The 55,910-nt window shown below is 74.6% G+C and carries 52 protein-coding genes and 1 tRNA gene (1 of these 53 running past the window's edge); 29 read left to right on the forward strand and 24 right to left on the reverse strand.

Going from position 1 to position 55,910, the window contains the following annotated elements:
• Positions 1–152: 152 nt before the first annotated feature.
• Positions 153–941 carry a phosphatase gene (locus tag RCG67_RS07570; protein ID WP_368825567.1) on the reverse strand — a complete coding sequence of 263 codons (789 nt, stop codon included), beginning with the start codon at positions 939–941 and terminating at the stop codon, positions 153–155.
• On the reverse strand, positions 938–2,230 hold the full coding sequence (locus RCG67_RS07575) for a glycosyltransferase (protein ID WP_368825568.1): 1,293 nt from the start codon (positions 2,228–2,230) through the stop codon (positions 938–940). Before RCG67_RS07575 ends, RCG67_RS07570 begins: the two co-directional genes overlap by 4 nt.
• Positions 2,231–2,323: 93 nt before the next feature.
• On the opposite strand from RCG67_RS07575, the gene alr reads away from it, so the two are divergent.
• From alr to tsaD, 5 genes are all read left to right on the forward strand, one after another.
• Positions 2,324–3,580: an alanine racemase gene (gene alr, locus RCG67_RS07580; RefSeq protein WP_438612649.1), complete on the forward strand. Its 1,257-nt coding sequence runs from the start codon at positions 2,324–2,326 to the stop codon at positions 3,578–3,580.
• On the forward strand, positions 3,577–4,158 hold the full coding sequence (gene tsaE, locus RCG67_RS07585; protein ID WP_368825570.1) for a tRNA (adenosine(37)-N6)-threonylcarbamoyltransferase complex ATPase subunit type 1 TsaE: 582 nt from the start codon (positions 3,577–3,579) through the stop codon (positions 4,156–4,158). Before alr ends, tsaE begins: the two co-directional genes overlap by 4 nt.
• Positions 4,159–4,240: 82 nt before the next feature.
• The gene (tsaB, locus tag RCG67_RS07590; protein WP_368825571.1) at positions 4,241–4,918 is read left to right on the forward strand and encodes a tRNA (adenosine(37)-N6)-threonylcarbamoyltransferase complex dimerization subunit type 1 TsaB; all 678 of its coding nucleotides are present in this window, start codon (positions 4,241–4,243) and stop codon (positions 4,916–4,918) included.
• 38 nt (positions 4,919–4,956) lie between these two features.
• Positions 4,957–5,445 (forward strand): ribosomal protein S18-alanine N-acetyltransferase, encoded by a 489-nt coding sequence (rimI, locus tag RCG67_RS07595; protein ID WP_368825833.1) that lies wholly within the window; start codon positions 4,957–4,959, stop codon positions 5,443–5,445.
• Positions 5,442–6,539 (forward strand): tRNA (adenosine(37)-N6)-threonylcarbamoyltransferase complex transferase subunit TsaD, encoded by a 1,098-nt coding sequence (gene tsaD, locus RCG67_RS07600; RefSeq protein WP_368825572.1) that lies wholly within the window; start codon positions 5,442–5,444, stop codon positions 6,537–6,539. The genes rimI and tsaD overlap by 4 nt, the downstream gene beginning before the upstream one ends.
• A 31-nt stretch (positions 6,540–6,570) precedes the next feature.
• Here tsaD and RCG67_RS07605 read toward each other — a convergent pair whose 3' ends face one another.
• The 6 genes from RCG67_RS07605 to RCG67_RS07630 all read right to left on the reverse strand — a co-directional run bounded on the left by RCG67_RS07605 (position 6,571) and on the right by RCG67_RS07630 (position 13,088).
• On the reverse strand, positions 6,571–7,716 hold the full coding sequence (locus RCG67_RS07605; protein ID WP_368825573.1) for a glutamate--cysteine ligase: 1,146 nt from the start codon (positions 7,714–7,716) through the stop codon (positions 6,571–6,573).
• A gap of 69 nt (positions 7,717–7,785) precedes the next feature.
• On the reverse strand, positions 7,786–9,069 hold the full coding sequence (locus RCG67_RS07610) for a THUMP-like domain-containing protein (protein WP_368825574.1): 1,284 nt from the start codon (positions 9,067–9,069) through the stop codon (positions 7,786–7,788).
• Between the two features lie 31 nt (positions 9,070–9,100).
• Positions 9,101–9,859: an iron ABC transporter ATP-binding protein gene (locus tag RCG67_RS07615; protein ID WP_368825575.1), complete on the reverse strand. Its 759-nt coding sequence runs from the start codon at positions 9,857–9,859 to the stop codon at positions 9,101–9,103.
• Positions 9,860–9,872: 13 nt separating this feature from the next.
• Positions 9,873–10,889, reverse strand: a complete 1,017-nt coding sequence (locus tag RCG67_RS07620) for an iron chelate uptake ABC transporter family permease subunit (RefSeq protein ID WP_368825576.1) — start codon at positions 10,887–10,889, stop codon at positions 9,873–9,875.
• Positions 10,886–11,974 (reverse strand): ABC transporter permease, encoded by a 1,089-nt coding sequence (locus tag RCG67_RS07625; RefSeq protein WP_368825577.1) that lies wholly within the window; start codon positions 11,972–11,974, stop codon positions 10,886–10,888. Before RCG67_RS07625 ends, RCG67_RS07620 begins: the two co-directional genes overlap by 4 nt.
• A 142-nt stretch (positions 11,975–12,116) precedes the next feature.
• A complete protein-coding gene (locus RCG67_RS07630) occupies positions 12,117–13,088 on the reverse strand; it encodes a siderophore ABC transporter substrate-binding protein (protein WP_368825578.1) in 972 nt (323 codons plus the stop codon).
• A 429-nt stretch (positions 13,089–13,517) separates the two neighbouring features.
• On the opposite strand from RCG67_RS07630, the gene groES reads away from it, so the two are divergent.
• The 10 genes from groES to RCG67_RS07680 all read left to right on the forward strand — a co-directional run bounded on the left by groES (position 13,518) and on the right by RCG67_RS07680 (position 30,095).
• Positions 13,518–13,814, forward strand: coding sequence for a co-chaperone GroES (gene groES, locus RCG67_RS07635; RefSeq protein ID WP_047801805.1), 297 nt, complete (start codon positions 13,518–13,520; stop codon positions 13,812–13,814).
• A 151-nt stretch (positions 13,815–13,965) separates the two neighbouring features.
• Complete coding sequence (groL, locus tag RCG67_RS07640; protein WP_368825579.1) at positions 13,966–15,570, forward strand: chaperonin GroEL; 1,605 nt, start codon at positions 13,966–13,968, stop codon at positions 15,568–15,570.
• A gap of 144 nt (positions 15,571–15,714) precedes the next feature.
• Positions 15,715–17,778, forward strand: coding sequence for an acyltransferase family protein (locus RCG67_RS07645; RefSeq protein WP_368825580.1), 2,064 nt, complete (start codon positions 15,715–15,717; stop codon positions 17,776–17,778).
• A 205-nt stretch (positions 17,779–17,983) separates the two neighbouring features.
• The gene (locus RCG67_RS07650) at positions 17,984–20,083 is read left to right on the forward strand and encodes an acyltransferase family protein (protein ID WP_368825581.1); all 2,100 of its coding nucleotides are present in this window, start codon (positions 17,984–17,986) and stop codon (positions 20,081–20,083) included.
• Positions 20,084–20,125: 42 nt separating this feature from the next.
• On the forward strand, positions 20,126–21,688 hold the full coding sequence (gene guaB, locus RCG67_RS07655) for an IMP dehydrogenase (protein WP_082696881.1): 1,563 nt from the start codon (positions 20,126–20,128) through the stop codon (positions 21,686–21,688).
• Between the two features lie 34 nt (positions 21,689–21,722).
• A complete protein-coding gene (locus RCG67_RS07660) occupies positions 21,723–22,844 on the forward strand; it encodes a GuaB3 family IMP dehydrogenase-related protein (RefSeq protein WP_368825582.1) in 1,122 nt (373 codons plus the stop codon).
• A gap of 99 nt (positions 22,845–22,943) precedes the next feature.
• Complete coding sequence (locus RCG67_RS07665; RefSeq protein WP_368825583.1) at positions 22,944–23,948, forward strand: SURF1 family cytochrome oxidase biogenesis protein; 1,005 nt, start codon at positions 22,944–22,946, stop codon at positions 23,946–23,948.
• A complete protein-coding gene (locus RCG67_RS07670) occupies positions 23,941–24,537 on the forward strand; it encodes a DUF3817 domain-containing protein (protein WP_368825584.1) in 597 nt (198 codons plus the stop codon). The genes RCG67_RS07665 and RCG67_RS07670 overlap by 8 nt, the downstream gene beginning before the upstream one ends.
• Before the next feature lie 23 nt (positions 24,538–24,560).
• Positions 24,561–26,168, forward strand: a complete 1,608-nt coding sequence (guaA, locus tag RCG67_RS07675; RefSeq protein ID WP_368825585.1) for a glutamine-hydrolyzing GMP synthase — start codon at positions 24,561–24,563, stop codon at positions 26,166–26,168.
• 132 nt (positions 26,169–26,300) lie between these two features.
• Entirely contained in the window at positions 26,301–30,095 is a 3,795-nt protein-coding gene (locus RCG67_RS07680) for a hypothetical protein (protein ID WP_368825586.1), read from the forward strand.
• 272 nt (positions 30,096–30,367) lie between these two features.
• Here RCG67_RS07680 and RCG67_RS07685 read toward each other — a convergent pair whose 3' ends face one another.
• The 3 genes from RCG67_RS07685 to RCG67_RS07695 all read right to left on the reverse strand — a co-directional run bounded on the left by RCG67_RS07685 (position 30,368) and on the right by RCG67_RS07695 (position 32,281).
• On the reverse strand, positions 30,368–31,096 hold the full coding sequence (locus RCG67_RS07685) for an SAF domain-containing protein (protein ID WP_368825587.1): 729 nt from the start codon (positions 31,094–31,096) through the stop codon (positions 30,368–30,370).
• A gap of 129 nt (positions 31,097–31,225) precedes the next feature.
• The gene (locus tag RCG67_RS07690; RefSeq protein WP_368825588.1) at positions 31,226–31,576 is read right to left on the reverse strand and encodes an FmdB family zinc ribbon protein; all 351 of its coding nucleotides are present in this window, start codon (positions 31,574–31,576) and stop codon (positions 31,226–31,228) included.
• 63 nt (positions 31,577–31,639) lie between these two features.
• The gene (locus RCG67_RS07695; protein ID WP_368825589.1) at positions 31,640–32,281 is read right to left on the reverse strand and encodes a 5-formyltetrahydrofolate cyclo-ligase; all 642 of its coding nucleotides are present in this window, start codon (positions 32,279–32,281) and stop codon (positions 31,640–31,642) included.
• Between the two features lie 161 nt (positions 32,282–32,442).
• Here RCG67_RS07695 and galU point away from each other — a divergent pair, with 161 nt between their 5' ends.
• The 4 genes from galU (at position 32,443) to RCG67_RS07715 (ending at position 36,914) form a co-directional block, all read left to right on the forward strand.
• Positions 32,443–33,357, forward strand: a complete 915-nt coding sequence (galU, locus tag RCG67_RS07700) for a UTP--glucose-1-phosphate uridylyltransferase GalU (RefSeq protein ID WP_368825590.1) — start codon at positions 32,443–32,445, stop codon at positions 33,355–33,357.
• Between the two features lie 14 nt (positions 33,358–33,371).
• A complete protein-coding gene (locus tag RCG67_RS07705) occupies positions 33,372–34,004 on the forward strand; it encodes a GNAT family N-acetyltransferase (RefSeq protein WP_368825591.1) in 633 nt (210 codons plus the stop codon).
• A gap of 155 nt (positions 34,005–34,159) precedes the next feature.
• Positions 34,160–35,065, forward strand: a complete 906-nt coding sequence (locus RCG67_RS07710; RefSeq protein ID WP_368825592.1) for a hypothetical protein — start codon at positions 34,160–34,162, stop codon at positions 35,063–35,065.
• A gap of 169 nt (positions 35,066–35,234) precedes the next feature.
• Positions 35,235–36,914: a CYTH and CHAD domain-containing protein gene (locus RCG67_RS07715; protein ID WP_368825593.1), complete on the forward strand. Its 1,680-nt coding sequence runs from the start codon at positions 35,235–35,237 to the stop codon at positions 36,912–36,914.
• Between the two features lie 83 nt (positions 36,915–36,997).
• Here the strand turns inward: RCG67_RS07715 and RCG67_RS07720 are convergent.
• A tRNA-Ala gene (locus RCG67_RS07720) sits at positions 36,998–37,070 on the reverse strand.
• Between the two features lie 119 nt (positions 37,071–37,189).
• On the opposite strand from RCG67_RS07720, the gene RCG67_RS07725 reads away from it, so the two are divergent.
• Positions 37,190–38,092, forward strand: a complete 903-nt coding sequence (locus RCG67_RS07725) for a LysR family transcriptional regulator substrate-binding protein (RefSeq protein WP_368825594.1) — start codon at positions 37,190–37,192, stop codon at positions 38,090–38,092.
• Positions 38,093–38,103: 11 nt separating this feature from the next.
• Here RCG67_RS07725 and RCG67_RS07730 read toward each other — a convergent pair whose 3' ends face one another.
• Together RCG67_RS07730 and RCG67_RS07735 are read right to left on the reverse strand one after the other, a co-directional pair.
• Positions 38,104–38,415, reverse strand: a complete 312-nt coding sequence (locus tag RCG67_RS07730) for an antibiotic biosynthesis monooxygenase family protein (protein WP_368825595.1) — start codon at positions 38,413–38,415, stop codon at positions 38,104–38,106.
• Positions 38,412–39,419 (reverse strand): mechanosensitive ion channel family protein, encoded by a 1,008-nt coding sequence (locus tag RCG67_RS07735; RefSeq protein WP_058872586.1) that lies wholly within the window; start codon positions 39,417–39,419, stop codon positions 38,412–38,414. The genes RCG67_RS07730 and RCG67_RS07735 overlap by 4 nt, the downstream gene beginning before the upstream one ends.
• Before the next feature lie 123 nt (positions 39,420–39,542).
• Between RCG67_RS07735 and RCG67_RS07740 the strand changes: the two genes are divergently transcribed.
• A complete protein-coding gene (locus RCG67_RS07740) occupies positions 39,543–40,274 on the forward strand; it encodes a DedA family protein (RefSeq protein ID WP_368825596.1) in 732 nt (243 codons plus the stop codon).
• A 9-nt stretch (positions 40,275–40,283) separates the two neighbouring features.
• Here RCG67_RS07740 and corA read toward each other — a convergent pair whose 3' ends face one another.
• A complete protein-coding gene (corA, locus tag RCG67_RS07745; RefSeq protein WP_368825597.1) occupies positions 40,284–41,324 on the reverse strand; it encodes a magnesium/cobalt transporter CorA in 1,041 nt (346 codons plus the stop codon).
• A gap of 126 nt (positions 41,325–41,450) precedes the next feature.
• Here corA and RCG67_RS07750 point away from each other — a divergent pair, with 126 nt between their 5' ends.
• The 4 genes from RCG67_RS07750 to RCG67_RS07765 are packed head-to-tail and all read left to right on the forward strand — an operon-like array spanning position 41,451 to position 45,134.
• The gene (locus RCG67_RS07750) at positions 41,451–41,924 is read left to right on the forward strand and encodes an NUDIX hydrolase (protein WP_368825598.1); all 474 of its coding nucleotides are present in this window, start codon (positions 41,451–41,453) and stop codon (positions 41,922–41,924) included.
• Positions 41,921–42,952 carry a glycine betaine ABC transporter substrate-binding protein gene (locus tag RCG67_RS07755; protein WP_368825599.1) on the forward strand — a complete coding sequence of 344 codons (1,032 nt, stop codon included), beginning with the start codon at positions 41,921–41,923 and terminating at the stop codon, positions 42,950–42,952. The genes RCG67_RS07750 and RCG67_RS07755 overlap by 4 nt, the downstream gene beginning before the upstream one ends.
• 44 nt (positions 42,953–42,996) lie before the next feature.
• Positions 42,997–44,214 carry a pyridoxal phosphate-dependent aminotransferase gene (locus RCG67_RS07760; RefSeq protein WP_058872591.1) on the forward strand — a complete coding sequence of 406 codons (1,218 nt, stop codon included), beginning with the start codon at positions 42,997–42,999 and terminating at the stop codon, positions 44,212–44,214.
• 50 nt (positions 44,215–44,264) lie between these two features.
• Complete coding sequence (locus RCG67_RS07765) at positions 44,265–45,134, forward strand: PPK2 family polyphosphate kinase (RefSeq protein WP_368825600.1); 870 nt, start codon at positions 44,265–44,267, stop codon at positions 45,132–45,134.
• Between the two features lie 184 nt (positions 45,135–45,318).
• Here the strand turns inward: RCG67_RS07765 and RCG67_RS07770 are convergent, their stop codons facing one another.
• Complete coding sequence (locus RCG67_RS07770; protein WP_058872593.1) at positions 45,319–45,594, reverse strand: exodeoxyribonuclease VII small subunit; 276 nt, start codon at positions 45,592–45,594, stop codon at positions 45,319–45,321.
• Between the two features lie 76 nt (positions 45,595–45,670).
• On the reverse strand, positions 45,671–46,972 hold the full coding sequence (gene xseA, locus RCG67_RS07775) for an exodeoxyribonuclease VII large subunit (protein WP_368825601.1): 1,302 nt from the start codon (positions 46,970–46,972) through the stop codon (positions 45,671–45,673).
• A 64-nt stretch (positions 46,973–47,036) separates the two neighbouring features.
• On the opposite strand from xseA, the gene RCG67_RS07780 reads away from it, so the two are divergent.
• Both RCG67_RS07780 and RCG67_RS07785 read left to right on the forward strand, forming a co-directional pair.
• Positions 47,037–47,981 carry a hypothetical protein gene (locus RCG67_RS07780; RefSeq protein ID WP_368825602.1) on the forward strand — a complete coding sequence of 315 codons (945 nt, stop codon included), beginning with the start codon at positions 47,037–47,039 and terminating at the stop codon, positions 47,979–47,981.
• A gap of 10 nt (positions 47,982–47,991) precedes the next feature.
• Positions 47,992–49,074 carry a 4-hydroxy-3-methylbut-2-enyl diphosphate reductase gene (locus tag RCG67_RS07785; protein ID WP_368825603.1) on the forward strand — a complete coding sequence of 361 codons (1,083 nt, stop codon included), beginning with the start codon at positions 47,992–47,994 and terminating at the stop codon, positions 49,072–49,074.
• A gap of 21 nt (positions 49,075–49,095) precedes the next feature.
• Here the strand turns inward: RCG67_RS07785 and RCG67_RS07790 are convergent, their stop codons facing one another.
• The 3 genes from RCG67_RS07790 to RCG67_RS07800 all read right to left on the reverse strand — a co-directional run bounded on the left by RCG67_RS07790 (position 49,096) and on the right by RCG67_RS07800 (position 52,227).
• Entirely contained in the window at positions 49,096–50,403 is a 1,308-nt protein-coding gene (locus tag RCG67_RS07790; RefSeq protein WP_368825604.1) for a DNA recombination protein RmuC, read from the reverse strand.
• An 84-nt stretch (positions 50,404–50,487) separates the two neighbouring features.
• Positions 50,488–51,249 carry an ABC transporter permease gene (locus RCG67_RS07795; RefSeq protein WP_368825605.1) on the reverse strand — a complete coding sequence of 254 codons (762 nt, stop codon included), beginning with the start codon at positions 51,247–51,249 and terminating at the stop codon, positions 50,488–50,490.
• A gap of 48 nt (positions 51,250–51,297) precedes the next feature.
• Complete coding sequence (locus RCG67_RS07800) at positions 51,298–52,227, reverse strand: ABC transporter ATP-binding protein (RefSeq protein WP_368825606.1); 930 nt, start codon at positions 52,225–52,227, stop codon at positions 51,298–51,300.
• Between the two features lie 127 nt (positions 52,228–52,354).
• On the opposite strand from RCG67_RS07800, the gene ychF reads away from it, so the two are divergent.
• Complete coding sequence (ychF, locus tag RCG67_RS07805) at positions 52,355–53,440, forward strand: redox-regulated ATPase YchF (protein ID WP_368825607.1); 1,086 nt, start codon at positions 52,355–52,357, stop codon at positions 53,438–53,440.
• Positions 53,441–53,470: 30 nt separating this feature from the next.
• On the opposite strand, the gene arfB is transcribed toward ychF, so the two are convergent.
• The 4 genes from arfB to RCG67_RS07825 form a co-directional block, all read right to left on the reverse strand.
• Positions 53,471–53,911 carry an alternative ribosome rescue aminoacyl-tRNA hydrolase ArfB gene (gene arfB / locus RCG67_RS07810; protein ID WP_368825608.1) on the reverse strand — a complete coding sequence of 147 codons (441 nt, stop codon included), beginning with the start codon at positions 53,909–53,911 and terminating at the stop codon, positions 53,471–53,473.
• 80 nt (positions 53,912–53,991) lie between these two features.
• The gene (locus RCG67_RS07815) at positions 53,992–54,285 is read right to left on the reverse strand and encodes a hypothetical protein (protein ID WP_058872600.1); all 294 of its coding nucleotides are present in this window, start codon (positions 54,283–54,285) and stop codon (positions 53,992–53,994) included.
• 77 nt (positions 54,286–54,362) lie between these two features.
• On the reverse strand, positions 54,363–54,806 hold the full coding sequence (locus RCG67_RS07820; RefSeq protein WP_368825609.1) for a LapA family protein: 444 nt from the start codon (positions 54,804–54,806) through the stop codon (positions 54,363–54,365).
• 91 nt (positions 54,807–54,897) lie between these two features.
• Positions 54,898–55,566, reverse strand: a complete 669-nt coding sequence (locus RCG67_RS07825) for an alpha/beta hydrolase family protein (protein WP_368825610.1) — start codon at positions 55,564–55,566, stop codon at positions 54,898–54,900.
• A 137-nt stretch (positions 55,567–55,703) separates the two neighbouring features.
• Here RCG67_RS07825 and RCG67_RS07830 point away from each other — a divergent pair, with 137 nt between their 5' ends.
• Positions 55,704–55,910 carry the 5' end (the start) of a mismatch-specific DNA-glycosylase gene (locus RCG67_RS07830; RefSeq protein WP_058872603.1) on the forward strand. The gene runs 402 nt beyond the window's last position, so 207 of the gene's 609 nt are visible here — the first part of the coding sequence; the start codon lies at positions 55,704–55,706; its stop codon lies off the right edge, out of view.

A 55,910-nucleotide genomic window follows, 5' to 3' on the forward strand; every position in this document is an offset into this window, starting at 1 on the left:
CATGAAGTCCCCGCACGTGCAGCTGCCCGACGACGTGGCGCGGGCGGATCTGGAGGCCTTCATCCGCGGGGAGCGCGAACGCTGAGCCCGCTGCCCGGCGCCGGCCCCCGCACCGTCCCCCGGTGCGGGGGCCGGCGCCGTCCGGGGGGCGCTCAGACGTAGCCCGCCAGGCCGGCGCGGTGGAGCACGAACGCGGTGACCGGCTCGTAGACGCGCGGCGGGAGGTTGTCGTCGAGCGGCACGGCGACCTCGACCTGGCCCTGCGCCTCCGCCACGAACACCCCGGGGTCGTTGCAGTCCGCGACCGCGACGGTCCGCAGCCCCCGGGAGCCGGCCGCCCCGGCGAGGCCGTGGTCGGCGACCACGAGGTCGGGCGGGTTCTGCCCGTCGCGGCGCAGCTTCTCGAGGGTCAGGGACATGGGACCGGGGAAGTGGGTGTGCCGCAGCCCGCCGTACTGCTCCACCATCACCACGCTCTCGATCTGCCGGACGTCGCCGTCCTCGAAGGGGAAGCCGTCCGGGACCTGCACCACGTGCGCGCCCGCGCGGCGGACGACCCGGGCCAGCTGCGCGTAGACCGGGAACAGGCCGGCCGGGTGCCCGGTGGCGAAGAGCACGCGGCCCCCGCCGGCGACCACCTCGCCCAGGACCGCCGCGTAGCGCTCCAGCGCGGCGACGCAGAGCTCCGCGGAGATCGTGTCCTGGCCCTCGCGGTGCGCCCGGTCGGGGGAGATGCCGACCCGGTCCCGCATGAGCGCGAACACGTCGTCGAAGGTCCACTCCCGGGTGCGCAGCACCCCCATGTGCTGGTGCTGGTCGCCGTCGAGGAAGCCCTGGATGTTGCGCAGGTTCGCCTCGCGGGGCGTGGCCACCGCTCCGGTGATGCGGTGGTGGTCGAGGTGGCGGGCGAGGTCTGCGGGGGAGAGGGGGGAAGTCGTCACCGTTCGAGTGTATTCAGGCGCCGGCCCCTACCGTGGCGTACCCCCGCCCGGGCCCGCGTGCGGGCGTAGACCTCCGCCGTGGACAGGGCGGTGCGCTCCCAGGAGTGGCCCTGGGCGCGCCGGGCGGCCGCCGCGCCCATGCGCTCCAGCGCGGCCGGGTCGGCGGCGAGCGCCAGCACGGCCCGGGCCCACGAGCCGGGGTCGCGGTCGGGCACCAGCCGGCCGGTGAGCCCGTCGAGCACCGCGGTGCGCAGCCCGTCGACGTCCGTGGCGAGCACCGGCGTGCCGCACGCCTGGGCCTCCAGCGCCACGAGCCCGAACGTCTCGGACGAGGACGGGACGGCCACGAGGTCGGCCCGGCGCATCCGGGCCGCGAGCTGCGGGGCGGGCAGGGCGGGTCCGAAGCGGACGGCGTCCGCCAGGCCCAGCTCCCGCACGCGCTCCCGCAGCGCGGCCGAGAAGTCCCGGGTGCCGACCCCCACGACCTCCAGCTCCACGGCCACGCCCGGGGCGGTCTGCCGGATCCGCGCGAGCGCGTCGACGAGCACGTGCGGGCCCTTGAGCGCCTGCAGGCGGCCGGCGAACAGGATCCGCAGCGGGCGGCCGGGCGCACCGGGGGCGGCCCCGCCGACGCGGCGGGGCTCCCCAGGAGCGGCGTCCGGGGTGAAGGCCGAGAGGTCGACGCCCGGGGTGATCACGGTCAGGCGTGCCGGGTCGGCGTCGTAGAGCTCGATCATCTGCAGCGCCTCGGTCCGGGTGTTCACCACCGTGGCCTCGGCCCGGGCGATCAGCCCGGCCTCGGCCTCGGCCCGGGAGGCGGGCTCGAGCCCCTCGCCGGTCCGGGTGCGCAGGTTCTTCCCGAGCGCCGTGGTGTGCAGGGTCAGCACGAGCGGGACCCCCCAGCCGTCGGCGAGCTCCCGGCCCGCGGCGCCGGAGAGCCAGTAGTGGGCGTGCACCACGTCGGGCCGGTCGGCCTCCGCGCGGAGCACGTCCGCGAAGGCGGAGGTGAACCCCGGCAGGTCCTCCTTGCTCGCCCCGGCGGCCCCGGGCAGGGCGACGGTGAGCAGCCGCAGCCCGCGGCGGATGGGGGTGGTGCGCACGCCCGCGGCGGCGGGGGCGCCGGCGCCGCGGTCGAGGGTGGCCATGTCCACGGTGTGGCCGGCGTCCACGAGGGCCTCGGCGAGGTGGCGGACGTAGACGTTCATCCCCCCCGCATCCCCCGACCCCGGTTGCTCGAGGGGACAGGTGTGCAGGCTGATCAGCAGGACGTGGCGGGGCGCGGCGGACACGGCTCAACTCTAGCGTCCGGCCGCCGGGACCCCGGCGGCCCGGCCCCGGACCATGTCCGCCCCTGCGCCGGGCGCGGCGGCGCCGGTGCGAGAATGGGATCCGTGAACCGTGCTGAACCCGTCCCGGCCGACCCGTCCGGCGGCGTCCTCCGCCCCCCGCCCCGCCCCGAGCGCAGCGCCGTGGTCGACCTCGCCGCGGTCCGCGCCAACGTTCGCCGGCTGCGGGCCCTCGCCGCCCCCGCCCGGCTGATGGCCGTGGTCAAGGCGGACGCCTACGGCCACGGCGCGGTCCCCGTGGCCCGTGCGGCGCTCGAGGCCGGGGCGGACGCCCTGGGCGTCGCCCACGTCGGCGAGGCCCTCGCGCTGCGGGCCGCGGGGATCGGCGCTCCCGTGCTCGCGTGGCTGCACACCGTGGACACGGACTTCGCGGCGGCGCTCGCCGCCGACGTCGAGCTGGGCGTCAGCGGCTGGGAGCTCGCCCCGATCGCGGAGGCCGCCCGCGCGCGCGGCGGCACCGCCCGCATCCACCTCAAGATCGACACGGGCCTGGGCCGCAACGGCGCGCCGGAGGCTCTCTGGCCCGCGCTCGTGCGGGCCGCCGCGCAGGCCGAGGCGGAGGGCCTCGTGCAGGTGGTGGGCGTCTTCACCCACCTGGCCGTCGCGGACGAGCCCGCCCGGCCCGAGACCCGGGAGCAGCTCGAGCGCTTCCGCGCAGCCGTGGCCACGGCCCGCGCCGCCGGGCTCCGGCCCGCCCTGCGGCACGCGGCGAACTCGCCCGGCCTGTTCGGCGCCGCCGGGCTCGAGCGCCCCGGGGACATGCTCCTGGACATGGTCCGGGTGGGGGTCTGCCTCTACGGGCTCTCCCCGTTCGCCGACCGCACCCCGGAGCAGCTCGGCCTCGTGCCCGCCATGACCCTGCGCAGCACGGTCAGCGCGGTCAAGGAGGTCCCGGCGGGACAGGGCGTGTCCTACGGGCTGAGCTACGTCACCGACCGGCCCACCACCCTGGCGCTCGTCCCGCTCGGCTACGCCGACGGCGTCCCGCGCTCCGGCACCGGCGGGCCCGTGCGGATCCACGGCCGCACCTACCCGGAGGTCGGCCGGGTCGCGATGGACCAGATCGTCGTGGACCTCGGCGCGCCCGGCCTGTCCGCCCCCGAGCACGGGCTGCTCGGGGCGGAGGCCGTGCTGTTCGGGGCGGGGGAGGACCCCTCGGCGAGCGCGTGGGCGGACGCCGCCGGCACCATCAACTACGAGATCGTCACCCGCGTCTCGCCCCGCGTGCCGCGAGTGCACCTGCACGCCGCGGAGGACCGGGGCGGCGCGGGCCCGGAAGGAGAACAGGCATGAGCGAGTGGACGCGGACCGTGACGGTGGACGGGCCCGGGCGGACCCAGGCCCTGGCCGAGCGGCTGGGCGGGCAGCTGCGCGCCGGGGACCTGCTGGTCCTCACCGGCGAGCTCGGCGCGGGCAAGACCACGTTCACCCAGGGCCTGGGACGGGGCCTGGGGGTGCGCGAAGGGATCATCTCGCCCACCTTCGTGCTGGTGCGCCGCCACCCCAGCGTCCCGGACGGGCCCCGGCCCGGCGGCCCGGACCTGGTGCACGTCGACGCCTACCGGCTGGGCTCCGCGGCGGAGGTCGACGACATCGACCTGGAGGACACCCTGGACACGGCCGTCACCGTGGTCGAGTGGGGCGCCGGGAAGGTCGAGCACCTGGCGGAGTCACGCCTCGAGATCGTGCTGGAGCGCGCCGTGGGCGCCGACCCCCTCGGTCCCGGTGCCCCGTCCGGGACGGGCGCGGGCCCGGAGGACCCGGACGGGAACCCGAGCGGCCCGGACGGGGACCCGGAGGACGAGCCCCGCCGCATCACGCTCACCGGGATCGGCCCGCGCTGGGCGGGCGGGCCGCCGCGGCTCGACTGACCGCCTCGGCCGGCCCGTCCGGCCCGGCGACGGACCGGGCCCGGCCGCCGGGGCAGGGCGGGGCGGGCACTACACTGGTCGGGTGCTCCTCCTGTGCCTGGACTCCTCCGCCGTCGCCTCCGCCGCCCTCGTGACCGGCGCGGGCGAGATCCTCGGCTCCTTCGCGAGCCCGGACACCCGCTCCCACGCCGAGGTCCTGGCCCCCGCGGTCCGGGACCTGCTGGCCGGCCACGGCGTGACGGGCGGCGACCTCGACGGGATCCTCGTGGGCACCGGTCCCGGGCCGTTCACCGGCCTGCGCGCGGGGATCGCGACGGCGCGGGCCCTCGCCTTCGCGTGGGACGTCCCGCTGCACGGGCTCATGAGCCTCGAGGCCCTCGCCCAGGACGCGGCCGCGCACGCCCGGACGGCCGGGCACGAGGAGTTCCTCGTGCTCACCGACGCCCGGCGCAAGGAGGTCTACTGGGCGCGCTACGCCCTCGCCGAGGACGGGCCGCGGCCGGCCGGGGGCCCCGGCGTGGCCGCCGCCGAGCAGCTGCCGGCGCTGCCCGCCTACGGCCGCGGCGCGGGGATCTACGCGGACCGCCTGGCCCGTCCCGTGCCGGAGTTCGCCGCGGCGCAGCCCACGGCGTCGTCCCTGGGCCTCGCCGCCGCGCGCCGCGCGGCCCGCGGGGAGGCGCCGTCCCCGGACACGACCCCGCTGTACCTGCGCGAGTCCGACGCGAAGGTGCCCGGCCCCCGGAAGCGGGCGGGCGCGTGAGCGCCGCGCCCGGGCGCGGCCCCTGGACGCTGCGCCGGATGGTGCCCGCGGACCTCGCGGCGGTGCACGCGCTCGAGCGCCGGCTCTTCCCCGTGGACGCCTGGCCGCTGGAGATGTTCTCCGCGGAGCTGGCCCAGCCCGTGTGCTGGTACTGGGTGGCGGAGCAGGACGGCGAGATCGTCGGCTACGCAGGTCTGATGTGCATCCGCCCCGTGGGCGACGTGCAGACCATCGCCGTGGTCCCCGAGCACGAGGGCCGCGGAATCGGCTCCGCCCTGCTGCGCACCCTGCACGCGCAGGCCCGGGAGCTCGGCGCCACCGAGGTGCTGCTCGAGGTCCGCGCCGACAACCCGCGCGCCCAGCGGCTCTACCGCCGCTTCGGCTACGAGCAGATCCACGTCCGCCCCCGGTACTACCGGGACGGCGCCGACGCGCTGATCATGCGGCTCGACCTCGCCGCGCCGAGCGCCCCGGACGCACCGGACACCGCCACGGAACCGGACACCCCCACGGAGGAGACCCCATGACCGACGGACCGCTCGTGCTGGGCATCGAGTCCTCGTGCGACGAGACCGGCGTGGGGATCGTGCGGGGGCGCACCTTGCTCGCCAACGTCGTGTCCTCCTCCATGGACGAGCACGCGCGCTTCGGCGGGGTGATCCCCGAGATCGCCTCCCGCGCCCACCTCGACGCGATCGTGCCCGCCCTCCGCGAGGCCCTGGACCGGGCGGGCGTGGGCCTCGAGGACCTCGACGCCCTCGCGGTGACCTCCGGCCCCGGCCTGGCCGGGGCCCTCATGGTGGGCGTGGCCGCCGCCAAGGCGCTCGCCGTGGCCACGGGCAAGCCCCTCTACGCCGTCAACCACCTCGTGGCGCACGTCAGCGCGGGCCTGCTCGAGGACGCCGGGGTCGAGGGCTTCCAGGGCGCCTTCGACGACGGCCTGCCCCGCGACCTCGGGGCGCTGCTGGTCTCCGGCGGGCACACCGAGATCCTCGCCGTCGAGGACCTCGGCCGGGACGTGCGCCTGCTCGGGGGCACGATCGACGACGCGGCCGGCGAGGCCTACGACAAGGTGGCCCGGGTCCTGGGCCTGGGCTACCCCGGCGGCCCGGCCATCGACGCCGCCGCCCGGGACGGGGACCCCACCGCCTTCCGCCTGCCGCGCGGGCTCACCGCGGGCAAGTACATGGGCTCCGCCGAGCGGCCCGGGCCGCACCGCTACGACTTCTCCTTCTCCGGGCTCAAGACCGCCGTGGCCCGGGTCGTGGAGGGCTGCGAGGCCCGGGGCGAGCCGGTGCCGGTGGCCGACGTCGCGGCGTCCTTCCAGGAGTCGGTGGCCGACGTCGTCACCCGCAAGGCCGTGCTCGCCTGCACCGAGCAGGGGCTCGGGACGCTGCTGCTGGGCGGGGGAGTGGCCGCGAACTCCCGGCTGCGGGAGCTCACGGCCGAGCGCTGCGCCGAGCACGGGATCGAGCTGGTGATCCCCCGGCTGCCGCTGTGCACCGACAACGGGGCCATGGTCGCGGCGCTCGCCGCCCGGGTCGTGGCCGACGGCCGGGCGCCCTCCGGGCTGGAGTTCGCCGCGGACTCGTCCCTGCCGGTCACCACCGTGTCCGTGTGAGCGGGCGCGCCGGGCGGACGCGCCCGCCCGGTCAGTCGTTCTCGCGGGTGCGGCGCACGATGTCGAGGGCGACCGCGTGCAGGTCCCCGTCGTGGGCCCGGGCGACCGCGCGCTGGCGGTGGTAGCCGGCGCCCTCCTGCATGATCCGCTCCACGTCGGCGAGCTCCCGCGAGCAGCCGAGCTCCGCGGCCACGGGCTCCAGCCGGTCGAGCAGCGCGCTCAGGTCCTCGCGCAGGTCCCGCTCGATGTTGCGGGGGTCGGTGATGACCTCGGCGTCCAGGCCGTAGCGGGCCGCCCGCCACTTGTTCTCCTGGATGTGCCACGGCTTGAGCCGCACCGGTGCGCGTCCCGCCGCCACGTCCCGGGAGAGGGACTCCGCGAGGCACTGGGTCAGCGCCGTGAGCGCCCCGACCTCCCAGAGGGTCGAGAGCCCGTCGCAGAAGCGGACCTCGTCGGTGCCCAGCCGGGGCACGGGGCGCACGTCCCAGCGGGCCTCGCTCATCTCCTCGATGATGCCGGTGGCGATCATGTCGGTGATGCACTGCTCGTACGCCGTCCAGGACGGGAAGTGGTACGGCAGCCCCGCCGTGGAGAGCTGCTGGAAGATCATGGAGCGCTGGGACGCGTAGCCGGTGTCCTCACCGGCCCAGAAGGGCGAGTTCGCGGACAGCGCGAGCAGGTGGGGGTAGTAGGTCAGCAGCCCGTCGAGCACCGGGAGGGCCTTCGCCCGCGAGTCGAGGCCCACGTGGACGTGCACCCCGTAGATGACCATCTGCCGGCCCCAGTACTGGGCGCGGTCCACGAGCTTGTGGTAGCGCTGCTTGTCGGTGACCTGCTGGTCCTGCCAGCGCGCGAAGGGGTGGGTGCCCGCGGCGAAGACCTCGAGGCCCTGCGGGTCGGTGACCCGGCGGATCTCGTCCATCATGGTGGACAGCTGCTCGGTGGAGTGGGCCACGTCCCGGCACACCCCGGTCACCAGCTCGATGGTGTTGAGCAGGAACTCCCCGGTGAGGTGCGGGTGGTCGCCGTCCGTGCCCCAGTCGGGGTGGGCGTCCAGGACCGCCTCGAACGTCTCCCGGCCGCGGGGCACGAGATCCCCCGTGCTGCCGTCCACGAGGGCGATCTCCCACTCGACGCCGAGCGTCGACTGCTGGGAGCGGGCGAACGAGATCTCCACGCGGCAGGTCCTCCGTGCTCTTGAGGGCGGGCGCCCGGTCGGGGGCGGGCCGGACGGCCCGCGGAGCCCTCAGTCTACGGTTTCCACGACGATCACGACGCGCTTCTCCGCGGGGCCCGCCCCGGTCCGTCCGGGGCCGCCCGGGGAGGGGTCCGGGGCCGTCCTGGTGACCACGAGCGTGGCCCGCCCGGGGCCCTTCGGCGCGAGCCGGCGGCGCAGCTCCTCCGGGGTCACGTCCGTGCCGCGCTTCTTGATCTCGAGCGTGCCGACCTCGTGCTCCCGCACCCACCGCCTGAGCACCTTGACGGTGTGCGGCAGCACCTCCCGCACGCGGTACGCGCGGGCCAGCGGGGTGCGCACGAGCTCGTCGGAGGTGAGGTAGGCGATCCGGGGGTGGATCAGCCGCGCCCCCAGCTGCCGGGCGAGGTCCGTGACGAGGCCCGCACGGATCACCGCGCCGTCCGGTTCGTAGAGGTAGGCGCCCACGGGCCCGACCACCGCGTCGGCGTGGGCGGGGTCGTGGTCCTCCGGGCTGACGATCTCCGCGGACCCGTGCTCGGAGAGCACGAGCGCCGCCCGCCGCACGCCGGGGCGGGCCACCGCGTTGAACCACAGCACGGCCTCGACCACGTCGCCCCGGTCGGAGACCCACTGCGCCTCGCACCCGGCGGGGACCGCCTCGTGCGGGATCCCCGGCCCCAGCTTCACTCCGACGGGCAGGCCGCGACCGGCCAGCGCCGCCACGAAGGACAGGGGCGGGGAGAACGCCTCGGGGTCGAAGATCCGCCGGGTGCCCGACGACGACGTCGTGCGCCGCGCCGGGTCCAGCCACACCCCGTCCGGCGGCCCGGCGGGCAGGCCGGCGAGGTCCAGCGACTCGGCGTCGGCGTGCAGGACCGTGACCTCGGGGAACGGGGCGAGGTTGAGGGTGGCGACCGCGGCCGTGGTCTCGTCGAGCTCCACGGCGGTGACCCTGCGGTCGAGGGAGGCCAGCGCGAGCGCGTCCGCGCCGATGCCGCAGCCGAGGTCGGCCACGTGCTCGGCCCCCGCGCCGGCGAAGCGCCGCGCGTGCAGGGCGGCCACCCGCAGCCGGGTGGCCTGCTCGAGACCGGCCCGGGTGAAGAGCATGCGGCCGGCGAACTCCCCGAACTTCTCCCGGGCCCTGGCCCGGAGCTTCGCCTGGCTCAGGGCCGCGGAGACGAGCTCGGGGGGATGGCCCTCGGCGCGCAGCCGGGTGGCGGTGCGCAGGACCTCGGCCTCGTCGTAGGGGCTTAGGGACCCGAGCAGGGCCATGCCCTGGCGGGTCAGCAGCGGCGCGATGTCGCGGGGGTCGGCGGGGGACTCGGAGCTCATGGGTGCCGTTCGGGTCGGGGCGGGGAGGAGGTCAGACGAAGTAGATGCCGATGCGGTGGCCGTCGACCTCCTCCACCCGGATGTCGATGCCGTAGATCTCCCGAAGCACGGCCGGGCGCATGATCTCGTCGGGCGTGCCGTGGTGCAGGAGAGCACCATCCTTCATGGCCATGATCCGGTCGGAGTAGCAGGACGCGAAGTTGATGTCGTGGATGACGAGCACCACGGTCTTGCCGAAGTCGTGGGCCATCTGCCGCAGCAGGCGCATCATCTCCACGGCGTGCTTCATGTCGAGGTTGTTGAGCGGTTCGTCGAGCAGCACGTAGTCGGTGTCCTGGGCGATGACCATCGCGATGAACGCCCGCTGCCGCTGCCCGCCGGAGAGCTCGTCGACGTAGCGGTCGGCGAGCTCCTCGAGCTGGAGGTAGCGCAGCGCCCGCTCGACGTGCTCCCGGTCCCCGGCCGTGTGCCGGCCCTTGCTGTGCGGGTGGCGGCCGAAGGCCACCAGGTCCCGGACGCTCAGCCGGACCGTCAGGTTGTTCTCCTGGCGCAGGATGGACAGCTTGCGGGCCAGTTGGTCCGAGGGGGTGCTCAGGACGTCGAGGTCGTCCACGAACACGCTGCCCTCGTCCATGGGCAGCAGCCGCGCGGCCATCGACAGCAGCGTCGACTTCCCGGCGCCGTTGGCGCCGATGATCGAGATGATCCCGCCCGCCTCGATGGTCCCCGAGACGCCGTCGACGACGGTCTGCGTCCCGTACCTCTTGGTGAGGCCGGTCAGTTCGATCACGGTGCGCTCCTTCTCACTTGATGGACCCCCGCAGCAGCATCACGAGGAACAGCAGCCCGCCGGCGAACTCGATCACGATGCTCAGCGCGGTGTCGAAGGCGAAGACCTGCTCGAGGACCACCTGACCGCCCACGAGGGCGATGATCCCCAGCAGCACGGCCATGGGCAGCACGTGCCGGTGGCGGAAGTTCCGGCACAGCGCGTAGGCGAGGTTCGCGACGATGAGCCCGAAGAACGTGATGGGCCCGACCAGCGCGGTGCAGACCCCCACAAACACGGAGCAGACCACCAGCACGGCGGTGACCACCCGGGTGTGGTCGACGCCCAGGCTGATCGCCGTGTCCCGGCCCAGGGCCAGGACGTCGAGGTGCCGGCGGAAGGCCAGCGCCACGAGGGAGACCAGCCCGACGAGGAGCGCCGACAGGCGCAGGAGTCCGGTGTCCACGTTGCCGAACGAGGCGAACATCGCGTCCTGGAGGACGACGAACTCGCTGGGCTCGAGCAGCCGCTGCAGCAGCGAGGAGACCCCGCGGAACACGGTGCCGAAGACGATGCCCACGAGCAGCACGAGGTGCAGGGACTTCCCGGAGCCGGTGAACAGCCAGCGGTAGATCAGCCAGCTGAACGCGACCATGAGCAGCAGCTCCAGCCCGAACTTGGCGCCGTCCCCCAGGGCGATGACGCCGACGGAGCCGACGAAGAACACGAGGACCGTCTGGATGAGCAGGTACAGCGCGTCGAAGCCCATGATGGACGGCGTGAGGATGCGGTTGCTCGTGATCGTCTGGAACAGGACGGTGGACACGCCCACGGCGTAGGCGACGAGCACCATCGTCAGCACCCGGTTGACCCGGCGGGGCAGGACGTAACCCAGGTCGCCGCTCAGGTCCACGGTCAGGTAGAGCCCGACCGCGGCGGCGGCCAGGACCGCGAGGATGCCGATCCACGCGCCGGGGGGCAGCGCGGTGCGCGGCCGCCGGGGGCCGCGGGCGGTCAGCGCGGGGGGCAGGGTCGAGGTCCTGGTGCTCACCGGTGGCGCCCCCTCAGCAGCATGGTGAGGAACAGGGCGCCGCCGACGACGGCGACGATGGTGCCCACCGGGATCTCGTACGGGTAGCGGATCACCCGGGCGACGATGTCGCACACCAGCACGAAGCCGGCGCCGAAGACGGCGACCCATGGGACGGTGCGGCGGGAGTTGTCCCCCACGAGCATGGACACGAGGTTGGGCACCACGAGCCCGAGGAACGGGATCGACCCGATGGTGACCACGACCACGGCCGAGATCAGCGCCACGAGGGTCATGCCCAGGGCCATGACCTTCCGGTAGTCGATGCCCAGGTTGGTGGTGAACTCGTGGCCCATGCCCGCGACGGTGAACCGGTCCGCGGCGACGTAGCCCACGACCGTCAGGACCAGCACGAGCCACAGCAGCTCGTAGCGGCCCCGCAGGACGCCGGAGAAGTCGCCGAGCATCCAGGCGTTGAGCGTCTGCAGGAGGTCGAAGCGGTAGGCGAAGAACGTGGTGACGGAGGCGATGACGTTGCCGAGCATGATCCCCACGAGGGGTACCAGCAGGGTGCTGCGCATGGGGATCCGCTGGAGCACGAGCAGGAACAGCGCGGTCCCGGCGACCGCGAACACGGAGGCCGAGCTCATCTTCAGCAGGAGCGGCGCCGACGGAAGGAGCAGGGTCACGACGAGCAGGCCCGCCTGCGCCGACTCGACGGTGCCCACGGTGGAGGGCTCCACGAACTTGTTGCGGACCATGAGCTGCATGATCAGCCCCGCCACGGACAGTGCCAGGCCGGCGAGCACGACCGAGGCGGTGCGGGGGAAGCGGGAGACCGCGATGATCTCCACGGAGCCCCGGAAGCCGTCGAGGTCCCCGGCGGCGAGCTGGCGCCACAGGGACCACGGAGTGACGTCGAGGACGCCGATGAAGGTGCTGACGACCGCCAGGACCAGCACGAGGGAGCACGCGGCGGCGAGCCGGCGGGCGTTGGCCCGGGCGGACGCCCCGGGGGCCACCGGGGTGGAGCCCACCGACGGCGGAACCGCCGGCACGGGGCCGGCGGCCGCGGGGTGCGGTGCTGGGGTCACGACGGTGCTCATCGTTCCGTGGTGGTCATCGGGGAACCTTTCCGGTTTCGGGGGCGGCCGCGGTCGCGGGCCGGCTCGGCCCGGGTGCCCCGCACGGGCGACGGGCGGTCGCCGTGCGGGGCACCCGGGAGCCGGGCTCGGCCGGGTCGGCGGATCAGGCGAGGGACTCCTGGACCTCGGCGATCATGGCCGGGAAGTTGTTCAGGCCGAGGCCGACGAGGTACCAGCTGGCGCTGTCCACGTAGGTGATCTGGTCCTGCTGCGCGGCGGTGGTGCCGTTGACGAGCTCGTTGTCGAGCACCTGCTGGGCGGCCTCGCCGCCGGACTGGCCGATGGCGGTGTCGCGGTCCAGCACGAAGATGCGGTCGGGGTTCGCGTCGGCGATCGCCTCGAAGGAGACGGCCTCGCCGTGGGTGCCCTCGGCCTGGACGTCGGCCGCGGACTCGAAGCCCAGCAGGTCGAAGACGATGTTGCCGAAGCGCGAGTTCGGCCCGTAGGCGTTGACCTCGCCGGCGTTGGTCAGCAGGAACATCGCGGTGCCCGCCTCGGCGGTCCGGGCCTTCGTCTCCGCGACCTGCTCCTCGACGGCGGTCAGCTTCTCCTCGACCTCGGTCTCCTTGCCGAAGATCTCCCCGAGGGTCCGCGACTGCTCGGTGAAGGAGTTCAGCGCGTCGGCCTGGTCGAGCGAGAGGTCAACGGTGGGGGCGATCTCGGCGAGCTGGTCGTAGAAGTCGGCGGTGCGCCCGGAGATGATGATCAGGTCCGGGGCGGCGGCGGCGACGGCCTCGAGGTCCGGCTCCTTCATGGAGCCTGCGTTGACGTACTCGTCCGACCGGTACTCGGAGAACTGCTCGGGCAGGCTGCCGCTCTTGGGCAGGCCCTGGACGTCCTCGTCCAGCGCCTGCAGCGAGTCGAGGACGCCGAGGTCGAAGGTGATCACGTTCTCCGGGTCCACGGTGACGTCCGTGGTGCCCTGCGCGTGCTCCACGCTGACGGTCTCCGCCGAGGCGGCGCTCGGCGCGTCCTCGCCGGTGGTCGCCGCGCCGGAGGTCGAGCAGCCCGCGAGGGCCAGGACCGAGGCGGCGGCCAGCAGGGCGGTGGAGCGGTGTCGGAGAGTGCAGTTCATGGTCTTCCTTTGTGCAGAGGACGTCGGCGCGCTCCGGGGTGGAGGGCGCCGGCGGGATCCGATGGGCGCGACGGACCCGCACACCGGTGTGCGGGGACGACGGGGAGGGCACCGTTGCTCGGCCGAGGTAAGGGTTGCCTTACCGCTCAACCTAGAGCGTCGGACGGGCGTGAGGCAAATCATTGGGGAACACCGGTGTGACCTAATTCCTCCGCGGGGTCCGCAGGAGCCGGCGCGCTGGCACTCGCCTTGACCGACTGCCAGCCCCCTCCTACAGTTGGCCTTGGCACTCTCCGGGTGAGGGTGCTAAGGGCCAGGCGATCGATCGGCACCGCGACGACGGTTGGTGCGCCAACCGGCCCGAAGCTCGACAGCGGGCTCCGCCCGCGGTCGCCCACCGTTTTCCACCCCTACAGACAAGGAGAGATCGTGTCGGTCTCCATCAAGCCTCTCGAGGATCGCATCGTCGTTCAGCCGCTCGCCGCTGAGCAGACCACCGCGTCCGGTCTCGTCATCCCGGACACCGCCAAGGAGAAGCCCCAGGAGGGCAAGGTCCTGGCCGTCGGCCCCGGTCGGGTCGACGACTCCGGCAACCGCATCCCGGTCGACGTCAAGGAGGGCGACGTCGTGATCTTCTCCAAGTACGGCGGCACCGAGGTCAAGTACAACGGCGAGGAGTACCTGGTGCTCCCGGCCCGCGACGTGCTCGCCGTCGTCGAGAAGTAGACCGGGCGGCACAGACCCGGCGCAGACCGCGCAGTCCGGACGAAGGGTGCCTGTCGCGCACGCCCCGCGGGGCCCGCGGCGGGCACCCTTCGCCGATTCCCGATCCCCGAAACCGCTGGCGACCCCAGCCACCCAGAAGGAGCCATTGCCCATGGCCAAGCAGCTGGCATTCGACGATGCCGCACGCAAGTCCCTCGAGAACGGCGTCAACAAGCTCGCCGACACCGTCAAGGTCACCCTCGGCCCGCGCGGGCGCAACGTGGTGCTCGACAAGAAGTGGGGCGCCCCCACGATCACCAACGACGGCGTGACCATCGCCCGCGAGGTCGAGCTCGACGACCCGTACGAGAACCTCGGCGCCCAGCTCGCCAAGGAGGTGGCGACCAAGACCAACGACGTCGCCGGCGACGGCACCACCACCGCCACCGTGCTCGCCCAGGCGCTCGTCAAGGAGGGCCTGCGCAACGTGGCCGCCGGCGCCGACCCGCTGAGCCTCAAGCGCGGCATCGAGAAGGCCGTCGAGGCGGTCACCGACCGCCTGCTGGAGAACGCCCGCCCCGTGGAGGGCGCCAACGTCGCCCACGTGGCCGCCATCTCCGCGCAGGACCCGGCGATCGGCGAGCTCATCGCGCGCGCCTTCGAGACCGTCGGCAAGGACGGCGTCATCACGATCGAGGACGGCTCGAGCACCGAGGTCGAGCTCGACGTCACCGAGGGCATGCAGTTCGACAAGGGCTACCTGTCCCCGTCCTTCGTGACCGACGCCGAGCGCCAGGAAGCGGTCATGGAGAACTCCCTGGTGCTGCTGTACCAGGGCAAGATCTCCTCGGTGCCGGAGCTCATGCCCGTGCTCGAGAAGGTCCTCCAGGCCAAGAAGCCGCTGACCATCATCGCCGAGGACGTCGAGGGCGAGGCCCTCTCCACCCTCGTGGTCAACAAGCTGCGCGGCACCCTCGACGTCGTGGCCCTCAAGGCCCCCGGCTTCGGCGACCGCCGCAAGGCGATCCTGCAGGACCTCGCCGTGCTCACCGGCGGCCAGCTCATCACCACCGAGCTGGGCATCAGCCTCGACCAGGTCACCCTCGAGCAGCTGGGCACCGCCCGCCGCGTGACGGTGACCAAGAACGAGACCACCCTCGTGGACGGCGGCGGGACCGAGGCCGAGATCCAGGACCGGGTCGCCACGATCCGCGCCGAGGCCGAGCGCACCGACTCCGAGTGGGACCGCGAGAAGCTGCAGGAGCGCCTCGCCCGCCTGGCCGGCGGCGTCTCCGTGATCAAGGTCGGCGCGGCCACCGAGGTCGAGGCCAAGGAGCGCAAGCACCGCATCGAGGACGCCGTGTCCTCGACGCGCGCGGCCCTCGAGCAGGGCATCGTCTCCGGCGGCGGCACCGCGCTGGTGCAGGCCGCGAAGGTCCTCGACGAGTCCGACCTCGGGCTCACCGGTGACGCCGCGACCGCCCTGGGCATCGTCCGCCGCGCCCTGCGGCAGCCGCTGTACTGGATCGCCCAGAACGCCGGCCAGGACGGGGCCGTGGTCGCCGCCCGGGTGGCCGAGCTCGAGCCCGGCCACGGCTACGACGCCGCCACCGGCGAGTACGTCGAGATGGTCGGCGCGGGCATCATCGACCCGGTCAAGGTCACCCGCTCGGCCCTGCAGAACGCCGCCTCCATCGCGGCGCTCGTGCTGACCACCGAGACGCTCGTGACGGACAAGCCCGCCGACGACGAGGACGGGCACGGCCACCAGCACTGACCCGGCCCGCGGCGGACCCGTCCCACCACCGGTGGGGCGGGTCCGCCGCCGTCTGCGGGGTCCGCACCGCGGCCTCCGGTAGAGTGCGGAGGTCCGCCCGACCACTGCCGCGCCCCGGCGGCACGGTGTTCCTAGGAGGAGCCCATGACGAGCCTTCGTGAGCAGGACGCGCCCGTCGGGACGGCCACGGCCCGGCGGGTGGCCCGGTACGCGGGGTTCCGCCCGGAGGTGCAGGGGCTGCGGTTCGTCGCGGTGCTGCTCGTGGTGGTCTACCACGTGTTCCTCGACCGGGTGTCGGGCGGCGTGGACATCTTCCTGCTGATCTCGGCGTTCTTCCTGACCCTGTCCTTCGTGCGCAAGCTCGAGGCGGGCCGGCCCCTGGCGCTGGGACGGTACTGGCTGCACGTGTTCAAGCGGCTGCTGCCGCTCGCGGTGCTCACGATCCTCGGCACCCTGCTGCTGGCGTGGTGGTTCTTCCCGGAGGCGCGGATCGACCGCGTGCGCACGGAGGCGCTGGCCTCGGCGCTCTACGTGGAGAACTGGGCGCTGGCCCTGGCCGAGGTGGACTACTACGCGGCCGACGCCTCCACGGCCTCGCCGTTCCAGCACTTCTGGTCCCTGTCGGTGCAGGGCCAGGTGTTCCTGCTGTGGCCGCTGGTGTTCGGGGCGGCGTGGCTGGTGTGCCGGCGCGGCCGGTGGCGGCCGGTGCCGGTGCTGGCGGTGGCCTTCGGGCTGATCTTCGCGGCCTCCCTGGCCTGGTCGGTGCACGCGACCGCCACGAACCAGGCCTTCGCCTACTTCGACACCCGGGCCCGGCTGTGGGAGTTCGCCCTGGGCTCGCTGCTGGCCCTGGCGGTGCCGTACCTGCACCCGCCGCGGGCCGTGCGGGTGGCGCTGGGCTGGGCGGGGATGGCCAGCATGGTCTCGGTCGGGATGCTCGTCGACGTGCAGGGTGCGTTCCCCGGGTGGATCGCGCTGTGGCCGCTGCTCTCCGCGGCGGCGGTGATCGTGGCCGGGCAGTCCGGCTCGCCCCTCGGCCTGGACCGGGTGCTGGCCTCGCGGCCGCTGGTGCGGCTGGGGGACGCCTCCTACGCGCTGTACCTGGTGCACTGGCCGCTGCTGATCACCTACCTGGTGCTGCGGGACCGGCCGGTGGCCGGTCCGCGCTCCGGGGTGGCGATCATCGTGGTCTCGCTGGTGCTGGCGGTGCTCGCCACGAAGCTGGTAGAGCGCCCCTTCCAGCGGTGGGCGTGGCCGGAGCGGGACAAGCGGCGGCTGGCGGTGTCGGTGGCGGTGAGCCTGGCGCTGGTCGCCGTGCCGGTGCTGGCGTGGCAGCAGGCCGACGCGCGCCGGGCGGAGCGGCTGGCGCAGGAGGCCGCCCGCAACAGTCCCGGGGCCGCGGTGCTGGAGCCGGGCTTCGAGTTCCGCGGCGACCCGGACGCCCCCACCCTGCCCCTGGCCTCCGCCCTGGGCGACGAGTGGGTGGGACTGCCGGAGCCCTGCTCCGGGGAGTTCGCCCCCGAGCGGGAGGTCCTCGAGCAGTACTGCCGCCAGACCCCGGCCCTGTCCGACCCCTCGCGCACCGTCGCGGTGGTCGGCAACTCCCACATGGAGCAGTTCATGGGCGCGCTGATCCCCGTGGCGGAGGAGCACGGCTGGCAGCTCGTCGCCGTGCTGCAGCCCGGCTGCGCCTTCGCGGTGCGCCCGGAGGGGGACGCCTGCCACGCGGGCAACGACGCGGCGATCGAGTACGTGGAGCGGCTCGCGCCGGACGCGGTCATGACGACCTCGACCTACGCGGCCCGCATGGACGGTTCCGCCGAGGCCCTGGTCGGCGGGTTCCCCGAGCTGGTCGAGCGGCTGACGGGCCAGGGCATCGACGTCGTCGGCTTCCGGGACAACCCCCGGTTCGACTTCAACCCCTACGAGTGCGCCCAGCGCCACGGCCAGGACGCCGACCGCTGCCGCGTGCCCGTCGAGCAGGTGCTGGCCCCCGTCAACCCGGCCGACGCCCTCGCGGACCGGGCCGGGTTCACCTCCCTCGACCTCACCGACCTCATCTGCCCGGAGGGGCTGTGCCGTCCCGTGGTGGGCAACGCGTACGTCTTCTTCGACCCGCACCACCTCACGTGGACCTACGCCCGGACCATGGCGCCGGCCGTGGAGGCGCGGCTGCCCGGCCCGCTCCTCGCCGGGGCGTCCCCCTGAGCACGGGACGCGCCCCGCGCCGGACCCCGGGGACAGCACCCCGGCGCGCGTCCACCGGCCCGCCGCCGGCCGTGCGATAGGGTCACGACGGGCGCCCCCCGCCCGCACCCCCTGCTCTGCCCCCCGCTCGTCCCCCCCCCCCCCCCGTTCCCCCTCCCCGGTGCCGCCCGCGGCCGTCCCGGGGCCGCCCCCTGGAGGTGCCCCCGTGGCCACCGTGCACGCCACCGCCCCGCAGCCGTCCACCGGGACCGCCGAGAGCCCGGACGCGGCGCGGCGGGGCGCCGGCCGATACTCGGGGTTCCGCCCGGAGGTGCAGGGCCTGCGCGCGGTCGCGGTGCTGCTGGTGGTGGTCTACCACGTGTTCCTCGGCCGGGTCTCCGGGGGCGTGGACGTCTTCCTGCTGATCTCGGCGTTCTTCCTGACCCTGTCCTTCGTGCGCAAGCTCGAGGCGGGCCGGCCCCTGGCGATCGGGCGGTACTGGCTGCACGTGTTCAAGCGGCTGCTGCCCCTCGCGGTGCTCACCATCCTGGCCACCCTGGTGCTGGTGGAGCTGTTCTACCCGGCCTACGACGCCGGGCGGTGGCGGGACGAGGCGCTCGCCTCGGTGTTCTACGCGGAGAACTGGGCGCTGGCGCTGAGCGCGGTGGATTACTACGCGGCCGACCACTCGACGGCCTCGCCGTTCCAGCACTTCTGGTCCCTGTCGGTGCAGGGGCAGGTGTTCCTGCTGTGGCCGCTGGTCTTCGCCGCGGCGTGGCTGGTGTGCCGGCGGAGCCGGTGGCGGCCGGTGCCGGTGCTGGCGGTGGCCTTCGGGCTGATCCTCGCGGTTTCCCTGGCCTGGTCGGTGCACGCCACGGCCACGCAGCAGGAGTTCGCCTACTTCGACACCCGCACCCGGCTGTGGGAGTTCGCCCTCGGCTCGCTGCTGGCGCTGGCCCTGCCCCACCTGCGGCCCGGCCGCCGGCTGCGCGTGGTGCTCGGCTGGGCCGGGATGGCGAGCATGGTCTCGGTGGGCGTGCTGGTCGACGTGCAGGGTGCGTTCCCGGGGTGGATCGCGCTGTGGCCGCTGCTCTCCGCGGCGGCGGTGATCGCGGCCGGGCAGTCCGGATCCCGCTTCGGCCTGGACCGGCTCCTCGCCTCCCGCCCCCTGGTGCGGCTCGGCGACTCCGCCTACGCGCTGTACCTGATCCACTGGCCGGTGCTGATCACCTACCTCGTGCTCCGGGACCGGCCCGTGGCCGGGCCCCGGTCGGGGGTGGCGATCGTGCTGGTCTGCCTGGTGCTGGCGGTGCTGGCCACCCGGCTGGTCGAGGACCCGCTCAAGCGCTGGACCTGGCCCGAGCGGAGCCGGCTGCGGCTGGCCGCCGTGATCGTGGTGTGCCTCGCCGCGGTCGCGGTCCCCGTGACCGCGGAGCGCGTGGCCGAGGACCGGCGGGCCCTCGAGATCGCCGCGTCCGCCGACCGCAACAACCCGGGGGCGGCGGTCCTGCTGCCGGGCTTCCGCCACCAGGGCGACCCGGCCGCCGAGACCATCCCCGTGATCACCGGGGAGCCGTACGCGAAGCCGGGGCTCGGCGAGCCGTGCCCGCCCGGCGCGGGGGTGGAGGAGCGCTTCCGGCGGTGGTGCTTCGACACCGTCCCGAACCCCGACCCCTCCGCCACGATGCTGGTGATCGGCAACAGCCACGTGCACCAGTGGATCCCGGCCGTGGAGCACCTGGCCGAGCGCAACGACTGGCGCGTGGTCACCTACATCCGCGGCAACTGCCTGTACGGGCTGCCCGAGGAGCAGGTCGCCGACCACGAGCCGTGCGCCCGCTGGCTCGAGGGCACCGACCCGGCGGTGGAGGCCGTGGACCCGGACCTGGTGCTGGTCCAGGGCACCCGCAGCACGGACGAGAACGAGGAGCAGTTCACCCCCGGGATGGAGCAGCGCATCCGCGGGCTCGCGCAGCGCGGCATCCAGGTCGTCGCGCTGCGGGACAACCCCCGGTTCGACTTCGTCCCCGCGCGCTGCGCCGCGGAGCACGGGGCCGACGCCCCCGAGTGCACCGCCTCCCACACGATCCTGGGCCCGGACAGCCCGCTGGCCCCGGTGGCCGAGCTGCCGCGGGTCTCCATGGTCGACCTCGGGGACCTCATCTGCCCGGACGGCACCTGCACCCCCGTCGTCGGCAACGTCTTCACCTACTGGGACAACAACCACCTCACCGTCGAGTACGTGCGGACGCTGGCCCCCGTGTTCGCGGAGCGGGTCGAGGCGGCCCTGCACGCGGACCGGGCCGGGTTCCCCGCCGGGCCGTGAGCACGGCCACAGCCGTCCGCCGGCCGGGACCCGGCCCGTAGAATGGTCGCGACTCCCTCGAAGCTGAAAGGCCCCACCGTGTCGGATACCGCCGTCCCCACCGCCCTGTCCGAGGACCCCTTCGGGTTCACCGGCCTGACCTACGACGACGTCCTGCTGCTGCCCGGCAACACCGACGTCATCCCGTCCGAGGCGTCCACGCGCACCCGCCTGTCCCGGCGCATCGACCTGGAGGTGCCGCTGCTGTCCGCCGCCATGGACACCGTCACCGAGTCCTCGATGGCGATCGCCATGGCCCGCCAGGGCGGCATCGGCGTGATCCACCGCAACCTCTCGATCCAGGACCAGGCCGAGCACGTGGACCGGGTGAAGCGCAGCGAGTCGGGGATGATCACCGACCCCGTGACCATCTCCCCGGAGGCGACCCTCGAGGACCTGGACCGGCTGTGCGGCTACTACCGGGTCTCCGGCCTGCCCGTCGTGGACGCCGAGCAGAAGCTGCTGGGCATCATCACCAACCGCGACACCCGGTACCTGCCGGAGAGCGAGTTCCCGCGGCGCCGGGTGCACGAGGTCATGACGCCCATGCCGCTGATCACCGGCAAGGTCGGGATGGCGAAGGACGACGCGCACCAGCTGCTGGCGTCCAACAAGATCGAGAAGCTGCCGCTCGTCGACGACGCGGGCCGGCTCACGGGCCTGATCACGATCAAGGACTTCACCAAGGCGGAGCAGTACCCCCACGCCACCAAGGACGACGAGGGCCGGCTGCGCGTCGGCGCCGCCGTCGGCTTCTTCGGCGACGGCTTCGAGCGGGCCATGACCCTGGTCGAGGCCGGTGTGGACGCCCTGTTCATCGACACCGCCAACGGACACTCGCAGGGCGTGCTGGACATGATCGCCCGGCTCAAGGCGGAGACCGCCGCCGCGCACGTGGACGTCATCGGCGGGCAGGCGGCCACCCGCCACGGCGCCCAGGCCATCGTCGACGCCGGCGCGGACGCCGTGAAGGTGGGCGTGGGCCCCGGCTCGATCTGCACCACCCGCATCATCGCCGGCGTGGGCGTCCCCCAGGTCACCGCCGTCAACGAGGCGGCGAAGGCCGCGATCCCGGCGGGCGTGCCCCTGATCGCCGACGGCGGCCTGCAGTACTCCGGCGACATCGGCAAGGCCCTCGTGGCCGGGGCGGACTCCGTGATGGTCGGGTCCCTGCTCGCGGGCTGCGACGAGTCCCCGGGCGAGCTGATCTTCGTCAACGGCAAGCAGTTCAAGACCTATCGGGGGATGGGCTCGCTGGGAGCCATGCAGTCCCGCGGCAAGAACACCTCCTACTCCAAGGACCGCTACTTCCAGGCCGACGTCGCCAGCGACGAGAAGCTCATCCCCGAGGGCATCGAGGGCCAGGTCCCGTACCGCGGCCCGCTCTCGGCCGTGGTCCACCAGCTCGACGGCGGCCTGCGCCAGACCATGTTCTACGTGGGCGCCCACAGCATCGAGGAGCTCAAGCACCAGGGCCGGTTCGTGCGCATCACCCCGGCCGGGCTCAAGGAGTCCCACCCGCACGACATCACGATGACCGTCGAGGCACCCAACTACCAGCGCTGAGCGAGCGTCCGCTGCACCGTTCGGAAAGGACACCATGAGCTACGACATCGAGATCGGCCGCTCCAAACGCGCCCGCCGCACCTTCTCCCTGGACGAGATCGCCCTCGTCCCGTCGCGCCGCACGCGCGACCCCCGGGACGTGTCCACGGACTGGCAGATCGACGCCTACCGGTTCTCCATCCCGTTCCTGGGCGCCCCGATGGACTCGGCGACGTCCCCGGAGACGGCCATCGCCCTCGGCCGGGCCGGGGGACTGGGGGTGCTGGACCTCGAGGGGCTCTGGACCCGCTACGAGGACCCGCAGCCGGTGCTCGAGGAGATCGCGGAGCTCTCCGGGGAGGACGCCCCGGCGTCCACGCGCCGGATGCAGGAGCTCTACGAGGCCCCCGTGCAGCCGGAGCTGATCACGGCCCGGCTCGCGCAGATCCGGGAGTCGGGGGTCATCGTCGCGGGGTCCCTGACGCCGCAGCGCACGGTGGAGCACTACCGCACCGTCCTGGACGCCGGCGTGGACGTCTTCGTGATCCGCGGCACCACGGTCTCCGCGGAGCACGTCTCCCGCAACCAGGAGCCGCTGGACCTCAAGAAGTTCATCTACGACCTCGACGTCCCGGTCATCGTGGGCGGCGCCGCGGGCTACACGCCGGCGCTGCACCTCATGCGCACGGGCGCGGCCGGGGTGCTCGTGGGCTTCGGCGGCGGCGCGTCCATGCGCATCCAGAACACCCTGGGCATCCACGCGGCCATGGCCACGGCGATCTCCGACGTCGCGGCGGCCCGCCGCGACTACCTCGACGAGTCCGGCGGGCGCTACGTCCACGTCATCGCCGACGGCGGGGTGGGGGTCTCCGGGGACATCGTCAAGGCGCTCGCCATGGGCGCGGACGCCGTGATGCTCGGCACCGCGCTGGCCCGCACCGAGGAGGCGCCCGGCCGGGGCTGGCACTGGGGTGCGGAGGCCCACCACGGGCAGCTGCCGCGCGGGCTGCGCACCCGCGTGGGCACCGTGGGGCCCCTGCAGGAGGTCCTCTTCGGGCCGTCCCGCCACGTGGACGGCACCTCCAACCTCGTCGGCGCCCTGCGCCGCTCGATGGCCACCACCGGGTACCTGGAGCTCAAGGAGTTCCAGCGCGCCGAGGTGGTCATCCGCGGCTGACCCGCGCCCCGCCGGCGGGCCCGCGCCCGTGTCCCGCCGGCGGGACACGGGCCCGCGCGCAACTGGCGAACGCCCAGGAACGCGCACTAGCCTTGACGGGTGCTCACGACCGCCCTGCGCCCCCGTTCGATCCTCGCCCTGATCGTGAGCCTCGGGCTGGCCGTGGGATTCGTGCTGCTGAGCCAGTGGCAGCTGGAGTCCAGCGAGCAGTCCCGCACGGTCGCGGACCCCGCCAAGGACGTGGCCGTCCCGCTCGCCGAGGCGGCCGAGGCCGGCGCCCCCGTCACCGCCGCGCAGGCCGACCAGCTCGTCACCGTCACCGGCGAGTACCGGGACGGGTCCACCGTCCTGGTCCCGGGGCGCCTGCAGGACGGCGCGGAGGGCTGGTGGGCGGTCAGCGCCCTCACCGTCCCCGGCAGCGAGGACCTGTGGCCGGACGCCGGCGGCGAGCTGACCCTCGCGGTGGCCCGCGGCTGGAGCGACGACCCCGCCGCGGTGCCGGAGGAGCCGGAGGGCGCCGTCGGCGTCGTCGGCCGGTACCTGCCCGCGGAGGGCCCGGTGCCCGGCGACGAGCTGCCCGAGGGGCAGGTGCGCACGGTGTCCCCGGCCCAGCTGACCAACCTCTGGGACGTCCCGCTGTGGTCCGGGTACGTGGCCGCCCTCGCCGAGACCCCCGCCGCCGCGCCGCCGCCGCTCGACGCGGACGGGAGGCTCGCCCCGGACGCCGCGCTGCTGAGCCCGGAGCTGTCCCGGCTCGACATCGACCAGCAGCCCACCGACGAGTCCGTGAACCTGCTCAACGTCTTCTACGCGGTCGAGTGGGTGGTCTTCGCCGGGTTCGCCCTCTACATCTGGTGGCGGTTCGTGCGCGACGAGTGGCAGCGCGAGCAGCACCCGGAGGAGTACTTCTACTTCGAGGGCGGGGCCTCCCGCGGCGACCACCACGGCAGCGACTACTACTACGACGAGGCCAGCGGACGCTACTACTACTACGACCCCGAGGCGGGGGAGTACTACTGGTTCGACGACCAGCCCGGCGACCGGGCGCGCGAGCCCAGGACCCACGACAGGACCCAGGACAGGACCGGAGCCCACCATGACTGAACCCACGCAGCCGACCCCCTCGCCGGCACCCGCGCCGAAGGAGCGCACCGACGGGGTGCGCGTCCCCCTGCCCCCGGACGCCCGCCCCTCGGAGGCGGCGTCCCCGGGCCGGGTCCCGCGCCGGGCGGCCGCCCTGCAGCCGCGCCGCCGCTTCGGGGGCACCGAGGCCCAGATCCGCGGCGCCCTGAGCTTCTACATGGTCTGCGCCTGGATCTCCGGGACCTTCCTGCTGCTGCTCGTGGCCGAGATGATCACCCGCTACGGACTGGGCTACGACCTGATCGCGGGCGGCACCGACCGGGCCACGGGACAGACCGTGGCCCTCGGCTGGCAGGACCTCGAGCTCGAGAACCTCGCGGGCGGGGTCAACATCTCCACCTGGATCCTCATCGTCCACGGCTGGTTCTACGTGGTCTACCTCATCTCCTGCTTCCGGATCTGGACGCTCATGCGCTGGCCCTTCCCCCAGCTCGTGGTCATGGCGCTGGGCGGCGTGGTGCCGTTCCTCTCCTTCGTGGTGGAGCGCAAGATCCACGCCTCCACCACCGCGGAGCTGCGCGCCCACCCGAAGGCCGCGAAGCGGTACTGAGCCGGTCCCGCGCCTGGCCTAGGATGGAGGGCGTGACCGAAACAGCTGAGACCCGCACCGATCTGGAGCAGCGCCCGGTCCTGGTGGTCGACTACGGCGCGCAGTACGCGCAGCTGATCGCCCGCCGGGTCCGCGAGGCCAGCGTCTATTCCGAGATCGTCCCCCACACCTGGTCGACCGAGCAGATCCTCGCCAAGAACCCCGCGGCGATCATCCTCTCGGGCGGCCCCTCCTCCGTCTACGCCGAGGACGCGCCGCAGCAGGACGCGGCGCTCTTCGAGGCCGGCGTGCCCGTCCTGGGCATCTGCTACGGCTTCCAGGCCATGGCGCAGGCCCTCGGGGGGACCGTCGCCCACACCGGCGCCCGCGAGTACGGGGCCACCACCGCCACCGCCGTGGGCGGGCCCACCGCCTCCATCCTGGAGGGCTCGCCGGGCACCCAGACCGTGTGGATGAGCCACGGCGACTCGGTCGTCGAGGCCCCCGCCGGCTTCGAGGTCCTCGCCTCCACGGAGACCACCCCCGTGGCCGCCTTCGCCGACGACGCCCGCCGGCTCTACGGCGTGCAGTGGCACCCGGAGGTCAAGCACTCCGTGCACGGGCAGCAGGTGCTCGAGCACTTCCTGTTCGACGGCGCGCAGGTCGAGCCCACCTGGTCGACCGGCAACATCATCGAGGAGCACGTCCAGCGGATCCGGGAGCAGGTCGGCACCGCGTCCGTGATCTGCGGGCTCTCCGGCGGCGTGGACTCCGCCGTGGCCGCCGCCCTGGTCCAGCGGGCCGTGGGCGACCAGCTCACGTGCGTGTTCGTGGACCACGGGCTGCTGCGCGAGGGCGAGGCCGAGCAGGTCGAGAAGGACTTCGTCGCGGCGACCGGCGTCAACCTCCACGTCGCCGAGGAGAAGGAGCGCTTCCTCACCGCGCTCGCCGGCGTCACCGACCCCGAACAGAAGCGCAAGATCATCGGCCGGGAGTTCATCCGCTCCTTCGAGGCCGCCGCCGAGGAGGTCGCCCGGAACGCCGCCCAGGAGGGCGAGCCCGTGCGCTTCCTCGTCCAGGGCACCCTCTACCCCGACGTCGTGGAGTCCGGCGGCGGGGAGGGCGCCGCCAACATCAAGAGCCACCACAACGTGGGCGGGCTGCCCGAGGACCTGCAGTTCGAGCTGGTCGAGCCGCTGCGCACGCTGTTCAAGGACGAGGTCCGCGCCGTGGGGCGCGAGCTGGGCCTGCCCCACGAGATCGTCGGCCGCCAGCCGTTCCCCGGCCCCGGGCTCGGCATCCGCATCATCGGAGAGGTCAGCGAGGCGAACCTCGCGATCCTGCGCCGGGCGGACGCCATCGCCCGCGAGGAGCTGACCCGCGCCGGGCTCGACGACGAGGTGTGGCAGATGCCGGTCGTGCTCCTGGCGGACGTGCGCTCGGTGGGCGTGCAGGGCGACGGCCGCACGTACGGGCACCCCATCGTGCTGCGCCCCGTCTCGAGCGAGGACGCGATGACCGCCGACTGGTCCCGCCTGCCCTACGACCTGCTGGCCCGCGTCTCCAACCGCATCACCAACGAGGTCGAAGAGGTCAACCGGGTGGTCTTGGACGTCACGTCCAAGCCCCCCGGAACCATCGAGTGGGAGTAGGCCCGGGGGCGGGCCCGAGGCCCGCCCCGCACGGGCGGAACACGAGCAGCCGGGGTCGAGCGGTCCGCACGGACCGCTCGACCCGTCCGTGAGCGGTGCCCGGCCCGCGGGCCGTGGCGCAGGAGGAGAACCATGTCGATCGGAGCCGACCGCACCCCCCAGGAGTCGGACCCCTCCGGGGCGCAGCCCCCGCGCGTCTCGCTGCAGCCCTGGACCCGCCAGATGGACGCCTACACCGGCCCGGACACGCTGCTGGACTTCAACCAGGTCGACAACGTGTGCATCGACCTCACCGAGGCGAACTCCTCGGGCCAGGCGCAGCTGCTCATGGGCCGCCCCACCCGCCTGTCCACGATCGTGCACGAGCCCGAGGCGTACGGGCACGCCGTGCGCGCCGCCCGGGCCCTGCGCACCAAGACCCACGAGCTGTCGGTCAACCACGGGCTGGACGCCGCGTACCTCGCCGCCGGCACCGCGTCCTGGCTCGCCCGGCCCCGGGGCTCCGACCCGACTGGCGCCGGCCAGCGCCGCTGGATCGCCCCGGTCCTGCTCGCCCCCCTCGCCCTGAAGCCGCGCCCGGACCTCGACGACTTCGAGCTCCAGCTCGTCGGCCCCGCCCGGCTCAACCCCGCCATGGTCCGCCGGCTGGCCGCGGAGCACGGCGTGGACCTGACCTCCGGGGAGCTCGCCCGGCTCGCCTACGGCACCCGGCGGCTCGATCCGGCCCCCGCCCTCGAGACGCTGCGCACCCTCGCCGGGACGGTGCCCGGGATGCACGTCCAGCACAAGCTGCTCGTCTCCACGTTCGCGGACCTGCACGACCGTCCCGCCGACCTCTCCGTCGTGGCCCGGACCGCCGTCGTGCGGGACCTCGCCCGGCTCAAGGACTCCGCGGTCGGACGGGTCCCCCAGGTCGAGGAGATCGTCGACGAGGCGCCCCCGCTCGACGAGCGCGACCCCGCCGACGAGCTGCTGCTGCTCGACGCCGACGGCCCCCAGCAGGAGGTCCTCGACCTCACCGCGCAGGGGCACTCGTTCGTGGTGACCGCCGCCCCGGGCACCGGCCAGCTGGACACCGCGGTCAACACGGTGGGCACCCTCGTGGCCGCCGGCCGGACCGTGCTGGTCCTGGGGGAGCGGCGCACCACGCTCGCCGCCTTCGGGCGGCGGATGGACGGCCTGGGCCTGGGCACCGCCGTCCTGCCGCTGTCCTCCCAGCTCAGCGACGCCGACGTGGCCCAGCAGCTCATCCGGGCGGTCGCCCGCAACGAGCGCGCCGAGCGCCCGGAGCTCACCGAGCTGCACGAGACGCTGCGCACCAGCCGCGACCAGCTCGCCGAGCACGTGCGGTCCCTGCACACCGTCCGGCCGCGGTGGTCCGTCTCCCCGTACCGGGCCGTGCAGGCGCTCGCCGAGCTGACCTCCCGCCGCCCGGCGCCCGCCACGTCCGTGCGCTTCCCGCGCTCGGTGCTCGACGCCGTCGGCGACCGGGGCGACGTGGTCGCCCGGCTCGAGCGCGCCGCCGAGCTCGGGGCCTTCGACGCCGGGACCCTGGCGGGTCCCTGGACCGGGGCGCGCCTGGTCAACGAGGACGAGGCCCGCCAGGCGCACCGGCTCGCCCAGTCCCTGCTGCTGGAGCTGACCACCCTCGAGACCGGGATGCGGCACGTGCTGGCCACGAGCGGGCTGCGCGGCGGCACGACCGTCCCCGAGTGGGGCCGGCAGCTGCGGCTGCTGCAGGAGGTCCAGGACTCCCTGACCCGCTTCACCCCCGACATCTACGACCGCCCCGTGACCGACCTGGTCGCCGCGACCGCGGGGTCCGGCTGGCGGCGCGAGCACGGGATCGAAATGACCGGGCTGCAGCGCTCGCGGCTGCGCAAGGCCGCGAAGGAGTACATCCGGCACGGGGTGCACCTCACGGACCTGCACAGCGCGCTGCTGCGCGTGCAGTCGGAGCGGGAGCGGTGGCGCGAGTGGGCCACGTCGTCGAAGCACCCGGTCGTCTCCGAGCGGGTCGAGGAGCTCGCGGCGGTGCAGGCCCGCTTCGTGGAGGACCTCGAGGGACTGGCCATCGCCCTCGAGGGCTCGCCCACCGGCGACGACCTCCTCGGGCAGCCGATCGACCGGCTGCGGGAGACCCTGGACCGGCTGATCAACGACGAGGAGAACCTCGCCGTGCTGCCCGAGCGCACCGTCCTGCTCGACGAGCTGCGCGGCCAGGGCCTCGGCGAGCTCGTGGACGACCTGGTCCGGCGGACCGTGCCCCGGGCGGAGGTCCCCGGGGAGTTCGACCTCGCCTGGTGGCAGTCCACGCTCGAGGCCATGATCACCGGCGACGACTTCCTGGCCATGCCCGAGGGCCACGCCCTGCGCAGGGCGGAGTCCGTGTTCCGCCGTGCCGACGCCGCCCACGTGGCCTCCGGCGCCGGCCGCCTCCTGTGGGAGCTCGCCGACCGCTGGCAGCGCACCGTCCGGCGCTCCCCGCGGGCCGCGGCCGCCCTGCGCCGGATGCTCCGCGCCGGCGCCGCGCCGCTCGAGGAGGTCGCCGCCTCCGCGGGCGAGCTGGTCGGCTCCCTGGTGCCCGTCTGGACGGCCAGTCCGCTGGTGCTCTCCGCGGCGCTGCCCGAGGACCACGAGTTCGACGCCGTGGTGGTGCTCGACGCCGAGAGCTCCCCGCTCGCGGCGGTGCTGCCGGCCCTGACCCGGTGCCGGCAGGTCATCGCGTTCGGGGACCCGCACCTGGGCCGCCCGCAGCCGTTCACGGTGGCGCCCACCGCGGTCCCCGCACCGGGCACCCAGCCGGTGGTCGAGGTGGACAGCGCCTTCGACGCCCTGTCCCGGGTGGTGCCGGAGCGGACGCTGCGGACCGTGTACCGGTCGATGGACGAGCAGGTCTTCCGCCACCTCAACGAGCAGTTCTACGGCGGGCGCCTGAGCAGGATCCCGCACGGCGAGTCCGTCACCGGGGCCACCCCCGTCCTCGACGTCGAGTACGTCCCGGACGGGGTGGGCGCCCTGACCGCCGGGATCGAGGGCATCCAGGCGCCCGCCGCCGAGGTGCGGCGGGTCGTGGAGCTCGTCTTCGAGCACGCGGCCCGGCACCCGCGCCGCTCGCTGGCCGTGGTGACCGCCAGCGCGGTGCACGCCGCGCGGATCGCCCAGGCCGTCCGGCAGCGGATGCGCGAGGAGCCCGGTGCCGCGGACTTCTTCGCCCCGGGGCCCGAGTCCTTCCGCGTGGTGGACCTGCACCGGGCGGCCGGGATCGTGCGGGACACCGTCATCTTCTCGCTGGGCTTCGGCAAGACCGCCAACGGCCGCACCGTGCCGTACCTCGGGGCGCTGTCCGAGCGGCACGGCCGCCAGCACTTCGTGCTCGGGATGACCCGGGCCCGCCACACCACCCGCATCGTGACCTCGCTGCACCCGGGCGAGATGGAGGGCAAGGGCCTCCAGCACGGGGCGCGCGACTTCGCCCGGGTGCTCGCCGCGCACCTCGGCGGCCCGCCCCCGGGGGAAGACGGCGCGCGGGACACCCACGACGACGCCCTGGTGGTCGACCTGGCCCGCCGCCTCACCGAGCGCGGGGCCTCCGTGCGGCTGGACTACGCGGGGGTCCTCGACCTGGTCGCGTGGGCCGGCACGGAGTCGATGTCCGCGGGCGCCGTGCTGCCGGGCCGCGCCCGCGCCGAGGACCGGCCGCTGCGGATCCCCGTGGCCGGGCAGTCCGACGGCTCGGCGGAGAACGCCGCCCTGTCCGTGCGGGAGCGGTCCCGGCTGCGGCCGCAGCAGCTCGAGCGCAGCGGCTGGAACTACCTCACGCTGTGGACCATCGAGGTCTTCACCGACCCGGACACCGTGGCCGAGCTGATCCGGCGCTATCTCGGCCTGCCCGCCGGTGACCGTCGGGGCTCCCGTGCCGGCTGAGCCGGCCCCGCCGCGCGGCGGGGCCGCCGGGCCAGGGGAGCCGCACGCCCGGCGCGGCGGGGCCGCCGGGCCGGGGGAGCCGGATCCGGCGCCGCGGCAGGACGGGTCCGCGGCGCCACGCCCGCGCCGGCGCGGGCCGCGGCGGGCCACCGGGGGCACGTTCACCGGGGCGGAGCCGCGCCTGCCCGGCCTGGAGGTCCCGCCGCGCGGGGCGCCCGGGACCGACGGGGAGCCCGCGGGGGCGGCCGGGGAACGGGCCCACGAGGAGTGGCTCAGGGCGCAGCGGCCTCCGCACTGGGACTGACCGGCGCCGGGACGAGGACCACGGTGGTGCGCCCGGTGCCGCCGGCGCCGGCCAGCTGCGCGGCGCCCTCGTGCGGGGCCCCCACCACCAGCAGCCCCTCCTCCTCGGGCGCCGCGGGCCCCGCCAGCAGGTCGCCGTCCCCGCCGCCGTCCCCGCCGGCGCCCCCGGCGGCGACCCACAGCACGGGCAGGCCCCGGCCCAGGACGTGGCGGTCGCCCGGTGCGGCGCTGTCGGGCAGGTGCACGACGTCCACGTGGTCGCCCGCGCGCACGTGCCGCAGCACCCCGGGATCGTCGATGCGCAGGGTCACCGCCGTGACGCCCCGGGCCTGCCCGGTCAGCAGGCCCGGGCCCACGAGCGCGGTCTCCGTCAGCGGCTGCCCCGGGCCCGCGGCGCCCGCGAGGACGCGCCCGGACAGCTCCGCGGGATCGGCGACGGCGCCCTCCGGGGCCAGCCCGCGCGGATAGGCGGCCACCGCGAGCCGCTCCGGGGAGAGCACCGAGCCCGCGGGCAGCGCCCCGGCGGCGGTGACCACCGGCACGGTCCTGGCCTGGGGCGGGCCGAGCCGCAGGACGGCCAGGCCCACGGCGAGGCCGAGGAGCAGCGCGGCCACCAGCCGGCGGCGCCGGGACACGACCGAGCGCAGGTGCAGGGACAGCGGATAGCGGCGTCTGAGGGTCCGTCGGCGTCGGCTCATGCGCCGCACCCTACGGCGCGGACGCGCCGGACCCGGCCGTGCGGAGGCCGCCCGGGGGAGGGCAGGGGGCTCTCGCCGGGCAGGCGCGCTCCGTGCAGTCCGGACGCCGGGACGGCGTCCGGGAACACCTCAGCCGGCGGATCCGCCCGCCGACGCGGCGGCGGGCGCGGTGGCGGACGAGGACGCGCCCGCGCCCGCCGTGGCCGCCGCGGGCGCGGTCTCCGCGGCGGAGCCGGACGCGGAGGAGCCGGACGCTGAGGCGCCGGACTCGGCGGGCGTCGAGGCGCCGGAGTCCGCGCCGCCGGAGCGGGAGTCGTTGCGGTAGAAGCCGGAGCCCTTGAACACCACGCCCACCGTGTTGAACTTCTTGCGCAGGCCTCCGGCGCACTCCGGGCAGACGGTCAGGGCGTCCTCGCTGAACGACTGGCGGATGTCGAACGCGTGGCCGCAGTCCTTGCAGGCGTAGGCGTAGACGGGCATGGGTCCTCCTGGGAAGGGTCGACGAGCGCGCTCCCTGGCACTCGAAGGGGGCGACTGCTGATTCTACCGTGTTCCCCGGCCCCGACCGGCGGACCCGTCCAGGGGCGTGGGCCCGTTCTCCGTGAGCGCCAGCGGCACGGGGGCGTCGAACTCCTCGACGGGCAGGACCCCGGCGGGGAGGACCTCGTCGGCGAAGACGCACACCGCGGTGCGCAGCTCCGGGTGGGCCGTGCGGGGCAGCGTGGCCAGGAAGCGGTCGTAGTAGCCGCCGCCGAAGCCCAGCCGGGCGCCGCCGGGGGCCACGGCCAGGGCGGGCACGAGCAGCAGGCCCACGGAGTGCATGACCTCGGCGCCGTGGCGGGCGCCGACGGGCTCCCGCAGTCCGCCGGTGCCGCCGGAGCGCTCGGGGGTGCCCGGCGACCAGCGCGCCCACGAGAGCCTGCGCCCGGGCTCGCACACGGGGACCCAGATCCGGTGGCCGCGGTGGTGGGCGGTGACCAGGGCGGGCTCGAGGGGCGGCTCGGTGGGCAGGGGGAGGTACGCGGCGACGTCGAGGTGCGGCCGGTCGGCGAGCAGCTCCGCCAGGTGCCGGTCGAAGCCGACGGCGGCGTGCTCCCGGGCGGCCCGCGGGCGCCGCGCACGGGCGGCCCGCAGCTCGCGGCGCAGCCGGGCCTTCGCCTCGGCGGGGCCCCCGGGATGGGTCATCGTCGTGTCCGCTCCTGTCCGGTGCTCGGGCCGGGGAGGCACCCCGGACCAGCCGGCCCACCCGGGCCGGTGGTGCGAGGCTAGCCGGGGCCGCCGCGGCGGGCAACCGTGCCGTGCCGGGAATCCGCTGGCCCGCGTGCCCGATCCGTTAGCCTGAGCCCATGAGTGGAAACAGCAACCCCCGGACGGTCCGGAAGGCCGTCATCCCCGCCGCCGGGCTCGGCACCCGGTTCCTGCCCGCGACGAAGGCCATGCCCAAGGAGATGCTGCCGGTCGTGGACCGCCCGGCCATCCAGTACGTGGTCCAGGAGGCGGTCGACGCCGGCCTCCAGGACGTCCTGATGATCACCGGCCGCTCGAAGCGGGCGCTGGAGGACCACTTCGACCGCGTGCCGGCGCTGGAGCACCAGCTCGAGGAGTCCGGCAAGACGGAGCTGCTCCGCGAGGTCGAGCACGCCTCCGAGCTCGGCGAGATCCACTACCTGCGCCAGGCGGACCCCAAGGGACTGGGGCACGCGGTGCTGCGCGCCAAGATCCACATCGGCGACGAGCCCTTCGCCGTGCTGCTGGGCGACGACCTCATCGACGCCAGGGACTCCCTGCTCACCGAGATGATCGCCGTCCAGGAGCGCACCGGCGGCTCCGTGGTCGCGCTCATGGAGGTCCCGCAGGAGCAGATCAGCTCCTACGGCTGTGCCGACGTCACCCCGGTCGAGGGCGAGGACTTCGTGCGGATCAACGGGCTCGTCGAGAAGCCCTCCCCGGCGGAGGCGCCGTCCAACCTGGCCATCATCGGCCGCTACGTCCTGCACCCGGACGTCTTCGAGGTGCTCGAGAACACCGCCCCCGGGCGCGGGAACGAGATCCAGCTCACCGACGCGCTGCAGACCCTCGCCGGCCGCGAGGGCGAGGGCGGCGGGGTCTACGGGGTGGTCTTCAAGGGCCGCCGCTACGACACCGGCGACAAGCTCAGCTACCTCAAGGCCAACATCATCCTGGCCTCGGAGCGGGAGGACCTCGGGCCCGAGCTGTGCGAGTGGCTCCGGGAGTACGCCCGGTCCCTGCCGGTCGGCTGAGAGGCCGCGCTCCCGTGGCCGGGCAGCTCCGCTGGCCCGTCACCGTCTCCTGGGGAGAGCTCAGGCTGCGCCCGCTGGTCCGGGGGGACCGCCGGGAGTGGGACGCCGTGCGGGCCCGCAACCGGGACTGGCTCGATCCGTGGGAGGCCACGAACCCCGCGCCCGGCGGGCGGCCGCCCACGTTCGGGCAGTTCGTCCGGTCCCTCGACCAGCAGGCGCGGCAGGGCACGGCGCTGCCCTTCCTGATCACGGAGCGGGTCCCGGGGACGGAGGGGTTCGGCCTGGTCGGCCAGCTGACGGTCTCCGGGATCTCGTGGGGGTCGTTCCTGTCCGCGTCCCTGGGCTACTGGGTGGACCGGGACCAGGCGGGCCGCGGCGTGGCCCCCATGGCGGTGGCCATGGCCACCGACTACTGCTTCCAGGGCCTCGGGCTGCACCGGATGGAGATCAACATCCGGCCGGAGAACACCAAGTCCCTGCGGGTGGTGGAGAAGCTGGGGTTCCGGGACGAGGGGCTGCGCAAGGACTTCCTGCACATCGACGGCCGCTGGACGGACCACCGCAGCTTCGCGCTCACCGCGCCCGAGGTGCCCGAGGGGCTCGTCCGCCGGTTCACGGGATCCGACCGGCCCGCCGTGTGGCAGTGACCGGACCGGCCGTGTCCACAGGGATACCCACAGGCGCGCCCGTGCGGTAGTAGGCTGTCCCTCACGGCCCGAGCCCGGGCCCCGGACACGCCGGCGCAGCGCGCCGGCGGCTCACGTCCGCCCGATCCAGCGACCACGAAGGCAGGACCGCGACCATGATCTGGGTGAGCAGCTCGGCCGTGCTGGCCGTCGTCTGCGCGCTCTCGCTGTTCTGGGTCGTGCCCCGGCTGCAGCGCCGCCGGGAGGACGCCGAGGAGGCGCAGCCCGGCGCCGATCCGGCCCCCGACCACCTTCCCGCGCCGATCGCGCAGCCCGCACCCGCGTCCCGCCGACGAAGGAACATCATGGCGACCACCGACACCGACTCCCGTCCCGCCGACGGCGGCCCCGGACGCTCCGGCACCGGTGCCCTGCGCATCCGGCGGGACCGCGCCGGGATCCTGCTCGCCGGGTGCGCCGCCCTCCTGGGCGGGCTCGTCACCGCCGTCGTCGCACCGTTCTCCGCCGCGGTCAGCTGGCCGTGGCCGGTGTTCCTGCTGCTGCTCGCCGTCGGCTCCGTCCTGGCCCTGCGCTACCTGGCCGTCCAGGACCGGGCCGCCCGCCGCGCCGCGCGCCCGGCGGTCCGGACCACGGAGGAGCAGGAGGAGCCGCATGCGCCGCGCGAGGACGTCGCCCTGTTCGACAACGAGCACGCCGTGGCGGAGGAGGTCCGCGAGCAGTCGCGCCGGGCCGACGAGGACCTCGACCTGCCGGCCGCCGAGGAGCAGCCCCGCACGCCCGCCCCGCCGGCCTTCACGGTCGAGGAGCTGCGCGCCGAGGCCCTGCGGGTGGCCCGCGAGTCCGCCCCGGCGGCCCCGGGCCGGACCTGGGAGCCCGTCCCCGTGCCGCGGCCGACGTACGCCGAGGCCCCCGTGGTCCAGCGGCCGGAGCCGGAGCCCCTGCCGGTCCCGGAGCAGCCCACCTCCCGCTCCACGAGCCTGAGGGACGCCGTGCGCGCGGGCGAGGAGCAGCGACGCGCCGCCCTCGACCTCGACGACGTCCTCAAGCGCCGCCGCGCCTGACCGGACGCGCCACGCGGCCCGGCGCGCCGGGCCGCCCGATCCGCCGCACGCTCCCTTCGGGATCGTGCGGCGGTTCGCGTTGCGGAGGGTGGCGCGCCGTCCCGGTATCATCGCCGCAACGGCCGGCCGCCGGGCCCGGCGGCCGGCCGCCCCGACGAGGAGGACACCCATGACCGCCGTCGCCCACCGCGAGGTCGAGCGCAAGTACGAGTTCCCGGAGGGCGCCGAGGCCCGCGTGGACTGGAGCGGGCTGGAGGGGTGGACGGTCTCGGCGGACCCCGTGGAGCACCGCATGGAGGCCGTCTACCACGACACCCAGGACATGGCCCTCGGCCGGCGGCTGGTCGCGCTGCGCCGGCGCCGGGGCGGGGCCGACGACGGATGGCACGTGAAGTTCTCCGGCCCGGGCGGGCGCCACGAGTTCCAGGTGCCGCTGCTGCGCACGCCGGACCGGATGCCGGCGTCCGTGCGGAACCTGCTCGCGGGGCTGACCGGAGGTCAGGAGCTGCGCCCGGTCGCGACGCTCCGCACGGTCCGGCAGGTGCGCACGCTCAGCGACAGCACGGGGGCGGAGGTCGCCGAGCTCGCCGCGGACGTCGTCGAGGCCGTCGACGAGCGCACCGGAACGGAGCGGTCCTGGTCCGAGTGGGAGGTCGAGCTCCTCGACGGCACGGTCCCCGAGGAGCGCCAGGAGCAGATCTTCGCCGCGGTCGAGGCCGTGGTCCGCGCGGCCGGCGGAACGCCGTCCACCTCCCGGGCGAAGATCGCGCGTGCCCTCGGCGAGGAGGACGGCGGCACTCCGGTGGAGCTCGAGCAGGAGCAGCAGGCGGAGAGCACGGGGACGAAGGGGAAGCGGAAGAAGGACACGAAGGGCAAGGACCAGGGCAAGAAGGGCAAGGGCAAGGGCCGGGGCAAGAAGGGCAAGAAGGCGGGCAAGGAGCCCGGGCCGGACGTGCTGCGGGCCGTGCTCGGGGAACTCGCGGAGCAGCTCGTGCTCTGGGACCTGCAGGTCCGCCTCGACGTGCCGGACGCGGTGCACCAGATGCGTGTGACGTCGCGCTCTCTGCGCAGCGTCCTCAAGGCCGCCGCGCCGCTGCTCGAGGGGGACGCGGTGGAGGAGCTGGACGCCGGGCTGCGCCGGCTCGCCCGCGCCCTGTCCGAGGCGCGGGACGCGGAGGTCACCGCGGAGCTGATGGCCGGGCGCGTGGCCGAGCTCGACGGCCGGGTGGGGCCGGCCGAGGCGGAAGCCCTGCAGCGGCGGGCGGAGGAGCAGGCTCGGACGGCGGCCGGGAAGGTGCGGCGGCACGTGACGGGCCGGGAGCACCTGCAGCTCCTCGCGGACGTCCAGGACGTCGCGGCGGCTCCGCCCGTGACCGGGGAGTGCACCCGGCTCTCGGCGCGCGAGGTCTCCGACGTGCTGGTGCACCGGGCGCTGCGGAAGGTGGTGCGCGTCGCCGAGCGCGTCGCCGAGGCCGAGCAGGCCGGCGGGACGGAGCAGGCCGGCGGGCCGCAGCGGCTGGAGCACCTGCACGACGTCCGCAAGGCGGTCAAGCGCGTGCGCTACGTCGACGCCGTCCTGGACCGGACCGGGATGCGGCCCGGCAAGCAGCTTCGGCGCGCGGCCCGGGACGCCGAGGACTACCAGGACGAGCTGGGCCGGATCATGGACGCCGCGGTGCTGGAGCGATGGCTCGCCGACACGGCGGGCGCCCTCCGGCGCACGGGGGAGGACCGCTACGCCGTGGGGGCGCTGCACGGCGCGGAGGTCGTACGGCTGCGCGCCGGGACGGACGGCGGCGTGGACGTGGTGGGGGTGCTCCTGTCCCAGCTGCGCGAGGACCTCGGCTGAGGAGGCCCCCGGGGACACGGGGGAGGAGGCCCGGCAACGACGAAGCGGGACATCCCGGTGGGATGTCCCGCTTCCTCGATCCGTGGAGCTAAGGGGAATCGAACCCCTGACCTTTTCATTGCGAACGAAACGCTCTACCAACTGAGCTATAGCCCCGGAGCAACCGTTCCATCCTATACATCCCGCGCCGGTTTCGCATCCCGGGCGGCCGGCGCGTCCCGGACGACGTCCGCCGGTGGCCGGGAGCGGGCCGGGCAGTGGGTAGATTGGCCGCCATGGACGACACGCCCGGACCCCAGGACCCCGCAGCCGAGCCGGCCGCCCCGCCGGCCGGGGGGACGGCCGACCTGGTGGTCGCCTTCGTCCCCGGCGTGATGCCCGGCAAGTGGTTCTTCCGGTGGCGGGACCGCAATCCGGGCCGGGTGCTGGCCGAGCGCCCGCTGGAGGCGGACGGGTGGCAGGACGAGCTGGCCGCGGGGCGCGCCCACGCGTGCTTCGTGCGGCTGCCCGCGCACCCGCGGACCGGGGTCGACGACCTCACCGCGCTGCGCGAGCGGTACCGGGCGGTGGAGCTGTACGCGGAGCAGCAGGTCGTGGTGCTGCCCCGGGACCACGAGCTGACCCTGCTCGACGAGGTGCCGGTCGCGGAGCTCGTGCACGAGGTGCTGCTGCAGGACTCCGCGACCCTGCCGGAGCGGCACCGGCTGCGCTCCCCGGAGGCGGTCGCCGCCGACGCGCCGCCCCCGGTGCGCCACGCCCGGGACGCCGTCGAGCTCGTCGCCGCCGGGCTCGGCCTGGTGGTCGTGCCCATGTCCCTCGCGCGGCTGCACCACCGCAAGGACCTCGTGCACCGGGTGGTGCCCGATGCCGCCGCGGTCCCCGTGGCGCTCGTGTGGCCGCAGGACCTGCCGGCGGAGCAGGAGGAGCTCGTGCAGGACTTCGTGGGCGTGGTCCGCGGGCGGGGGCTCAACAGCTCCCGCGGCGGGGCCGCTGCCACGTCCCGGTCCGCCGAGGACCGGCCCCCGTCCGGCGGGAAGCAGCCGCGGGCGTCGTCGTCGCGCCGTGGGGGGCAGCCCCCGCAGGGGGCGCGGCGGGCGGGCGGCTCGCGGGGAGGCGCCCGCGGTGGTCGCGGCGGGCCCCAGGGCGGCCGCCGGACCGGCGGCCGCGGCCGGCGCTGAGCGCGGACGGCCTACTGCTGCTCGACGGCCACCGAGTAGGACCACAGCTCCGAGGAGGTGCCCACGGGACGCGGGCGCTCGCCCTCCCCGCCGCCGTGGGAGCGGGCGAAGTCCTGCGAGGACCGCCAGGCGTCGTAGGACTGCTCGTCGGCCCACCGGGTGAGCACGAGCCACTGCGTGCGCCCGTCCGTGGGCTGCAGCAGCTCGAAGCCCTCGAAGCCGGCGACCCCGGCCATGGACCCGCTGTGGGCGGCGAAGCGCCGGCCCAGCTCGTCGCCGGAGTCGGCGGGGACGGTGATGGCGTTGATCTTGACGATGCTCATGCGTCCGATCCTGGCACATCGCGCCGGACGGCCCGGACCTGGCCCGTCTCCGGCGGGCCGGGGGCGGCGCCGGCATCGGCCTGCCGGATCACGGTCTGGTTCAGCAGGGGCACGTGCAGGCCCTCGCGGTCGAGCATCTTCTTGAGCCGCAGCCGCAGCGCCCGGGCCACGTCCCACTGCTTGAGGGGCACGGTGCGCACCGCCACGCGCACGGTGACGGACTCGCCGGTCACGGCCTCGACGCCCCACACCTCCGGGTCCTCGGTGATGTACTCGCCCACCTTCGGGTCGTCCCGCAGCAGGCCCGCCTCGTGCAGGATCAGCTCCGTCACCAGCTCGATGTTCGTGTCGTAGGGCACCGGCAGGTCCAGCACGCAGCGGGCCCAGCCCTGGGACTGGTTGCCCACGCGCAGGATCTCCCCGTTGCGCACGTGCCACAGGGTGCCGTTGACGTCCCGGACCTGGGTCACGCGCAGCCCCACGGACTCGACGGTCCCGCTCGCCTCCCCGAGGTCGACGACGTCCCCGATGCCGAGCTGGTCCTCCGCGACCATGAAGATCCCGGACAGGTAGTCCTTCACGAGCGACTGCGCCCCGAAGCTCAGGGCCACGCCGGCGATGCCGGCGGACGCCAGGACGGGACCGATGTCGTAGTCCAGCTCCGAGATGATCATCACCAGGGCGACGGCCCAGATCACCACCGTCGCCACGGACGAGAGCACCGAGCCGATGGTGTGGGCGCGCTGGACCTGCCGGGCGCCGGCCAGGCCCGCGTCCTCGACCCAGCGCGGCCGGCCCCGCTCCATCCGGCGCACGATCCGCGACCGGCTGCCCTTCGCGATCCCCCCGGTGACCCGGCGGATCAGCAGACGCACCACCGCCGCCAGGATCGAGGCGCCCAGCAGCACCAGCAGGATCCGCAGCGGCTTGTCGAGCCAGAACTCCCACATCGGGTCGAGGCCGGGGACGGGGGAGGACAGGGGGAGGAGGACGGGGAGGGGCATGGGGGAAGCGTAACGAACCACGTCGGCGGCCCGGCGCCCGTCCAGCCGCTCCCGGGCCGGGTCGGGCACAATGGTGGTCGCACCCACCGGGCCGCCACCGCCCCCGCCCAGCACCGAGGACCCATGACCGCACCCAGCCCCGCCCCCACCGCCCCCACCGCAGCTCCCGGCCCGGACGTCCTCGCAGCCCAGGACTCCGGCGCCGAGACGCTGAGCGGGATCGCCGACTGGGCCGTCGACGTCATGGAGACCATCGGGGCCCCGGGCGCCGGGCTGCTGGTCGCGCTCGAGAACCTCTTTCCCCCGCTGCCGTCCGAGGTGATCCTCCCGCTGGCGGGGTTCACCGCGAGCCAGGGCAGCTTCTCCGTGGCGGGGGCGATCTTCTGGACCACGCTCGGCGCGGTGGTCGGCGCCGTGGCCCTCTACTGGGTCGGCGCCGCGCTCGGCCGCCGCCGGCTGCGGGCCGTCGTGGACCGGATGCCGCTCGTCGACCTGCACGACCTCGACCGCACCGAGGCGTGGTTCGAGCGGCACGGGAGGGCCGCGGTCTTCTTCGGGCGCATGATCCCGGTCTTCCGCTCGCTGATCTCGGTCCCCGCGGGCATCGAGCGGATGTCCTTCGGCGTGTTCGTCCTGCTCACCACGGCGGGCTCGCTGATCTGGAACACCATCTTCGTGCTCGCCGGGTACTACCTCGGCGAGAACTGGCACATCGCCGAGCAGTACGCCGGCATCTTCTCCCGGGTGGTGATCGTCACCGTGGCGGTCCTCGCCGGCTGGTGGGTGCTCAAGCGGGTGCTGCGCAACCGCCGGGGCCTGTCCGACGCCGCCCGCCGCGAGCGCGGCCGGTCCTGACCGCCGCGCTCACAGCCACCGCTTGAGGCGGAAGACGGTGTAGAGCACCACGCCGGTCAGCAGCATCAGGACCAGGGCCATCGGATAGCCCCACACCCAGGACAGCTCCGGCATGAAGCGGAAGTTCATGCCGTACACGGAGCCGATGATCGAGGGGGCGAAGAGGATCGCCGCCCAGGACGAGATCCGCTTCATCTGCTCGTTCTGCTCGATGGCGGCCTCGTTCTGCCGGGCGGCGAGCTGGGTGGAGTCCAGCATGAGGGCGTTGGTCAGCGAGGCCTGGAAGGCCTCGACCTTGTTGGTGACGAGGATCAGGTGGTCCAGGACGTCGCGGAGGCCGTGCCGCAGCTCCTGGGCCGCGCCGATCTCGGCGAGCTCCTCGAGGAACTGCCGCAGCTCCATCTGCAGCGGGGCGACCGCCCGGTGGAACGCGCTGACCTCCCGGGTGAGCTGGTAGATGCGCCGCGAGACGAGGCCGTCCCCGGAGCCGGAGAACAGGGCGTCCGAGATCTCGTCGATGTCGTTCTCGAGCCCCTCGACCACGGGGAAGTAGTCGTCCACGGTCTGGTCGAGCACGGCGTGGAGCACGGCCTCCGCGCCGGTGCCCAGCAGCGCAGGCTGGGCCTCCACCCGGGACCGGACCCGGCCCACCCGCCCGTGCTCGGACTGCCGGACGGTGAGCACGAAGCCGGGGCCCGTGACGATGTGGATCTCCCCGAAGTCGACCGTCTCGGTGGCGTCCTGGTAGACGGCCGGGCGCAGCACCGTGAACAGCATGTCCCCGTAGCGGTCGAGCTTGGGCCGCTGCTCGGCCTGCCGGATGTCCTCCACGGCGAGCTCGTGCAGCCCGAAGTGCTCGGCGAGGGAGTCGAGCTCGCTCGCGGAGGGCCGGTGCAGGCCGATCCAGACGAGGAGGCAGTGCTCCCCGGGCTCGGCGCAGCGGGGGTCCTCGGCCCGCAGCCGCGCGAGCAGGCGGTAGGTCTCCTCGAGCGTGGCCGGGGACGCGATGCGCTGCCCACCCCGGTAGACGGCGTTGTCGACGATGCTCACCCGGCCATTATCCCCGGGGGCGACCGCGGCGCCGCCGGTGGGCGCGCCCGGCCCGGGGGGCCGGGCGCGCCCCGGGTCCGGCGCGCGCCGTCCCCGGCCCGCGCCGGACGTTCCTAGAATGGGGGCATGAGTTTCCCCATGGACACCCGCGTGGGTGCCTACGCCGTCATCGTCCAGGACGGGGCGGTGCTGCTCAGCCACTGGAACCCTCGCCACCCCACGCTGCGGGGGGCGTGGAGCCTGCCCGGCGGCGGCATGGAGATCGGGGAGCAGCCGGCGCAGACCGCGGTCCGAGAGGTCCACGAGGAGACCGGGTTCACCGTGGAGCTCGACGAGCTCCTGGGCGTGCACAGCCGGCACATGGGGCCCGACGAGCGACTGGACGGCCGCGGCCGGCCCTTCCACGCGCTGCGCGTGATCTACCGCGCCCACATCACCGGCGGGACACTCACCTCGGAGCTGGACGGGTCCTCCGACGAGGCCCGCTGGTTCCCCCTGTCCGCGCTGCCGCAGCTGCCCCTGGTCGGCCTCGTGCCCGTCGGCCTCGAACTGGCCGGGCTCGTCGCCGCGGGCCCCGCGGACCCGGCGGAGGGCCGGTGAGCCGCGGTCGTGCGACCGCGGGACTGCTCGCCGTCGCCGCGCTCACCGGGTGCGGCGGGGCGGGGGAGGACCCCCAGCCGCCCCCGGTCGCCGTGACGACCCCCGCCGCGGAGCCCGTCCGGATCGCCGCGGGACCCACCGGCCAGACGGCCGTGCTCGCCCACGTCTACGCCGGGCGGCTCCGGGAGGCGGGCTTCGACGCGAGCGTGGTCGACGCCGGGACGGACCGCGCCGACTACCTCGGGGCCCTCGAGCGGGGGGACGTGGAGGTCGCCGCGGACTACTCCGGCAACCTGTACCTGCACCTGCGCGGCCGGGCCCCGGTTGGCCTGGCCACGGCGGCGCCCACGGACGGCTCGACGCCCACCCCGACGCCGTCCCCGGCCGCCGAGGACGGCGGGCTCGCCGAGGACCTCTCCGAGCTGCTGGGCCTGGGGGGGGAGCGCGCGGACGACGACGACGTGCTGGCCGGTGTGCGGGATGTGCTGCCCGAGGGGCTGCGGACCCTCGAGCCGGCCCCGGCGGAGAACACGGTGGCGGTCGTCGTGACCCGTCCGACCGCCGTCGAGCACGGGCTCACCGACCTGGAGGACCTGGGGCCGGTGTGCGACGAGCTGGCGCTGGGCACCGACCTCGACTTCGCGGGCCGCTCCTACGGCCCGCAGGGGCTGGCGGAGGCCTACGAGTGCGTGCCCGGCAGGTTCGTGCCGTTCGGCGCCCAGGAGGACCTCGTGGACGCGCTGCTCCAGGACCGCGTGCAGGCGGCGGCCCTGTTCACGGCCTCGCCCGCGATCGAGGACAACGCCCTCGTGGTCCTGGCCGACCCGCTCAACAACTTCGTCCCGCAGCGCGTGGTCCCCGTGGCCGCCGAGGACCTGCCGGACGCGGCCGCGGACGTCGTCGACGCGGTCTCCGCGCAGATCGGCACGGACGACCTGGTGCTGATGACCCGGATGACCTCGGCCCGCGACCCGTACACCCCGGAGGACGCCGCGCGGTACTGGCTCGAGGGCGGCGACGACACCTGAGCGGCGCCCCGGGCGGCGCCCGGCCCGGGGGTAAGGTGTACCGCATGTCAGTGGTGAAGCAGTCCGACAAGCTCAAGAACGTCCTCTACGACATCCGCGGCCCCGTGCTGGAGCAGGCGGAGCACATGGAGGCGGAGGGCCACCGGATCCTCAAGCTCAACATCGGCAACCCCGCGCCGTTCGGCTTCGAGGCACCCGACGCGATCCTCGTGGACATGATCAAGAACCTGCCCAACGCGCAGGGCTACTCGGACTCCCGCGGCATCTACTCGGCGCGCACCGCCGTGGTGCAGTACTACCAGACGCGCGGGATCATGAACCTCGACACCGACGACGTCTACCTGGGCAACGGCGTCTCCGAGCTGATCACCATGACGCTGCAGGCGCTGTGCAACCCCGGCGACGAGATCCTCATCCCGTCCCCGGACTACCCGCTGTGGACGGCGTCGGTGGCGCTGTCCGGCGGCACCCCCGTGCACTACCGGTGCGACGAGGACAACGACTGGAACCCCGACCTCGAGGACCTCGCGGCGAAGATCACGCCCAGCACCAAGGGCATCGTGATCATCAACCCGAACAACCCCACCGGCGCGGTGTACTCCCGCGAGGTGCTGCAGTCCATCGTGGACCTCGCCGCCGAGCACGAGCTCATCCTGTTCTCCGACGAGATCTACGAGAAGATCACCTATGACGACGCCGAGATGGTCAACACCGCGACCCTCACCGGCGAGGACGTGCTGTGCCTGACCTTCTCCGGTCTCTCCAAGGCCTACCGGGTGGCCGGGTACCGCGCCGGGTGGCTGGCGATCACCGGGCCCAACTGGAAGGCCGAGAGCTTCATCGAGGGCATCAAGCTGCTGGCCAACATGCGGATGTGCGCCAACGTCCCGGCCCAGCACGCGATCCAGACGGCGCTGGGCGGCTACCAGTCGATCAACGACCTGATCCTGCCCGGGGGACGGCTCAAGGCTCAGCGGGACCTCGCCCACCGGCGGCTCAACGAGATCGACGGCGTGTCCTGCCGGCAGGCCGACGGCGCCCTGTACCTGTTCCCCAAGCTCGACGTGGAGAAGTTCAACATCGTCGACGACGAGAAGTTCGCCCTCGACCTGCTCAAGGAGCAGAAGATCCTCGTCAGCCACGGCCGGGCGTTCAACTGGCCGCGGCCGGACCACTTCCGGCTCGTCACCCTCCCGTCCGTGGAGATGCTGGCCACGGCGCTGGACCGGATCGAGGAGTTCCTGAGCAACTACCGCCAGTGACCGGCGGCGCCGCGCACCGCGGCCCGCCCCGCACCCCCAGGAGGTCCAGCATGCGCGCAGCCGACCGGAGCCCCGGCACCGGGTTCGTCCAGGACGTGCGGCCCCTGCTGCGCGCCCGGCCGGAACTGTCCCTGGACGCCGTGGACACCCGCTCCACCCCCGGGTTCGCGGGGGGCAAGAAGGCCGGCACCACGCTGCGGGCCGCCCGGGACGCGGAGCTGTCCGAGCTGCAGCGCCAGATCTACGCCAACGCCACGGTGGGCGCCCGGCACCGGGTGCTGCTGGTGCTCCAGGGGATGGACACCTCCGGGAAGGGCGGCGTCATCCAGCACGTCCTGGGCGGGCTGAGCCCGCACGGCGTGCACACCCACGGCTTCGGCCGGCCCACCGAGGAGGAGGCCGCCCAGCACTTCCTCCAGCGGGTCCGGCGCCAGCTGCCCCGCCCGGGGGTGATCGGCGCGTTCGACCGCTCCCACTACGAGGACGTGCTCGTGCCCGTGGTGCACGACGTGCTCGACGACCGTCAGCTCGAGCGGCGCTACACCGAAATCCGCCACTTCGAGCAGGAGCTCGCCGACGACGGGGTGATCGTCGTCAAGGTGTTCCTGCACCTGGGCCTGGACGAGCAGCGCGAGAACCTCCTCGCCCGTATCGACGACCCGACGAAGCAGTGGAAGTTCGACCCCTCGGACCTCGAGGCCCGCAGCCGGTGGGACACCTACCTGGCCGCCTACGAGCGGGCCATCGACGCGACCGACGCCGATCACGCGCCCTGGTACGTGGTGCCCACCGACCGGAAGTGGTACGCCCGGGCCGTGGTCCAGGACCTGTTGATCTCCGCGCTCAGGGGCCTGCGGCTCGACTGGCCGGAGCCCGGCTACGACGTCGAGGAGGCGCGCCGGCGCCTCGCCGAGCTCTGACCCCCGCCGAGCTCTGACTCCCGCCGCGCTGACCCGCGCCGAGCTGGCTTCTGCCGAGCTGACCCCTGCGGAGCCGACCCCTGCCGAGGTCGGCACCCCCGGCCGGGTCCTGACTCCTGCCGGAGTCGGGACCACCGGCCAGGCCTGACCCCTGCCGGGCTCCGACCTGACGGGGGAGCCGGGCTCAGCCGCGCCCGGCGCCCTCCTCCTCGCCGTCGCCGTCGGTGTCCGCGCGCCGGGCACGGGCCGCGTCGAGCCGTTCGCGGGCGCCGTCGAGCCACTGCTCGCACCGGGTGGCCAGCGCCTCGCCGCGCTCCCACAGGGCGAGGGACTCCTCGAGGGACGTGCCCCCGGTCTCGAGCCGGGAGACGACCTGCACGAGCTCCTCGCGGGCCTGCTCGTAGCCCAGGCCGGGGATGTCGGACAGGTCGGGTGCTGCGGGGTGGTCGGTGCTCGCCATGGGTGGGACCTCTCGTTCGGGACGCTCGGGACGCTCGGAATCTTCGGGGCGGTCGGGGTGTCGGTGCTGCGGGGGATCAGGAGGAGGCAGGGCGCTCGCCGGGGCGCCGGGCGGAGACGGTCTCGGCGCGCACGCCGAGCTCGCCCGCGGCCAGGCGCACCCCCAGCGGGTCGCCGGCGCGCACGGCCGCGGCGTCGGTGACCACGGCGCCGGAGGCGTCCACGACCACCGAGTAGCCGCGCTGCAGGGTCTCCTGGGGGGACAGCGCCCGCACCCGCGCTCGCAGGTGCCGCACGGCGTCGCGCTCGCGCAGCGTGCGGGAGTCCACGGCGGACAGCGCCCGGGTGCGCCAGCGGTCCACGTCCTCCTCCCGGAGCAGGATCATGTCCTCCGGCTGGGCGAGGGCGGGCCGGGAGCGCACGGCGGCGAGGCCTGCGGACTCCCGGTCCAGGAACGCCCGCACGGCGCGGTCCAGACCTGCCCGCGCCCGGGCCACCCCGGCGCGCTCCTCGACGACGTCCGGGACGATCCGCTTGCCGGCGTCCGTGGGGGTCGAGGCCCGCAGGTCGGCCACCCAGTCCAGCAGCGGCTGGTCGTTCTCGTGCCCGATGGCGCTGACCACCGGGGTCCGTGCCGCCGCCACGGCCCGGATCAGCGACTCGTCGCTGAAGGCCAGCAGGTCCTCGAAGGAACCGCCGCCGCGGGCGATCACGATGACGTCCACCTCGGGCATGCCGTCGAGCTCGCGCAGCGCCTGCGTCACCGCTCGCACTGCGCCGGAGCCCTGCACCGCGACCTCCCGGACCTCGAAGTCCACGGCAGGCCAGCGCAGGGACGCGTTGCGGATGACGTCCTTCTCGGCGTCCGAGCTGCGCCCCGTGACGAGGCCGACCCGGCGGGGCAGCAGCGGCAGCGGCTGCTTCCGGGCGGCGTCGAAGAGCCCCTCCTCGGCGAGGGCCCGCCGCAGCCGCTCGAGCCGCTCCAGCAGGTCCCCGAGGCCCACGGGCCGGATGCCGCGGCCCAGCATGGACAGCCGGCCGGTCTTGGCCCAGAAGTCCGGCTTGAGCTGGGCGACCACGCGCATCCCCTTCTCCAGCGGGCGGTCCAGGTGGGCGGTCTCGTTGGCGAACAGCGTCACGGGCACCGAGATCTCGGCGTCGACGTCCCGCAGGGTCACGTAGGTGACGCGGGCGCGCCGGTTGAGCTCGATGATCTGGCCCTCGACCCACGTGGGCGCGCAGCGGGCGATGTAGGCGTGCAGGTTCTCCGAGAGCATCCGCAGCGGCCACGGGTTCTCCGGCGTGGTGCGGTCCGCCCGCGACGGCAGCTCCCGCGCACTGCCCGTGGGCGGGTCCTGCTGCGGCTCCAGATACGTCATGCCTCATGCTTACCACCCGACGGGGACAGCCGTGCGCCCCGCCCGTCCTGCGTACAGTGGTCCTGTGAGCCCCTCAGCACCCCCCGCTTCCGGACCCCGCTCCCGACGACGCGCCACGACGGTCCTGCGCACCGGTCTCGGCACGGTTCTCGGCCTCGCCACCGCCTCCCTCGTGGCGCTGCTCGTGCCCCTGCACTGGGCCGAGGACACCGTGGTCTCCCGCGACGGCTTCACCCAGGTGGTGGGCACCCTCGCGGAGGACCGGGACTTCCAGGAGGAGCTGGCCCGCACCGCCGTGGGGCAGGCGACCGACCGGTTCCTGGGCGAGCGGGCCACCGGGGTGCCCTTCCTGGACCGGGCCCTGGAGAACCTGACGCGCCGCGCCGCGGACGTCGCCGTCGGCCTCACGTCCGACCCGGCCTACCAGCGCGCGTGGACGGAGAGCCTGGCCCGCACGCACGCGGCGAACGTCCCCTCCGAGGGCGGGGTGACGGAGCCGCCCCGGGACCTCGTGCTCGACCTCGGCCCGATGCTCCACGAGGTGGACGCGGCCGTGGAGCGCACCGCGGGCGTGGACGTGGGGCTCTCCGACCGGGAGGGCACCATGACCGTGCCGGGCTCCCGCACCGGGCGCCTGATCGAGGCCGGCACCCGGCTCACGGACCTCGCCGTCCCGCTCACGTGGACCGCCGCGGTGCTCGCGGCGCTCGCGCTGCTGGTGACCCGGCACCGCTTCGCCACGCTCGCCGTGATGGGGCTGGGCACGCTCGCCGGCCTGGGCGGGGTGTGGCTGCTCGTGGAGCACGGCGCGGAGCGGGCGACCGGCGTCATGGGCTCGGACCCGGTGGTCCGGCTCGCCGTCGACCGGGTCGCCGTCCTGCTCACCGGCTCCCTCGGCGAGCAGATGGTCACGGCCGCCTGGGCCGCCGGGATCACGGGCGTGGTGGGCCTGGTCGGGGCGATCCTGGTGTCGGGCGGATCACGGCGCGGGCGCCGCCCCACCGCGTAGCATGGAGGCCATGCCGACCACCGTTGCGCTCTCCATGCCCACCGTCCCCCGTTCCCGGCGCACCCCCGAGGACGTGGCCGCCGCTGCCCCCGTCGACGGGCCCAAGAAGGTCCTGCTCGCGTCACCCCGCGGCTACTGCGCCGGCGTGGACCGCGCGGTCATCGCCGTGGAGAAGGCGCTCGAGCACTACGGCGCCCCGGTGTACGTGCGCAAGGAGATCGTGCACAACAAGTTCGTCGTCAGCACCCTCGAGGAGCAGGGCGCCGTGTTCGTCGAGGAGACCGACGAGGTCCCGGAGGGGTCCCTGCTGATCTTCTCCGCCCACGGCGTCTCCCCGGCGGTCGTGGAGTCCGCGCGGTCCCGCGACCTGCACACCATCGACGCCACGTGCCCGCTGGTGACCAAGGTGCACCGCGAGGCCGTGCGCTTCGCGAAGAGCGACTACGACATCCTGCTGATCGGCCACGACGGCCACGAGGAGGTCGAGGGCACCTCCGGCGAGGCGCCCGAGCACATCCAGGTGGTGAACAGCCCTGACGAGGTCGACCAGGTCGTGGTCCGCGACCCGGACAAGGTCGTGTGGCTGTCCCAGACCACCCTCAGCGTGGACGAGACCCTGGAGACCGTGCAGAAGCTGCGGGAGCGCTTCCCCTCCCTGCAGGACCCGCCCAGCGACGACATCTGCTACGCGACCTCCAACCGGCAGACCGCGATCAAGAAGATCGCCCCGGACGCGGACCTCGTGATCGTCGTGGGCTCGGCGAACTCCTCGAACTCCGTGCGGCTCAAGGAGGTCGCCCTCGAGTACGGCGCCCGCCGCGCCGAGCGCGTGGACTTCGCGAACCAGGTGGACGAGTCCTGGTTCGAGGGCGTCGCCACCGTGGGCGTCACCTCCGGCGCCTCCGTGCCCGAGGTGCTCGTCAAGGACGTGCTGCGCCTGCTCGCCGACTACGGCTACGGCGAGGTCGAGGAGGTCGTCACCGCCGAGGAGGACGTCCTGTTCTCCCTGCCCAAGGAGCTGCGCGCCCGGCTCACCGCCGCCGGGGACACCTCCCACCGGCTCGGCGGCCGGGGGGCCCGCCCCACCCGCTGAGGCCGGGGCGGACCCGCCCGTTCAGCCCGCCGCGCGCTCGTCGAGCCGCTCCGGCACCCCGGCGCCCGGATCGGTGCGGGCCGGGCGCTCCGCCGGCTCCGCAAGCTGCGCCGCCGCGGTGAACTCCGGGGCGGTGAGGGGGCGCGGCGCCACCACGAGGGGCCGCGTGCTGAGCCGCTCGTCCTCCGCGAGCGTGGGGTCGAGGTCGTTGATCCGCCGGGCCGTGGGGAACACCCGGGTCTCCACGGAGCCCGTCAGCCGGTTGTAGGTCTCGACCGACCTCTGCAGCGACCGGCCCATGTCGTCGAGGTGCTTGCCGACCGTGCCCAGCCGCTCGTAGAGCTGGCGGGAGAGGTCGAAGAGCTCCTTGGCGTTCTCCGTGAGCCCGTTCTGCCGCCACGTGAAGGCGACGGCCTTGAGCGAGGCGAGCAGCGAGACCGGGGAGACGAGCGCCACGTTGCGGCTCGCGGCGTGGTCCAGCAGGGTCGGGTCCGCGTCCAGGGCCGCGGACAGCGCCGACTCGGCAGGCAGGAAGCACAGCACCAGCTCGGGGGAGGCGTCCCGTGCCTCCCAGTACTTCTTCGCGGCCAGCGCGTCCACGTGCCCGCGCACGGCCTTCGCGTGGCCGGCCAGCTGCGCCCGGCGCCCGGCGTCGTCCTCGGCGTCCTGGGCGCGCAGGTAGGCGATCATGGGCGCCTTGGCGTCCAGGACGATGTCGCGGCCCCCCGGCAGGTGCACGACCATGTCCGGGCGGATCGCGCTGCGCTCGCCGTCCGCGGTGGTGCCGTTGGAGGCGACCTGCTCGCGGAAGTCGACGTGCGCGGTCATCCCCGCGGCCTCGACCACCCGGCGCAGCTGCACCTCGCCCCACGTGCCCCGCGCGGAGCCCGAGCGCAGCGCGGAGGACAGGGACGTGGTGGCGGTGCGCAGGTGGTCGCCCACCTCGCGGGTGTGGGCCAGGGCCTGGGTGATGCCGCCGTACTGCTCGGCTCGGTCCCGCTCGAGCGCGCTCACGTGCTCCTCGACCGAGCGCAGCTGGTGGGCCACCGGGGCCAGGGCCCGCAGCACGTTGTTGTCCTGCACCGAGCGGGCGTCGGCGTCCCGCAGCCGGTCCTCGAGCTGGGCGCGCGCCTCGACCGCCGCGGCCCGTTCGGAGGCCAGCTCCACGAGTCGGTCCTGGACGGCGGCGAGCTCGGCCTGGAGCCCGGCCCGCTCCTCCTCCGCGGCTCGCGCGTCCCGGGCGGCACGGGCCCGGGCCACGGCGGCGCCCAGGAGGGCGCCCACGAGCAGGGCGAGCAGGACGAGGACGACGACGAGGCTGACGGTCATGCCCAGCAGTGTGGCACGCCGGCCGGACACCGCACGGCAGCGGCGCCCACCGCCGCCCGGTCCGCGGCGCCGCCCGCCGCGGACTCAGCGCCGGACCGTGGTCCGGCGCACGGCCAGCAGCACCACGGCGGCGAAGACCGCGGCCCAGACCCCGGTGTTGAGCAGCAGCGCCCACAGGGGATCGGACTCCACGGGCGGCCCGCTGGTCGCCACGACGTCGCCCTCCACGAGCGGATACCGGGCCAGCCCGGCCAGGCCGTAGAGCGGGGTGAACCGTGCGATGTCGAGCATCACGCCGGTGAGGGGGACGAAGAGGTTGCCGAAGAAGCTGAGCACCACGAGCATCCCGGAGGCCGCCCCCACCGCGGACTCGGAGTGGAACAGCAGCCCGGACGCCAGGCCGTAGAGGGCGAACACCGAGGAGCCGGCCACGACGATCGCGCCCGTGACGGGCCAGCGCCAGCCGCCCAGCTCGGCGCCTGTCAGGGCGCCCACCGCGTAGACCACGAGGACGGGCAGCACGGCCATCGCCAGGGCCACGGCCACCTTGGCCAGGACGTACCCGTGCCGCGGCGCCGGGGTGAGCCCGAGCTGCCGGCCCCAGCCGCGGGCCTGCTCCACGGCGGCGGAGCCGGCGATCGAGGTGGTCGCGGTGACCGCCCCGTAGACCGCCATGGAGATCATGTTGAACCCGCCGGCGTTGCCGTGGCCCACCGGCAGGTCCGAGAAGTCCCCCAGCGCCGTGAACATCACGTACAGCACGGCGGGCAGGACCACCACGAAGAAGGTGTTCTCGACCATGCGCACGTTGCGGCGCAGGTCGTGGGCGGCGTAGGCGATGCTCATGGTGCTGGTCCTCCGGGGACGGATCGGGACAGGGGTCTCGTGGGCGGGTCAGTCGGCGGTGAGGCCCAGGAAGGCCTCCTCGAGACCGGCGTGGGTGATCTCGAGCTCGCTCGCTCCCGGGGTCGCGAGCAGTCGCCGGGCGATGGCGTCGGTGTCGGGGCCCGTGAGCCGTGCGCGCCCACCAGCGGGCTCCAGCGGGGTCGCTCCCGGGACGACGACGGGACCGGGTCCGTCCCACCGGAAGCTGACCACCCGGTGGCCGGCCAGGGCCTGCACCTGCGCGGTGGGGGCGTCCGCGACCACTCGCCCGTCCTTGAGCACGACGGTGCGGGCGGCGAACTCCTCGGCCTCGTCGAGGTAGTGGGTCCCGAACACCACCGTCCGGCCGCGCTCCGCCTCGGCGTGCATCGCGGCCCAGAACTCCCGGCGGGCGCCGACGTCCATCCCGGCGGTCGGCTCGTCCAGGACCAGCAGGTCCGGCTCCGGCAGCAGGGCCAGCGCGAAGCGCAGCCGCTGCTGCTCGCCGCCCGAGCACTTGGAGACCTTCCGCCGCCCGAACCCGGCGGCCCCCGCCCGCTCCAGGGCCTCGTCCACGGCGAGGTGGTCCCGGTGCAGGGTGGCGACCATCGCGACCGTCTCCCGCACGGACAGGTCGTCGAGCAGCCCCCCGGTCTGCAGCACGGCGCCGATCCGCCCGGCCCGCACGCTCTCCCGCGGTGCGGCACCCAGGGTGCGCACGGTGCCGTCGTCGGGGTCGGTGAAGCCCAGCACCATGTCGAGGAGGGTGGTCTTCCCGGCGCCGTTGGGCCCGAGCAGCGCGACGACCTCGCCGCGCTGCACGCACAGGCTCACGCCGTCCACGGCCCGGACGCGGCGCTCGCCGCGTCCGAAGCCCTTCCGGACGCCGGCGACGTCGACGGCGGGGGAGCCGGTGGCGCCCGCGGGCGGCGCCGTCCTGGGGGCCGGGGAGGTTCTCATGCCCCGACTCTGCTCCACCGCGCGCCGTCCCGGAAGCCCCGCCCGCCACGACACGCCCATGAGCTCCGTCACGGGCCCCGGGCCCCGCGGGGTGTGCCGGCCCGCCCGGCCGGTAGGATGGTCTCCCGTGGCTCTTACTATCGGAATCGTCGGACTGCCCAACGTCGGCAAGTCCACCCTGTTCAACGCGCTGACCCGCAACACCGTCCTGGCGGCGAACTACCCGTTCGCGACCATCGAGCCGAACATCGGCGTGGTCAACCTGCCGGACCCGCGGCTGGACCGGCTCGCGGAGATCCACGGCTCGGACCGGATCCTGCCCGCGACCGTGTCCTTCGTGGACATCGCCGGCATCGTCAAGGGCGCCTCCGAGGGGGAGGGCCTGGGCAACCAGTTCCTCGCCAACATCCGCGAGGCCCACGCGATCGCCCAGGTGGTGCGCGCGTTCGACGACCCGGACGTAATCCACGTCGACGGCGAGGTCGACCCCGCCTCGGACATGGAGACCATCAACACGGAGCTGATCCTCGCCGACCTGCAGACCCTCGAGAACGCGATCCCGCGCCTCGAGAAGCAGGTCAAGATCAAGAAGGCCGACCCCGCCAAGCTCGCCGCCATGCAGCAGGCGCAGACGATCCTCGAGCGCGGGGACACGATCTTCGGTGCCGCCGAGCAGGAGAAGCTCGAGGTCGACCAGCTGCGCGACCTCAGCCTGCTCACCGCCAAGCCCTTCATCTACGTCTTCAACGCCGACGACGGCGTGCTCGGCGACGAGGCGAAGCAGCAGCAGCTGCGCGAGCTCGTGGCGCCCGCCGACGCCGTGTTCCTCGACGCGAAGCTCGAGGCCGAGCTCGTGGAGCTGGACGAGGAGGAGGCGAAGGAGATGCTGGAGATGTCCGGCCAGGACGAGGCCGGCCTCGACAAGCTCGCCCGCACCGGCTTCCACACCCTCGGGCTGCAGACCTACCTCACCGCCGGCCCCAAGGAGTCGCGGGCCTGGACCATCCCCGTGGGCGCCACCGCCCCGCAGGCCGCCGGCGTGATCCACACCGACTTCGAGCGCGGCTTCATCAAGGCCGAGATCGTGTCCTTCGAGGACCTCGACGCCGCCGGGTCCATGGCCGAGGCCAAGGCCGCCGGCAAGGTCCGGATCGAGGGCAAGGACTACGTCATGCGCGACGGCGACGTGGTGGAGTTCCGCTTCAACGTGTGAGCAGGCCGGGCGTCTGCACCGGCGCGCGCGTCATTCCGGTCCGGGGCGCCTGCGGTACTGCTTGGTCTCGGAGCGGCGGCGCTTCCCCTCGAGCCGCCGCCGCCGTGAGCCTCTCGTGGGCCGGGTCGACCGCCGGACGGGTTCCGGGACCAGGGCCTCGCGCAGGAGGGTGGCCAGGCGTTGTCTCGCCGCCGCCCGGTTGCGGCGCTGCGCACGGTGCTCCGCGGCGCTGACGGTGAGCACGGTGCCCGCGAGTCTGCCGGCGAGCCGCTCGAGCACGAGGGCGCGCTGGCTGTCGGTCAGCGCGCTCGTCGTGGCCAGGTCCAGGGAGAGCTGCACCCGCGAGTCGGAGGTGTTGACGCCCTGGCCACCGGGTCCCGAGGCATGGGAGAACTGCTCGAGCAGCTCTCCCGCCGGCACCAGGAGGCCGCGGGGCGCGCCGGGGCCCGGGGGCACGTGCAGATCGTCCACCCGACGATTGTCCCGCACCCGCGGCGCCCGGGAGGCATCGGGCGGTGCGTGCGACGGCGGGCGGCGCACGCACCGGCCGCTCACAGCTGGTAGTCGGTGTCCTCTCCCGGCGGGGCCTCCGCCTCGAGGTAGTCCTCGACGTCCACGAGGACGGCGGGGCCGGACTGGGCCACCTGCAGCGCGACGGCGAGGCTCGCCACGTCGTCCTCGGCCAGGGGCTGGTCGGGGAGGTCCACGGTGTAGCGGGCCTCGCCGTCGACGAGCACGGGGGTGATGTGGGCGGGACCGCCCGTGAGGTCGACGACGGTCGCGGGGGCGATCTCGTCGCCCTCCTCGGGCATCGGTCGGTCGTCGGGCGGTGCGGGAGTGCTCATGGGGTGCGTCCTGTCGTTCGGGGTGCTGTCAGGCTACTGCCTGTTCGGCTCCGCGCAACGGACCGGCCGGTGGGTTCTCAGCGCAGGGCGCGCTTGATGTCGGCGCGCTCCTTCTCCAGCTTGCGCACCCGGTGGCCCAGCCTGAAGAGCCGGACGGATCCGACGAGGCCCATGATGAGGGCGCCGGCGACGGCCGCGAGCAGCATGGCCACGCCGAGCGGGAGGCTGAACTGCCAGCCCAGATAGGTGAACTGCGCCGCCACGTTGTTCTGCAGGATGAAGACCAGCAGCAGGACCAGGACCAGCAGACCGAGGATCAGGGCCGTCCACATGGCCCCCGAGACGCCCTGCTTCTGGTGCTCGTCCAGCGCGGGATCGGTGCTGACCGGCTGCCGGACGGCCGGTTCCCGGCCGTCCGCCGGGGACTGCGCGGCGGAGGCGTCCGGCGCCGGGCTCCGCGGCTCGTCCCCGGGGGCGGGGGAGGGCCGGTTCGGGTCGGGGGATGCTGGGGTGCGGGCCATGACGGTTCTCTCCCTGGTCGCGGACGGATCGCGGTGACGCTGTGCTCCTCACCGTAGTCCTGGTCGGCGCGGCGCTGAAGACCCGCCGGGGTCAGCGGGCCGGGAGCTCGCGGCCGAGGAAGAGGCGCACCGTGGCGGGGAGCAGCGCGAGCGTGTCCGCCTGGCCCACGGGCGCGGACCGGCCGACCTTCAGGGCGTGGTCCGCGCCCGCCACCGGGACGACCTCGACCGCCGGCGCGCCGGCCGCGGCGGCCGCGACCTCGTCCGCCGTGCCGAGGGCGTCCCGGGTGCCCTGCAGGACGAGCACGGGGACCTCCGGGCGCAGCAGCTCCTCGGCCCGGGAGCGCTCCGGCCGGCGCGGCGGGTGCAGGGGGAAGGCCAGGCAGACGACGGCGGACGCGCCGACCCCGCCGGCCGTCCGGCACGCCACGCGCGCGCCCGCGCTGCGGCCCCCGACGACGACGGGCACCCCGGCGGCCAGCTCGGTCACGGCCGGCAGGGCGGCCAGCCACCCGGTGTCGAGGGCGGCCGGGCGCGGCGCGACCCTCCGGCCGGCCAGGACCCACGGCTGCTCGTGGCGCACGACCGTGACGCCGTGGCGGGGGAGCTCCTCGGCGAGCACGGCGAGGTCGGGGGCTCCGGCGCCCCCGCCCGCGCCGTGCCCGAGCCACAGCAGCGCCGTGGGGTCCTCGGCGGGGGAGACCAGCAGGCGTCCCGGGCCGGTCTCGGTGGGCACGGTGAGCTCGGTCGGTCGGGGCATGGCCTCCACGGTAGCCGGGCGGCCGTCGCCGTGCGGGGCGCACGGCTTCGGCCCTGGGAGGACCTCGCGCGGATGCGCCGGCCGCCGCCCCGGCCCGGCGGGTGCCCACCGGGCCGGGCGGGGCCTAGCATGTCGGCATGGCATCCCCGCACGCGTCCGGCGGCGCCCGGCCCGGCCGGGCGGACCTCGAGGCCGCCCGGAACACGACCCTGCCCGATCTGCTGGGCCCGGACGTGCGGCTGCTGATCTGCGGCATCAACCCGAGCCTGTGGGCCGCCGCCACCCAGGCGCACTTCGCCCGGCCCGGCAACCGGTTCTGGCCGGCCCTGCACGACGCCGGGCTC

This window comes from Kocuria cellulosilytica, from assembly GCF_040981245.1.
GTDB lineage: Bacteria > Actinomycetota > Actinomycetes > Actinomycetales > Micrococcaceae > Kocuria > Kocuria cellulosilytica.

Excerpts from the sequence above, each read along its gene's own strand:
- alr (WP_438612649.1), top strand. The coding sequence starts at position 2,324 with ATGGGATCCGTGAACCGTGCTGAACCCGTCCCGGCCGACCCGTCCGGC.
- tsaE (WP_368825570.1), top strand. The coding sequence starts at position 3,577 with ATGAGCGAGTGGACGCGGACCGTGACGGTGGACGGGCCCGGGCGGACC.
- rimI (WP_368825833.1), top strand. The coding sequence starts at position 4,957 with ATGGTGCCCGCGGACCTCGCGGCGGTGCACGCGCTCGAGCGCCGGCTC.
- tsaD (WP_368825572.1), top strand. The coding sequence starts at position 5,442 with ATGACCGACGGACCGCTCGTGCTGGGCATCGAGTCCTCGTGCGACGAG.
- RCG67_RS07610 (WP_368825574.1), bottom strand. The coding sequence starts at position 9,069 with ATGAGCTCCGAGTCCCCCGCCGACCCCCGCGACATCGCGCCGCTGCTG.
- RCG67_RS07625 (WP_368825577.1), bottom strand. The coding sequence starts at position 11,974 with ATGAGCACCGTCGTGACCCCAGCACCGCACCCCGCGGCCGCCGGCCCC.
- RCG67_RS07630 (WP_368825578.1), bottom strand. The coding sequence starts at position 13,088 with ATGAACTGCACTCTCCGACACCGCTCCACCGCCCTGCTGGCCGCCGCC.
- groL (WP_368825579.1), top strand. The coding sequence starts at position 13,966 with ATGGCCAAGCAGCTGGCATTCGACGATGCCGCACGCAAGTCCCTCGAG.
- RCG67_RS07645 (WP_368825580.1), top strand. The coding sequence starts at position 15,715 with ATGACGAGCCTTCGTGAGCAGGACGCGCCCGTCGGGACGGCCACGGCC.
- guaB (WP_082696881.1), top strand. The coding sequence starts at position 20,126 with ATGGTCGCGACTCCCTCGAAGCTGAAAGGCCCCACCGTGTCGGATACC.
- RCG67_RS07660 (WP_368825582.1), top strand. The coding sequence starts at position 21,723 with ATGAGCTACGACATCGAGATCGGCCGCTCCAAACGCGCCCGCCGCACC.
- RCG67_RS07670 (WP_368825584.1), top strand. The coding sequence starts at position 23,941 with ATGACTGAACCCACGCAGCCGACCCCCTCGCCGGCACCCGCGCCGAAG.
- guaA (WP_368825585.1), top strand. The coding sequence starts at position 24,561 with ATGGAGGGCGTGACCGAAACAGCTGAGACCCGCACCGATCTGGAGCAG.
- RCG67_RS07680 (WP_368825586.1), top strand. The coding sequence starts at position 26,301 with ATGTCGATCGGAGCCGACCGCACCCCCCAGGAGTCGGACCCCTCCGGG.
- RCG67_RS07685 (WP_368825587.1), bottom strand. The coding sequence starts at position 31,096 with ATGAGCCGACGCCGACGGACCCTCAGACGCCGCTATCCGCTGTCCCTG.
- RCG67_RS07690 (WP_368825588.1), bottom strand. The coding sequence starts at position 31,576 with ATGCCCGTCTACGCCTACGCCTGCAAGGACTGCGGCCACGCGTTCGAC.
- RCG67_RS07695 (WP_368825589.1), bottom strand. The coding sequence starts at position 32,281 with ATGACCCATCCCGGGGGCCCCGCCGAGGCGAAGGCCCGGCTGCGCCGC.
- galU (WP_368825590.1), top strand. The coding sequence starts at position 32,443 with ATGAGTGGAAACAGCAACCCCCGGACGGTCCGGAAGGCCGTCATCCCC.
- RCG67_RS07710 (WP_368825592.1), top strand. The coding sequence starts at position 34,160 with ATGATCTGGGTGAGCAGCTCGGCCGTGCTGGCCGTCGTCTGCGCGCTC.
- RCG67_RS07715 (WP_368825593.1), top strand. The coding sequence starts at position 35,235 with ATGACCGCCGTCGCCCACCGCGAGGTCGAGCGCAAGTACGAGTTCCCG.
- RCG67_RS07725 (WP_368825594.1), top strand. The coding sequence starts at position 37,190 with ATGGACGACACGCCCGGACCCCAGGACCCCGCAGCCGAGCCGGCCGCC.
- RCG67_RS07730 (WP_368825595.1), bottom strand. The coding sequence starts at position 38,415 with ATGAGCATCGTCAAGATCAACGCCATCACCGTCCCCGCCGACTCCGGC.
- RCG67_RS07735 (WP_058872586.1), bottom strand. The coding sequence starts at position 39,419 with ATGCCCCTCCCCGTCCTCCTCCCCCTGTCCTCCCCCGTCCCCGGCCTC.
- RCG67_RS07740 (WP_368825596.1), top strand. The coding sequence starts at position 39,543 with ATGACCGCACCCAGCCCCGCCCCCACCGCCCCCACCGCAGCTCCCGGC.
- RCG67_RS07750 (WP_368825598.1), top strand. The coding sequence starts at position 41,451 with ATGAGTTTCCCCATGGACACCCGCGTGGGTGCCTACGCCGTCATCGTC.
- RCG67_RS07760 (WP_058872591.1), top strand. The coding sequence starts at position 42,997 with ATGTCAGTGGTGAAGCAGTCCGACAAGCTCAAGAACGTCCTCTACGAC.
- RCG67_RS07765 (WP_368825600.1), top strand. The coding sequence starts at position 44,265 with ATGCGCGCAGCCGACCGGAGCCCCGGCACCGGGTTCGTCCAGGACGTG.
- RCG67_RS07770 (WP_058872593.1), bottom strand. The coding sequence starts at position 45,594 with ATGGCGAGCACCGACCACCCCGCAGCACCCGACCTGTCCGACATCCCC.
- xseA (WP_368825601.1), bottom strand. The coding sequence starts at position 46,972 with ATGACGTATCTGGAGCCGCAGCAGGACCCGCCCACGGGCAGTGCGCGG.
- RCG67_RS07785 (WP_368825603.1), top strand. The coding sequence starts at position 47,992 with ATGCCGACCACCGTTGCGCTCTCCATGCCCACCGTCCCCCGTTCCCGG.
- RCG67_RS07790 (WP_368825604.1), bottom strand. The coding sequence starts at position 50,403 with ATGACCGTCAGCCTCGTCGTCGTCCTCGTCCTGCTCGCCCTGCTCGTG.
- RCG67_RS07795 (WP_368825605.1), bottom strand. The coding sequence starts at position 51,249 with ATGAGCATCGCCTACGCCGCCCACGACCTGCGCCGCAACGTGCGCATG.
- RCG67_RS07800 (WP_368825606.1), bottom strand. The coding sequence starts at position 52,227 with ATGAGAACCTCCCCGGCCCCCAGGACGGCGCCGCCCGCGGGCGCCACC.
- RCG67_RS07815 (WP_058872600.1), bottom strand. The coding sequence starts at position 54,285 with ATGAGCACTCCCGCACCGCCCGACGACCGACCGATGCCCGAGGAGGGC.
- RCG67_RS07820 (WP_368825609.1), bottom strand. The coding sequence starts at position 54,806 with ATGGCCCGCACCCCAGCATCCCCCGACCCGAACCGGCCCTCCCCCGCC.
- RCG67_RS07825 (WP_368825610.1), bottom strand. The coding sequence starts at position 55,566 with ATGCCCCGACCGACCGAGCTCACCGTGCCCACCGAGACCGGCCCGGGA.